The organism is Pseudomonas sp. ZL2, from assembly GCF_054788455.1.
In genome coordinates this window covers 56,607-113,267 of the sequence record NZ_JBGOGX010000016.1, presented here as the reverse complement: position 1 = coordinate 113,267, position 56,661 = coordinate 56,607, and the positions used below count along the sequence as shown (strand labels likewise).

Genomic DNA, 56,661 nt, shown 5'->3' with positions numbered 1-56,661 from the left:
TACCAGTTGCTGCGCGAAGATTTCGACAAACCCCTGGAAGGCCTGTTGGCGCTATGGGTGCCGGACGGCGCCGAGCATGACCTGGCCACCGGCCGCTGGTTGCGCGAGGTGTTCGCCGAGCGGCTATGGCTGGCGGTCGAGCTGCACCGTGGCCCGGATGACCCGCGGCGCCTGCAACAACTGCTGGCCCTGGCCGACAGCCTCGGCATCGCCGCGGTGGCCAGCGGCGATGTGCACATGCATGCCCGCGGCCGCCGCGCCCTGCAGGACAGCATGACTGCCATCCGCCATCACTGCAGCGTTGCCGAGGCCGGGCAGCGCCTGTTCGCCAATGGCGAGCGGCACCTGCGCCCGCTGGCGCAACTGGCCGAGCTGTATCCGCCGGCATTGCTTGAGGAAAGCCTGCGCATTGCCGCGCGTTGCCGTTTCGACCTTGGCCAGTTGCGCTATCAGTACCCCCGCGAACTGGTGCCTGAAGGCCAGACGGCCAGCGCCTGGCTGCGTCATCTGTGCGAGCAGGGCCAGTGCTGGCGTTGGCCCGAAGGTATCGGCGACAAGGCTCGCCAGTCCCTGGAGCATGAGCTGGAACTGATTGCCGAGCTCAACTACGAAAGCTACTTCCTTACCGTTCACGACATCGTCAACTTTGCCCGGGGCCAGGGCATTCTCTGTCAGGGGCGTGGCTCGGCGGCCAACTCGGTGGTGTGCTTCGTGCTCGGCATCACCGAGCTCGACCCGATGAAAAGCCACCTGCTGTTCGAGCGCTTTTTGTCCCGCGAGCGCGACGAGCCGCCGGACATCGACGTCGACTTCGAACACGATCGCCGCGAAGAGGTGCTGCAGTACGTGTTCCGCCGCTATGGCCGTCACCGCGCGGCACTCACCGCAGTGGCCAGCACCTATCACGCCGCCGGTGCGGTGCGCGATATCGCCCGGGTGCTGGGTTTGCCGGTGCAGCAGATCAACGCCCTGGCTGATTGCTGCGGGCGCTGGAGCGACCGCCTGCCACCACCCGAGCTACTGCGCGAAGCCGGTTTCGACCCCGACAGCCCGTGGCTGCGCCGGGTGCTGGCGTTGACCGGCGAACTGATCGGTTTTCCCCGCCACCTGTCCCAGCACCCGGGTGGCTTCGTGATTTCCGAACAGCCGCTGGACAGCCTGGTGCCGGTGGAAAACGCCGCCATGGACGAGCGCACGGTGATCCAGTGGGACAAGGACGACCTCGACCTGGTCGGCCTGCTCAAGGTCGATATCCTTGCCCTGGGCATGCTCAGCGCCTTGCGCCGTTGTTTCGACCTGCTGTATCGCCATCGCGGCCGCGAGCTGACCCTGGCAAGCATCCCGGCCGACTGCACGGCGACCTACGACATGATCGGCCGCGCCGACACCGTCGGCGTGTTCCAGATCGAGTCGCGGGCGCAGATGGCCATGCTGCCGCGGCTCAAGCCGAAGAACTTCTACGACCTGGTGATCGAGGTGGCTATCGTCCGCCCCGGGCCGATCCAGGGCGACATGGTTCACCCCTACCTGCGCAGGCGCCAGGGGCTTGAGCCGGTGAGCTATCCGTCCGAGGCGCTGAAGCAGGTCTTCGAACGCACCCTCGGTGTGCCGCTGTTTCAGGAACAGGTGATGGAACTGGCCATGGTTGCCGGCGGTTACTCGGCGGGCGAGGCCGACCAGTTGCGCCGGGCCATGGCCGCCTGGAAGCGCCACGGCGGCCTGGAGCCGCACCGCGAACGGCTGACCCGGGGCATGCTCGACAACGGCTACAGCGCAGCATTTGCCGAACGCATCTTCGAGCAGATCAAGGGCTTTGGCAGTTATGGTTTTCCTGAATCCCACGCCGCCAGCTTCGCCTTGCTGACCTACGCCAGTTGCTGGCTCAAGTGTCATGAGCCGGCGATCTTTGCTTGCGCGTTGATCAACAGCTGGCCCATGGGCTTCTACAGCCCCGACCAGATTTTGCAGGACGCCCGCCGCCACCGTATCGAGATCCGTCCGGTGGATGTCTGCCACAGCGACTGGGACTGCAGCCTGGAGCCGGGGGCAGGGCAGGCCCTGGCCATTCGCCTGGGCCTGCGCCAGGTGCGCGGCTTTCGTCAGCAGGATGCCCAGCGTATCGAACAGGCCCGGGCCGAGCGCGGCTGGCGTGATGTCAGCGACCTGTGCGAGCGGGCGCGCCTGGATGCCCGTGGCCGTGAGTTGTTGGCCGATGCCGGGGCCTTGCGTGGCCTGGCCAGCGACCGCTACCGGGCGCGCTGGAGCGTGGCGGCGGTGCAGGCGCAGTTGCCGTTGTTCGCCGGCATCGAGGCCCCGCTGGAAGAGCCGGTGGATTTACCGCAGCCGTCGCTGAGCGAGGACATGTTCGCCGACTACGCCAGCGTCGGCACCACCCTCGGCCCGCATCCGCTGACCTTGCTGCGCCGCCGCCTCAATGCCCTGGGTTGCCGCAGTGCGCAGGCGCTGGAGCAGGCCGGGCACGGCGACCGGGTCAGCGTGGCGGGGCTGGTGACCGGGCGTCAGCGGCCGGGGACGGCCAGCGGGGTGACTTTCGTCACCCTTGAAGACGAGTTCGGCAACGTCAACGTAGTGGTCTGGCGCGACCTGGCCGAGCGTCAGCGCCGGGTGCTGGTGGGCTCGCAACTGCTGCGGGTGACTGGGCGGCTGGAGTGCGAGAGCGGGGTGCGGCACCTGATTGCCCAGCGCCTGGAGGATCTGAGCCCGCTGTTGCAGGGGCTGGATGTGCGGAGCCGGGATTTCCATTGATTGGGGCTGCTACGCAGCCCATCGCCGGCAACGCCGGCTCCCACAGGGGATCGGTGTGCGCCGCCCTTGTGGGAGCTGGCTTGCCAGCGATGAGGCCCTCAGAAACGCCTTAAACCATCGACAGATGCTGCTTGCGCGTCGGCGGCGCAAAGGCCCGGTCAATCGCCCGCAAGTCTTCACTGCTGAGCACCAGGTTGGCCGCCGCCGCATTCAGGCGCACATGCTCAAGGTCTACCGCCTTGGGAATGGCGATCACGTCGTCCTGGCGAATCACCCAGGCCAGGCTCACCTGCGCCGGCGTCGCGCCATGGCGCTCGGCAATCTCGGCCAGGGTCGGGTGCTTGAGCAAGCGCCCGGCCTGGGCCAGCGGGCAGTAGGCCATGGTCGGCAGCTGGCGCTTGTGGCTCCAGGGCAGCAAGTCGTATTCGATGCCGCGCTGGGACGGGTTGTACAGCACCTGGTTGACGGCGCAATCGCGGCTCACCTGATACAGCTCGCGCAGGTCGTCGACATCGAAGTTGGATACACCCCAACGGCCGATCTTGCCCTCGGCACGCAAGCGCTCGAAGGCTTCGACGGTTTCGGCCAGCGGGTACTGGCCGCGCCAGTGCAGCAGGTACAGGTCGATATGCTCGGTGCCAAGGCGTTGCAAGCTACGTTCGCAAGCTGCCGGAATGCCTTTGAGGCTGGCGTTGTGCGGGTACACCTTGCTGACCAGAAACACCTGGTCGCGACGCCCGGCAATGGCCTTGCCGACAACCTTTTCCGCGCCACCTTCGGCGTACATCTCGGCGGTATCGATCAGGCTCAGGCCCAGTTCGATGCCGTGCTGCAAGGCGGCGACTTCGGCGTGCTGCCGGCCCGGGTCTTCGCCCATGTACCAGGTGCCCTGGCCAATCCTGGAAAGCCTGGAGGATGGCGTTTGCAATCGTGCGTGGAGGTCCTTTCTATCAGTCATCAGCAATTGAGTCCGTAGTTCTTGAAAATGGTGCGGGCAACGGCCAGAAAAGGTTCATTTGGCGCCAGGTGGCTTCTGGCATCTTCGAGCAATTGCCGGGCGTGCTCCTTGAGATCTTGCTTGAGCGCCGGATTGTCAGCCTGGCGCATCATCTCAATGGCTTTGAGCGCTCGTTCCAGTGCCGCCTTGACGCGTTTTTCCTTGAGCTGCCGTTGTTCGACGAGGTCGCGACGCAGTAATCCGTACACTTCGATGGAGACCTGCCCCTTCGGGCTGGGCACCAGGTTGGCATCTATCTGGATTGTCCTGGGGCGGACCAGGCCCTTGGCAAGAAACTCCAGGTGCTGCTCGGGGTCATCCACGCAAGGATTGAGCAGCAGCTCTATTTCATTTTTTTGCGCGGCGTGGTCGCGCCAGCGCAACATCTCATTGACCACAGGGAACAGATTGGCTTTGCCAGACATGCCCGTGCTGTCATCGGCGAAGGTCTTGCCGCGTTTACGGTTGCAATCGATGCACGACGGTAGCAGGTTGTCCCAGTCGGCGGCGAGCCAGTAGTAGCCGGGTTTGCTCATCTTGCCATTGATCACCACTGCGCCTTTGGGGCGAAAGTGCTCGATGTCTTCCGGTCCACCGGCGGCGTAATTGAATTCGCAGTAAGCACATTTCTTGTGGAACAGTACGCGCAGGGCTTCGACGATTTCCGGGTCTTTGTAGACGCTGAACTCGAAGGGCGGCGGCGGGGTTCCAGGCGTGGCATTGACGATATGCGCGATCGCGCGCAGGGTCTCGTCCTGGCCGGCTGACTGCGCCCCATCGAGCACGCTCGGAGCGGCGCCGCGTTGTACCCTGATCATGATTCAGGCCCTTTCCCGTCGTGCGCCACAGGCTGGGCGGGTTCAAGCTGGATTTCCGCCCACAGGCTCTTGAGTTCGATGAGCGCGTCATGCTCATCCTCCGCCGGCAGCTCGCGGGCGCTAGCCATGCGCTCGGCCAGGAACCTGTCGGCCGCTTCATAAACCATGTGCTCCCGTGGCGTCAGGCCCATCTTGTTATTGCCGCGCAACTGCTCGCTGACGGCCTGCAGGCGATCCTGCTGGCCAGGGCTGCGTTGTTCCATGGCCAGCAGGCGGTAGTACTCCTCGAACAGGCGGTCGATCTCCACGTCCTCGGTCGAATGCAGGCCGAAGTACTCTGAAGCCAGCAGTTGATCGACGCGCATGAAGCGCGGGGAGGGCAGTTCAGTGTTCTTTGTGGTCATGGCCGTGACCGGGCCGTCGAGCGTGCGGGTCAGTACGGCGATTTCACTGCTGTCCAGTCCCCTGAGGGTGAGGGGTTCATGGCTGGTGGCAATGAACTGGACCCGCGGAAATACCTCGCGCAGGCGCTGCACAATGCGCATTCGCCAGCGCGGATGCAAATGGGCGTCGACTTCGTCGATCAGCACAATGCCTTCAGCCGAGGACATATCCTGCCAGCCCAGGCGCATGATGCTCATGATGTCCATGGCCAACGCCAGCACGGCCTGGTAGCCACTGCTGACAGCGGTCAGGGTATCTTGCCCGGAGGGGCTCTTGACGATGATCTGATGGTTGCGGCGAACCAGTTCGACGCCGTCGGCGCTGGGCAGCAACGACGCCAGTGAGCGGGCGAAGCGATTGAATTCTGCCGAACTGGCGGTGTTGAGCCAGGGTAGTCCGTTGTCGAGGAAACGTGTCGGGTCGAACAGGTTTTCCACTTTGCTTCGGGCAGCAGCAGACGGGTCGGTTGGCTGTGGTTTACCCATCAAACGAGTCGCGCCATAAGCCAGTACCATGACTTTGGGCTCCGCTGGCTTGATGCTGATTTTATTGCCACGCCGGGTCAGGGTCATGACGATAGGTTCCGACATGCCGGACAACTCGACCCTGACTTCGCCGCGGGCCGCGCCTTTTTGCAGCAGGTCGGTGGCCTGTACGCCCAACCGTTCGACACCGCTCTGGCCAATCAGCGCGCACGCCAGTGCCTGGAGCAAGGTGCTCTTGCCCGTGCCGTTCTCACCGAGCAGCATGTACCAGGAGCCGACCTTGCCATCGCTGAACGAGGGCTCGAGTTGCAGGTGGTCAACCGCGCGGACATGCCTGAACTCCACGCGCTCGATGTACTGGGACATCCGATACAGTTGTTCTGGCGGCTGCGATTGCTCGATCGAGAATGACTCCAGCTCCTTGGTTCTTTGTGTCAGGTTTCTGGAGGCATCGCGCAGCGTCTTGCTGTTACTCGCGCTGCTTGAGGCACCCAGCGCGGTGTTGAAGCTGAGGAAGGCAGCCATGCGCTTATGGCTGCTGGGGAACTGCGCGACCACTTTCTCCGCCCAGGCCCGGACAAACTGGCGGCGCATGGCGCAGAACGGGCTCTGCGGCCTGACCATTTGAGCCAGGTACTCCAGGCTCTTTTTGTCGGGGCGCCTGTTCTTCATCAGCGCTTGCAGATGTTCGAGATTGCGCAGGTCATCCGACCTGGCCTTGATCAGGTTGCTGCGGTTAAGCCCCAGCACGTCGATGGTGGCCTGACCGCGTTCGGTTTCGCTGGTGATCTTGCCATCGCTGAGGAACAGGAACACCCCATCAAGGTCATCTTCAGCGGGATCGAGCAGCAGGTTCTGTTCCTGGCGCAGGGCTTCACCGATTGCACCGACTCTGGCCCGTGGCCCTTGCACCGGGAAGCGCGGCCCTTTGAGTGCGTTGCATTCAGCGCAACTGGGCAGGTAGTTGCTCCACTCGAACGCCAACCACCAATAGTGGTCATCGGACACGCCGCCACTGAAGTCAGTGCTGCCGTAGCGCGGCCTGAACAGCTCGATTTCCGGGCGGCTGACCAACTGCTCGCAATACGCGCACTTGTTGACCTGGCGCTCGCTCCAGAGCAGACGAATATCCGGGTGCAGGCGTGCGGCGATGCGTTGGAAGCCAAAGCGCGCCTGAGCCCTTTTCGCCGCAGGCTGTTGGTAGAACGCCTCGGCATCACTGCGTAGCCTGGTAAACGCCGCTGAAGAAAACACCTCTGGCATTGGCCCGCGTTCGATCCTGATCATCGGGTTAGGCTCCAGTGAGGAGGGTATTACTGCTGTGCACAATCACCTGACTATAGCTGCTGGAACGGCGGTGATGGCGATGAAGCATCATTGGCCTATAGTCGAGGCGTCAGCACAGGAGATTTTGCACATGGCGCGGCAACTCGTGATATGCCTGGATGGGACTAACAACCGCTTCAGCCAGCAACCGACGCACATTCTGCGCCTTGTGCGGGCGCTCAACCCTGACCCGCAGCAAGTCCTGTCTTACTATGACCAGGGCGTCGGTACGTTCGGCCTCAAGGAAACCCTGTTCGAATGGCAGAAGCTTCCGGCGCGGATCTTTGGCCTGGCCTTCGGCTGGGGGCTCAAACGCAATGTCGAGGGTGCGTACCGTTTTCTCGCCGAGCAATACCAGCCGGGCGACCAGGTGTTCGTGTTCGGCTTCTCGCGAGGTGCTTACGCGGCCAGGGCGCTTGCCGCACTGGTGCATGGGTTGGGGCTGGTAGCGGCCCATCAGACCCATCTTTTCGATTATGCCTGGTCCATGCTCCTGGCCCGTGACAAGGACAAGAACAACGAGCCTGATTTTGCCTTGCAGCGCCAGTTCAAGGAAACGTTCGGCCGCGACCTCGACATCACCTTTCTTGGCCTGTTCGACACGGTGAAATCCCTGGGCTGGATTTATGACCCGGTCAGTATTCCCTATACCGCCAGTAACCCGAGTGTGCTGAAGGTGCGCCATGCCGTGTCGCTCGATGAGCGGCGTTGTTTCTTTCGCCAGCACTTGTGGCGGGCCAAGCCGACGGACTCGACCGATGTCAAAGAGGTGTTTTTTCGTGGCGTGCACTGTGATGTCGGTGGTGGCTATGCGGTTGCCGAATCACCGCTGGCCCTGGTGGCCTTGCGCTGGATGTTTGCCCAGGCCGGTGCGGCAGGTTTGGCACTGGACGCCCAGGCTTGTCAGGCACAATTGAACCCGTTGGCCGGCGTGGCACCGGATCCTCTGGCAAATTCCCATGACTCGATGAACCATGCCTGGCGGGTCGCCGAATGGGTGCCGCGGCTGGTATGGAGCAAAGGCAGGCGCAAGCTGGTCATTGGCGCCATGCCGCCGTTTCGCCAGCCTTACCCCAGAGTATTGCCAAATGCCCTGCTGGTGCATGAATCGGTTGATGCGCGAATCAAGGCCGGCGGTTACGCGTCGGCAAGCATTATCAACGGTGTCACCCAGGTGACGTATGTCGCCGATCTGCCTTGAGTGAGCGTGCTCACCCTGGCGGATTGCCGGCGGTGCACTCCAGCAGAACGTCCAGCAGCGCCTGGGCCGCTGCCGAGAGTTTATGGTCGGCCAGCAGGGTCACGCCAATACGCCGTTCTATACTCGGCTCCACCAGCGGCACGCAACGCGCGCCCAGCTCCTGCATCTGGCCGATGCACAGCGCCGGCACGGCACTGACGCCCAGGCCATTGGCAACCATGCGGCCGATGGTCGACAACTGATGGCTTTCAAAGGCCACCGCCAGCTTGCCGTGTTCGGCGGCCAGGTGCTGCTCCAGCAGCAGGCGCACTGCCGAGGGGCGTTGCAGGGCGATGAAGTCTTCGGCCAGCAGTTCGCGCCAGCTCACCTGCGGCTGTTGCGCCAGCGGTGAATCGGCCGGCACCACGGCGACGAAGCGGTCCAGGTACAGCGGCCTGAAACACAGTGGCTCGCTGGCTTCGGGTTCGAAGCCGATGCCGAGTTCGACGCGCCGGTGGCGGACCAGTTCCAGCACCTGTTCGTTGATGACGTCGTGCACAGTGACGTTGACCCGCGGGTAGCGCTGGCGAAACACCTTCAGCGCCGCCGGCAGCAGGTTACCGGCAAAGGCCGGCATGGCGGCGATCGATACTCGCCCAAGCTGCAGGGTAAAGCGCTGGCGCAGCAGTTCTTCGGTGTTGTCCCAGTCGGCCAGCAGTTGCCGGGCCAGCGGCAGCAGCACTTCGCCCTCCGGGGTCAGGCTGACGCTGCGGGTGGTGCGGCTGAGCAGGGCGCCGCCGAGGTTGTCCTCCAGGGCCTTGATGGTCAGGCTCAGGGCCGGCTGCGACAGGTGCAGTTGTTCGCCCGCCTGGGCAAAGCTCTGGTACTTGGCGACGGTGACGAAGGCGCGCAGCTGTTTGACGTTCATTTGGCTAGACTATTCTTTTGAAAAATTAATCAATTGATCATAAAAACAAAATTAACAAATAAGTGCTCAGGGGTGAAGATGGTTCAAACGCTCGCCGACACCCCTGTCGGATCAACAACTACAAAAGGCGGATCAGCATGGCCGGACTGGACAAGCGCGTAGCAACCTATGAACAGGCCCTTGAAGGCCTGACCGACAACATGACGGTACTGGCCGGTGGTTTCGGCCTGTGCGGCATCCCGGAAAACCTCATCGCCGAAATCAAGCGCCGTGGCGTCAGGGGCCTGACCGTGGTGTCCAACAACTGCGGCGTCGACGGCTTTGGCCTGGGCGTGCTGCTCGAAGACCACCAGATCCGCAAGATGGTCGCCTCCTACGTGGGCGAGAACGCCGAATTCGAGCGTCAGCTGCTCAGCGGCGAGCTGGAAGTGGAGCTCACCCCGCAAGGCACCCTGGCCGAGAAGATGCGCGCCGGCGGCGCCGGTATCCCGGCCTTCTTCACCGCCACCGGCTACGGCACCCCGGTAGCCGAGGGCAAGGAAGTGCGCGAGTTCAACGGCCGCAAGTACATCCTCGAAGAAGCCATCACCGGCGACTTCGCCATCGTCAAGGGCTGGAAGGCCGACCACTACGGCAACGTGGTGTACCGCAACACCGCGCAGAACTTCAACCCGCTGGCCGCCACTGCCGGCAAGATCACCGTGGTCGAGGTCGAAGAGATCGTCGAGCCGGGCGTGCTGCTGCCGAGCGAAATCCATACCCCGGGCATCTATGTCGACCGGGTCATCGTCGGCACGTTCGAGAAGCGTATCGAAAAACGCACCGTCAAAGCCTGACCTGACCCCAGAACAACAAAGAGATCCTGACCATGGCACTTACCCGCGAACAAATGGCCCAACGCGTAGCCCGCGAACTCAAGGACGGCTACTACGTCAACCTCGGCATCGGCATCCCGACCCTGGTGGCCAACTACGTCCCGGCCGATATGGACGTGATGCTGCAATCGGAAAACGGCTTGCTGGGCATGGGCGAATTCCCCACCGAAGGGCAACTGGACGCCGACATGATCAACGCCGGCAAACAGACCGTCACCGCCCGTACCGGTGCCTCGATCTTCAACTCGGCCGAGTCCTTCGCCATGATCCGCGGCGGTCATGTCGACCTCACCGTGCTGGGCGCCTTTGAAGTGGACGTGGAAGGCAACATCGCCTCCTGGATGATCCCCGGCAAGCTGGTCAAGGGCATGGGCGGGGCGATGGACCTGGTGGCCGGTGCCGAGAACATCATCGTCACCATGACCCACGCCTCCAAGGACGGCGAGTCCAAGCTGCTGCCGCGTTGCAGCCTGCCGCTGACCGGCGCCGGTTGTATCCGCAAGGTGCTGACCGACCTGGCCTATCTGGAAATCGAGAACGGCGCGTTCATCCTGCGCGAGACTGCGCCGGGGGTGACGGTTGAAGAGATCATCGAGAAGACCGCTGGCAAGCTGATTGTGGCGGATGATGTTAAAGAAATGACCTTCTGATCTGAGTTTTTCGTAGTTCTTGCTGGCCTCATCGCTGGCAGGCCAGCTCCCACAGAGTGGACCTTGTGGGAGCTGGCTTGCCAGCGATGGGGCCTTGTGCCGTTCCGATAAAACCAATAAAAGGAAAATCCCGTGGCCGCTGATATTCAAGACAGCCGCTCCGCCCGTTTCGCCCTGCGTTGCTCGAACTGGGCCGAACGCTGGTTCCCCGATTCCTGGGTGTTCGCTGCCCTGGCCGTGGTGCTGGTATCGGTTGCCGCCCTGGCCATGGGCGGCAAACCCGCCGACACCGCCAAGGCCTTCGGTGACGGCTTCTGGAGCCTGATCCCGTTCACCATGCAGATGGCCTTCGTGGTTATTGGCGGTTATGTGGTGGCCAGCTCGCCACCCGCGGTCAAGCTCATCGACCGCCTGGCGCGAATCCCCAGCAATGGCCGCTCGGCGGTATGCTGGGTAGCGCTGATCTCGATGGTCGCCTCGTTGCTCAACTGGGGGCTGTCGCTGGTATTCGGTGGTCTGCTGGTCCGCGCCCTGGCGCGCCGCACCGACCTGAAGATGGACTACCGTGCCGCCGGTGCCGCCGCCTATCTGGGCCTGGGCGCCGTTTGGGCCCTGGGCCTGTCATCCTCGGCCGCGCAACTGCAGGCCAACCCGGCCAGCCTGCCGCCGTCGATCCTGGCAATCACCGGGGTGATCCCGTTCACCGAGACCATTTTCCTCTGGCAGTCGGGGGTGATGCTCGCCGCGCTGGTGGTGGTTTCGCTGGTCGTGGCCTACGCCACCGCGCCCGGCCCGAATAGCGCCCGCAGCGCCGAAGCCTGCGGCGTCGACCCGAGCTTCTCGGCACCGCCGACGCCCCAGCGGACCCGCCCGGGCGAGTGGCTGGAGTACAGCCCGATCCTGATCCTGTTGCTGGTGGCGCTGGCGGCCGGCTGGCTGTACAACGAGTTCTCGACCAAGCCTGCGATCACCGCGATTTCCGGGCTGAACACCTACAACCTGCTGTTCATCATGGCCGGGGCCTTGCTGCACTGGCGACCGCGCAGCTTCCTCGATGCGGTGGCCCGTGCGGTGCCGACCACCACCGGGGTGCTGATCCAGTTTCCGCTGTACGGTTCGATCGCGGCGATCCTGACCCAGGTCCAGGGCGCCGATGCGCAGAGCCTGGCGCACCATATCTCGACCTTCTTCGTGCAGATCGCCACCCACGACACCTATGCCTTGCTGATGGGCGTGTACTCGGCGGTGCTGGGTTTCTTCATCCCCTCGGGTGGCGGCAAGTGGATCATCGAAGCGCCCTACGTGATGCTGGTGGCCAATGACCTGCAGTATCACCTGGGCTGGGCGGTGCAGATCTACAACGCCGCCGAAGCGCTGCCGAACCTGATCAATCCGTTCTACATGCTGCCGCTGCTGGGCGTGCTGGGGCTCAAGGCGCGCGACCTGATCGGCTTCTCGTTCGTGCAGTTGCTGGTGCACGTGCCGCTGGTGCTGTTCCTGCTGTGGATCCTCGGCACCACCTTGCAGTACACACCGCCGGTGATGCCAACACCTGCGGGCTGATTGAAACACTGCAAGGCCCGCTCCCACAGTCTGTGTCCAAACACAGATCAGCTTGGAATCATCGCAAAGCCGACGCCAAAGCGGTTCCAGGCGTTGATGGTGGCGATGGCCAGGGTCAGGTTGACCACTTCGGCTTCGCTGAAGTGCTCGAGCAGGGTGCGGTACTGGTGCTCGGGGGCGCGCTGGTCGGGCAGGCGGGTCAGGCTTTCGACCCAGGCCAACGCTGCACGCTCGCGCGGGCTGAAGAATTCGGTCTCGCCCCAGACGCTCAAGGTCTGCAGGCGCGCTTCGCTTTCGCCGCTCTTGCGTGCATCGTTGGCGTGCAAGTTGACGCAATAAGCGCAACCGTTGATCTGCGAGGCACGCAGGCGTACCAGCTCCAGCAGCGAGTTCTCCAGCCCGGATTTGCCCAGGGCCATTTCCAGGCCGATCATGGCCTTGTAGGCCTCAGGTGAGTGTTTGGCCCATTCGATACGGTTGCTCATGTGTGCTCTCCATCAAGGTCTGCGGTAGGCGGCAATAGCGCTACCTTACCGCCAGGCCGGGCGAGCCCGAATAGCCAATTTTGTTCTTTGTCAGGAGGCCAATCAACCCATGGCCTGGAGGGTGTCGCGCAGCCGGTCCAGGGCCGGGTCGATGTCCAGCAGTTCGATGGCGCCAAAGCCCAGCAGCAGGCCCTGGCGCACCGGCACCCGGGCATGGAAGGGGGCCAATGAATAGAGGCCGACCTCGACCTTGCGCGCCATGCTGATCAGGAACTCGACGTCCAGGTTACCCCGGGCCAGGGCACTCATGTGGTAACCGGCAGTGGCCGGCACGACCTCGAACCACGGCGCCAGGTCATCCTGCAGGCGCGCCAGGATCCGTTCGCGGCGCGCGGCGTAGACCTCGTGCACGCGGCGGATGTGCTTAAGCAGCGAGCCTTCGCCGATGAACTGCGCCAGGGCCCACTGGTTGAGGGTCGGGGTATGCCAGTCGGTCAGTTGCTTGGCAATGCAGATCGCTTCGCGCAGCGCTTCGGGGACGATGCAGTAACCCAGGCGCAGCTCCGGCAACAGGGTCTTGGAGAAGGTCCCGACATAGGCCACCAGGCCGTTGCGGTCGAGGCTTTGCAACGAGTCGGTGGGCCGGCCTTCGTAGCGGAATTCGCTGTCGTAGTCGTCCTCGATGATGATCGCGCCCAACTGTGCGGCGCGCGCGAGCAGGGCCTGCCGGCGCGCCGGGCTCATCGGCATGCCCAGCGGAAACTGGTGTGACGGGGTTACGTAGATCAGCCGCGTGCCTGGGGCGATCTGCTCCACACACATGCCTTCAGCGTCGACCGGCACGCACTGCAGTTCGGCGCCCTGGGCCAGGAACAACTGGCGCGCCGGGGTGTAGCCCGGGTCTTCCATGGCCACCTGGCAACCGGGTTCTATCAGCACCCGGGCGATCAGGTCCAGGGCTTGCTGGGCACCGTTGCACACCAGCACATCATTGCTGCTGCAGCGTACGCCGCGGGCGAAGGCGATATGCCGGGCAATCGCCTCGCGCAACTCCGGCAGGCCCTGATGGGCGCTGTAGCGGGCGCTGCTGTGGCGGATCTGGCGCAAGGCGTACTGGTTGCAGCGGCGCCAGTCATCGAAGGGGAACTGCACCTTGCTTGAGGCGCCGCCGATGAAATCGTAGCGCAAGGTCGGCAGTTTGAGGTCCGCCAGCGGGTTGGCGCGGGCCCGCCATTTGGCCAGGGTCGCGGCGCTGGCCAGGGGGATGGCCGCCGTCGGTGCCGGGGTACGGGTCGGGGAAGGGCTGATGAAGGTGCCTTTGCCGACCTGGCCGCTGAGCAGGTTGTCGTAGGTCAGGCGCGAATAGGCTTCGGCCACGGTCTTGCGCGACACCCCCAGTTGTTCGGCCAGCAGGCGGCTGGGTGGCAGTTGCGTGCCGGCGGCCAGGCGGCCGCTGTCGATGCCGTCGCGCAGCTGTTGGTAAAGCTGCTCGGCCAGGCCCTTGCGGCCTTGCAGGCTGATGTGGAGTTCCATGATGAAGGTGCGTCCGCAGGCGTTGTCTGCCGTTCAGGTTACCTGATTCGGCGCCGTTGATCCCCTGGCGCAACGCCAACGCCTGCGGCCGGCAACACCGCCTGCAGTACCTGAACCTGGCCCAGGCCTGCACCGCCCGCGGTTAGTCCCAGGCCGGCGCCAGGTGCTCGGGGCTGGTCAGGCGCAGGCCGCTGTCGAGGGTGGCGATTCTGCCCATGTCTTCATTGCTCAGCTTGAGTTCACGAGCCTTGAGGTTGCTGGCCAGGTTCTCGCGCCGGGTCGAGGACGGGATCACCGCATAGCCCAGTTGCATGGCCCAGGCCAGAGTCACCTGTGCCGGGGTGGCGGCGTGTTGCGCGGCGATCTGCTGGATGACCGGATCCTCCAGGACCTTGCCGTAGCCCAGGGTCATGTACGAGGTCACGGCAACGCCTTGACTGTGCATGAAGTCCACCAGTTTGCGGTTCTGCAGGTACGGGTGCAGCTCGATCTGGTTGGTGGCGATGGCGTCTTCGCCGACCACCTCGATGGCCTGGCGCAGCAGGTCGATGGTGAAGTTGGACACGCCGATCTGCCGGGTCAGGCCCTGCTTTTGAGCTTCGGCCAGGGCGCCCATGAATTCGCTGACGGGCACTGCGCCCTTGGGCGATGGCCAGTGGATCAGGGTCAGGTCCAGGTAGTCGCTGCGCAGCTTGCTCAGGCTGTCCTTGAGGCTGGGGATCAGCTTGTCGGCGGCCAGGTTGTCCGTCCAGATCTTGCTGGTGACAAACAGCTCGTCACGGTCGATGCCGCTGGCGGCCACGGCCTGGCCGACTTCGGCTTCGTTACCGTAGATCTGCGCGGTGTCGATGGCGCGGTAACCGAGTTCCAGGGCGGTGGCCACCGAATCGATCACCACCTGGTCCTTGAGGCGGAAGGTGCCGAGGCCGAGGGCGGGAATAGTCATTAGCGGGTTCCTCCAGTGCGGACGTTGATAAACACGGCGTGCAGTATTGCGACTGTGCGGGCGCAGAAAAATGCCCGTGACGGCACAACCTTTTTGCTTGCAGCGCACGAATGCCCCGGCAGTGGTAGCCTTGCAGGGTCAGTCGCAACGGATTCGCCCATGGCCCAGCACAAGCTCAGCATTCGTCAACGCAACGTTGACAACATCCTTCTGGCGGCCGAAAAGGTCTTTGCCGAAAAAGGCTTCGCCGGCACGGCCATGGCCGACATCGCCGAGGCCGCGGAGCTGCCGCGCAGCAATGTGCACTATTACTTCAGCACCAAGGCCGAGCTGTACCAGGCGGTGCTGTTCGGCCTGCTCGATGTGTGGAAGCAGGATGCCTTGTGCTTCGAGCTGTATGACGATCCGCGCATTGTTTTGAGCAGCTACATCCGGGCCAAGATGAACCATTCGCGTACCCGGCCGCATGGCTCCAAGGTCTGGGCCAACGAAATCATCCATGGCGCACCGAACCTTGGCGCGGCGCTGGATGATCCGCTGTATGACTGGGCGAAGATGAAAGAGGCAAAGATCCGCCAGTGGATCGAGGACGGGCGGATTCTGCCGGTAGAGCCATCGGGCTTGCTGTACATGATCTGGGCTTCGACCCAGCACTATGCCGACTTCAGCCACCAGGTGGGGCTGCTCAATGATCACCAGCCATTGTCGGAGCTGCAGTTCGAGCGGGCGGTGCAGACGGTGACCAGTGTGATCCTCAGGGGTATCGGGTTGGAGCCCTGATCAAAAGCATCGCTGGCAAGCCAGCTCCCACAGGTACTGCGGATGCTGATCTTGTGGGAGCTGGCTTGCCAGCGATAGGGCCCTGACCGTCAGAAGCTGAACTCCAGCTCCTCATACAGTACTCCCGGCTCCAACCCGTCGGTACTGTGCAACTCACTCTCCTTGCCCAGCGCCTCCAGCAACGGCCGCCGCGGCACTTCGGTGCCCGCCCCGGGGTTGCCATGCTTGCCGGGCATGGTCGACAACACACTGGTCAAGCGCTGCGCCGTACCGGCCTTGCCGCGCTTGCGAAAGCCGCCCCACAGGCTTTTCGGCGTGGCATTGAGGCTGCCATGGTGACCGACCTTGTACAGGTCGACATCCGCCAGAAGCTCGCGAATTTCTGGGTGACTTAACGCGTAACTCCAGTTCTCGATCTGCGCATCGCCCGGGAACAGCAGTTTCTTGCCCGCCACCTCGAACAGCAGGATCAGGCTGGTGTTGTTCATTTGCTTGTCCAGCGCGGTGACGATCTGCAGCAACTGCTCGCCACGGGCTTCGCGCACCCGCCGGGCGATCCAGCGGGTGCTCATGGGCAGTTTGCTGCCCCGGGTCGCCGGGTAGTCGGCAAAAGGCCCCGGATCGTCGTTCGGCGAGTTGACCTGGGCATCGAGCAACTGCCGGTGCAGGTGCCAGAACTCGGCCGGGTCACGGCTGCGCTGCTTGCGAATCGAGGCGCTCTGCTCGACGGTGGGCGGGCCGAGGATATGCGTGCGCACGCCGGGCAACAGCTCGGCCAGGGCATCAGCGCTGCCGAAGAAGGCAAAGGCGTTGCGTTGGCCCATGCTCGCCAGGTTCTTCACGGCGCTGGCATTGGAGATGTTGTCTTCGCCGATAAAGCCCAGCCGACTGGCCAGGTCTTCGGACAGCCCGTGCCTGCCCTGGTCGAGCAGCGTGACCACGGCGCTGGCCAGGGCATTCATGCTCTTGAGGGTCTGGGCCATGCTGCGTGCGCCGCGCAGGCCGGGCTGCTCGGGTGCGCTGGCGTCTTCAGCCAGCTCCAGCTGTTCGGTCCAGGGCTGCAGCACCAGTTCCGGCGCGAGGGTACGAATCACATCACCGCTGGCAGTACCGGCGCGGTTGGTGGCAAAGCCGCTGATGTGGTCGGCATGCCGGTGGGTCGCGACCACCGCATCGAGCTTGCCCGCGCACTTGGCCTTGATGTCTTCGGCAATGGCCAGCAGGCGCTGGCCCTGGGCGACGCCCTTGGGCATGCCCATGGAACCGAAGTCGATCAGTACATGGCGGCGCACCTCGCCGGGGTAGTTGAAACGCAGCAGGAAGCAGTCGCCAAAACCGACCTGGTAGGCATAGAGGGTCAGGCTGGTCGGGCTCATGCTTGCTCCTCGCGTAGCGGGCCCACCTGCCAGGCGCGTTGGCGGTGCAGCTGGGCCAAGGGGTTGCGCAGGTCCAGCTCGCTGCTGTCCAGGCCGGCCAGGTAGCTCAAGCGGCGCAGCTGCCACTGGCCGTCATTGAGCGGCCGCTGGACGTGGTACTTGATGCGCCCGTACTGATCGAAAATCAGCGTGCCGGCGCCGTAGACGGTGAGGGCGTCGGTGGTCTTGATCCAGGCCGGGCGCGGGCTGATGTTGCACACGCTCTTGAGCTCGGCGCCAAAAATGTTGGCCTTCATGATGTATTCGCACACGCTCTCGCGCAGCAGCAGGCCGTCGGTGCCCAGGCGGATGCTCGGGCGTACCGACACCACCTCGGTGTAGGCACGCTCGTCGATGCCCAGCACCGCACGGTTCTCCCAGAGAAAGCGGAATACCTCTTCGTCGTCGCGCAGCATCGAGTCGAAATGGCTGTTGCGATATTGCACCTGGCCGTTGTCGGCAAAGCCGTGCCAGCAGCCGTCAGCATCGGTGCGCGCTGCTGGCGGGACGATGCCGAAGGCCTCGAAAGTGGTGCGGATGATCAGCCGGTAGTCGTAGCGCGAATCGTCCGGCGCCACCTGGGCATCGACGGTGAGCAGGGCGGCCAGGTAGTCGCCGAACTCCAGGTCCAGCGGCGGGCAGTAGTCCAGGGCGCGGATGGCGATGGTCAGCAACTGGTCGGCGGCCTTGGCGCCTTCCTCGACCACTTCGCGCAGGTTGTACAGGTTGTCGCCAAAATTACCCAGCTCGCCCAGGCGCGCCACCCACAGGGCGAGCATGCTGCGCAGCATGGCGGCGGCGAAGATTTCGCCGCGGTTGTGGGCTTCGGCAAACTGCTCGTCCCTCAGGTAGTCGGCCGAGGGCGGCAGCATCACCGAGCGGCGCAGGGCATTGGCGCGCAGGCCTTCGAGCTGCTGGCCGAACTCTTCGCCGATACCGAACAGCAGCGATTCGGCGAGGTTCTGCTGGCTCAGCTGGTCGCCATTGAGCAGTCGGCGGTCGCCCTGCACGGTCAGCTCGATGCGCCCGCCATTGGTCAGGGCGAACTCGATGATTTCACGCAGGGAGAACACCGACAGCAGCGCCACGACATCGGCAAAACCTTCATGGAAGGCCGCCTGATCGGGCCCGGAAGCGTTCATGAAACCGCCGCGCAAGCCGTCGAGAATCGCGTGGGTGGCCTCGTGGGCGACGATGTCGTGGGACAGGCAGGTGAACACGTGCTGGCCGTCCAGGCCCTTGAAATAGCCGAACATCAAGGCCCGGTCAGCCCGCGAGTAAAAGGCGTTGGCTTCGACGAAGGCGTGCGGCACCACGTGCAGCTGATGGCCGTCGAAGCCCCAGCCAACCCGGCGCCCCAGGGCCATCTCGAAGCGCGCCAGGGTGCGCATGACCACCGCGTACACGTGCTGGCAATGGAATGCCGGATTGCCCAGCAGCGCCTCGCCAGGCGGATCGAAAGGGTCGATCATGCAGCCGCTGGCGGTATCCTGCTGATAGGCGTGGGCGTGGTACAGCTGGTTGCGCGAGGCATCGAAGTCGACCACCTTCAGGCGGTAGCCGGTGGGGCCCAGGCCAAGGGTTTCCAGCGGCACGCTGACCCGGGCGAACAGCAACTCGCCGTGGGCATTACGCACCGCCGGGTCCTGGGCGAGGATGGTGAAGGTCTGGCTGTTGGCTTTCACGACCATGGGCAATGCTCCTGCGCACCAGGTTCAAATCGGCGGAACTGCTATCAGGGGAGCTTCAACGGCTCGTATTCCAAGGGTGTTTCATTGCCCTGGCGGTCGATCCGGTAATGCTTGCCATCGCGTTGGACGATGGCCTTGCCGTCACGAAAAAAACCGGGTCTGTCATAGATATAAGGCAGCACCACCTTGCCATTAAGGTCGATAAAGCCCCATTTACCTTCTTTTGCCGCGCTCAGCAGATTGTCGTTGATCAGCCGTCCGCCCCAGGTATTGTAGGCGAAGCCGTCGTATTCGAAAGGCAGCACCACTTTGCCGGATGTGTTCATCAGGCCGCTTTTTTTGCTGGCGCTGTCGTTCAGCAGCACATAGCCCTTCTCGGTAATGGGCCGCGAGCTGAAGCGCAGGGGGATCACCTGCTCGCCCTTGCGGTTGATCATGCCGAACAGGTTGCCTTTGGCGACTACCGTCAGGCCGTCCTTGGCTTCGTCGAAACCCTCTACCCAGTCATAGTCGAACGGCACCACGGTGCGGCCCCGGGTATCGATGTAGCCACACTCGGAATACGTCAGGCAGACGCCTGCCAGGCCATCGCTGAACGGCCCGGGGCGCTTGTAGAGGGTCGGGATGACCAACTGCCCCTTGCGGTCCATGTAGCCCCATTTGTTGTTGATGCGAACGGCTGCCATGCCTTCGTGGTAAACCGGTTGCAGCTCGATGGACGGCGCAACGATGACCTTGCCGCTGGGGTCTTTAAGGCCATACAGGCCATTTTCCTTAAAACTGACCGGGTCGGCGGGGGTGGCGCTGCAGGCTGCCAGGGCAGCACCCAGGCACAATGACGGGAGGGAGCGAAACAAAGCCTTCAATTCAGTGCATTCCTTGGCAAGGCGAGAGCAGGGCAAGGCGCGCACCTTAGCCGATTGCGCCGCCCTTGCCCAGCCACTCAACCGCGGGCGAAGGCCTCAAGACCGGCGCCTTCGAGGCGGTAGCGGACCCATTCATCCTGGGGCAGGGCACCCAGGGACTTGTAGAACTGGATGGCCGGCTCGTTCCAGTCCAGCACGCTCCATTCCAGGCGTCCGCAGCCGTTCTCGCAGGCTTCGATGGCGATATGGCGCAACAGCTGTTTACCGGCGCCGCCACCGCGTTGCTCGGGGGTGATGTACAGGTCTTCGAGGTAGATGCCGTTGCGCCCCAGCCAGGTCGAGTAGCTGTAGAAGTACACCGCATAACCGATGGCCTGGCCGTCGCGCTCGCAGATCAGGCTGAGGGCTTTGGCGCCGTCATCGAACAGGGTGCGCTCGATGTCGGCCTGGGAAGCGATCACCTCGTGGACGGCGCGTTCGTAGTCAGCCAGTTCGGTAATGAAGGCAAGGATCTGGGCGGCGTCGTCGCGCCGGGCAGGGCGGATGGTCAGGCTCATGGCAGGCTTCCGGCAAGTGAGGTAATCGCCCATGTTAGCCGGAACTGGCCTTGAGGGTAATCGCTTCGCTGCGTAACAGCTTGAGCACCAGGGCAAAGGCCAGGCTGGCCAGCGCGGTCATGCCCGCCAAGGGGCCGGCACTGCCATCGGACAACTGGCCGATGACCAGGCTGCACAGGGCGGTGAAGGCCATCTGGATGAAGAAGAACAACCCCGAGGCGCTGCCGGCGATAGCCGCATAGGGTTGCAGCACCGCCCATTGGCAGGCCGGAATGGCCAGGCCCACCGAAAGCATGATCAGCAGCATCGGCAGGACGATCGCCAGCAATGCCTCGGGCCACAGGCGGGTGGCGAGCATCAGCAGCAGCGCGCCCCCCAGGTTGAGGAACATGGCCTGGCCGAGCAAGGCATCGGCGCTGTGGCGCCCACTGCGCCGGCGAAACAGCTGCGAGCCGGCCAGGTAGCCGCCGACGGTGACGGCGAAGACTGCGGCGTACTGCAGCGAACTCAGGCCCAGGCGGCGTTGCAGCAGGGTCGAGGACTCGGCGATGAACGGGAAGTAGGTGCAATACACGCAGGCAATCGCCAGTGAATAACGCATGAAGTAGCCGTCGCCGAGCAGCCGCAGGTAAACCTTCAGCACCGGCTCGTGGCGCTGCCCGTTAGCGTGCAGCGGGCGGGTTTCCGGCAGGCGCAGGGCGATCAGCAGCAGGCTCAGGGCGGCGCTGAGGCTCAGCAGCAGGAAAATCCAGCGCCAGCCCAGGGTGGTTTCGATCAGGCTGCCGAGCAGTGGCGCGATCATCGGCGACAGCGCCATGCCCATGGACAGGTAACCGAGCAGGTGGCCCTGTTGCTGGCGGTCGAAGTGGTCACGCACCATCACCCGGCCGATGACTGCCCCGCAACAACCGCCCAGGGCCTGCAACAGGCGTGCGGCAATCATCACCTCGACACTGCTGGCCAGGCTGCAGGCCAGGCTCGCCACCAGGTAAATAGTGCCGCCGAGCAGCAACAACGGGCGGCGGCCAAAACGGTCGCACAGCGGGCCGCTGATCAGCATGCTCAGGGCGTAGCCGACCATGTACAGGGTCAGCGTCAATTGCAACTGGGCGTCGCTGGCGTGCAGGGCCATGGCGATGTCGGGCAGGGCGGGCAGGTAGATATCCAGGGCCACCCGCGGCAGGCAGACAATCATCAGCAGTAATAGCAGCCAGGTTCGTGGGCCGGGCGAGGGGGTGGTGCGCATGGAGCATTTCCTTGTTGTTGGTGCGCAGACCTTAACGGCCAATGTGGTTTAATCGGCAGCGCCATTAAGAGCAAATTTGATTGGACCACTATGCGCACAGGCAAAGCCGCCATCGCCCTCGATCTACCGCTGCCACCGGCATTGGCCCAGGGCAAACAGCAAGGCGCTTATGCCGCCTTGCGCGATGCGATACTCGACAAGCGCCTGCCAGCCGGCACCCGCCTGCCCTCGACACGAACCCTGGCCGAGCGCTGGCAGTTGTCGCGCGGCACCCTGGAGCTGGTGTTCGAGCGCTTGCGCGATGAAGGCTATGTCAGCCGGGTGGCCGGCTCCGGTACGCGGGTCTGCGCGGTCGTTCCTGACCTGTTCATCGCTGCCGGCAGCGGCCCGCCACTGGCACTGGCACTGGCGCAGCAGCCGCTCAGCGAGCCGGCAGCCTCGAGCCTTACCGGTGTGCAGGTGGGGGTGCCGTTTGTCGCGCGCCTGGCCGACCCGGCACTGTTCCCGGTCAAGGCCTGGTCCCAGGCCCTGGGCAAGGCCCTGGCCAGCGCACCGACCGCCTTGCTCAGTTCGCCAGACCCGGCCGGCCTGCCGGCCCTGCGCGAACGGATTGCCAACTACCTGCGCAGCTATCGCGGCATACGCTGCAATGCCCAGGACCTGATCGTCACCAGCGGCATTCGCCAGTGCATCGACCTCGTGGCGCGCAGCGTGATCTGCCCAGGCGACAAGGCCTGCGTCGAAGACCCCGGCTACCGCACCGCCAGGTCGTTGTTCGAGCGGGCCGGGGCGCAGGTGGTCGCGGTGCCGGTGACGGCCGAGGGTATCGATGACCAGCTGCTCGAGCGCCACCTTGATGCCCGCCTGGCCTGCGTGACCCCCGCGCACCAGTCACCGCTGGGCGTGACCCTGTCGGTGTCGCGACGGCTGATGTTGCTGGACTGGGCCAATCGTGCCGATGCCTGGATCGTCGAAGACGACTACGACAGCGAGTTCAACTACAACAATGCGCCGCTGCCGGCGCTCAAGGCCCTGGATCAAAGCGACCGGGTGATCTGCTGCGGCAGCTTCAACAAGACCCTGTTCGCCGGCCTGCGCGTGGGCTTCATGCTGGTGCCGGCCAGCCTGCGCGAGCCGTTGCTGGCCACCCTGCAGGGCACCGGTGGCGCAGTCGGGGTCACCGAGCAACTGGGCCTGGCCGAGTACATGGCCAATGGCAGCTTCGTGCGCTACCTGAGGCAGGCGCGCCAGGCCTATCAGCAGCGCCGTGATTTGCTGCTCGAGTGCCTGGCCGAGCAGGCTCCGGGCTGCTTTGCAGTGACCGGGCAGCAAGCCGGTTTGCACTTTGTCCTGTGGTTGCCAGAGGGGACGGATGAGCAGGACTTTTGCCAGCGCGCGGCCAATCAAGGCTTGCAACTACAGCCGATCGGCAGCTTCTGCCAGCAGGTGCAACTGCCGCCTGCGGTGATGATCGGCTTCACCGCCCTGACAGCGGCGCAGCTGCGTTTTGCCGGGCGCAAGCTGGCGGCGCTGCTGCGTGAGGTTTCCTAATCGGCGGGTAACCGGCATGCTAGGGCCACGCTCGAATTCCCAAGGCCACTAAAGGAAACCTGCGATGACCTGGTCAGCCGCGCAGTACAGCACCTTCGAGAACGAACGCACGCGCCCGGTGCGCGACCTGGTGGCGGCGCTGCCCAACCAGACGGTAGCCAGCGCTGTCGACCTTGGCTGCGGCCCGGGCAACTCCACGCAAGTGCTTGCCAGCCGTTACCCCGAGGCGCAGGTCACCGGCCTGGACAGCTCTGCAGACATGATCGCCGCCGCCCGCCAGCGCTTGCCGCAGCTGGCGTTCGAAGTGGGTGATATCGGCAGCTGGAGCGCCGAACAGGGCGTCGATGTGATCCTCGCCAACGCCTCCCTGCAGTGGTTGCCCGACCATGCCCAGCTGTACCCGCACCTGGTGCGCCAGCTGGTGGCCGGTGGCAGCCTGGCCATCCAGACCCCGGACAACCTCGATGAGCCGGCCCACCGGCAGATTCGCGAGATCGCCAGGCTGGGTAGCTGGGCCGGCAAGGTCGGTGACCTGCAACTGCCGCCACGGCACACCGCCGCCTACTACTACGATGTGCTCAGCCCCCATTGCCAGCGCGTGGACGTGTGGCGCACCACTTACTACCACCCGCTGGCGGGCGGTGCGCCGGCGGTGGTGGAGTGGTTCAAGGGGTCGGCGCTGCGGCCGTATCTGGCGGCGCTGGATGCGCAGGAGCAGGCAGACTTTCTACAGTACTACCTGCAGGCCATGGAGCAGGCTTATCCGCCTGCGGCTGATGGCACGGTGTTGTTGCCGTTTCCGCGCCTGTTTATCGTCGCCACACGCTAGGCAATGCGCTGCTGGCGCCGCGCTTGCCATTGGCGCAGGACGCGCAGGTAGACCAGGCCGTTGACCAGCACCACCACCGAGCCGAGTACCAGCTGGATACCCGGCGTCAGCCCGGCCGGGTAGATGATCGGCCAGATGTAATGCTCGATGAAACCGCCTTCGTAACCGGCCAGGCCCGAGGCCTGGCGCAGGCGGTTTTCCCATTCGGTGAGCGGGCAGGTGAGGTGAAAGAACTCCACGGCGGTCCCCCAGCACACCGCCGGTAAGTGCCACCACATCGCACCGCGCCATTTGAGTATCAGCAAACCGCCAAACAGCACGAACAGGATGAACAACAGGTGAAACAGCACCAGACCATCGGCGCCCAGGCGGTACAGCATGACGATTCCTTCCTCGTGGATATGTTCCTCTAGCCACCATGATATAGGCATTCGCGGGATGGCACGATTGCCATGATCAGCCTGGCCGAGGCATGCTTGGGCCTTTCTGCCCGCGGAGCCCGCCATGCAAGCCTCGACCCTGCTGCTCTACGTTATCGCCGCCAGCGCGGTGATGATCACCCCCGGCCCGGCGATGCTCCTGGCCCTGAACAATGGCGCTTCCCACGGCATGCGCGTGGCCGGTTTCGGCATGGCCGGGGCGATGCTCTCCGACCTGCTGTTGATTGCGGCGGTGGGCTGCGGCCTGGGGGCGTTGCTGCAGGCTTCGGAGCAGCTGTTCAGCGTGGTCAAGTGGGTGGGCGCGGTGTACCTGCTGTACCTGGCCTGGGTGCTCTGGCGGGCGCCGAGCGGGGCCTTGCAACGTAGCACGGTGAGCGCTGGCGCCACGGGGCGTTCAGCCTTCTTGCGGGCCTTGTTCGTCGGCTTGTCCAACCCCAAGGGCTTGCTGTTCTTCTCGGCGTTCCTGCCGCAGTTCATTCGCCCCGAGCAACCGGTGGCCGAGCAGTACCTGGTGCTGGCGATCACCAGCGCGGCGATCGACGGGCTGATGATGGCCGTCTACGCCTATGGCGGGCGGCACGCCATGCGGCGCTTTTCGGCGCGCACCATGCAGTGGATCAACCGCAGTTGCGCCGGCATGCTGGCGGCGCTGGCGGTGGGCTTGAGCCTGTACCGGCGCAGTGACCTGCGCTGAGCGAATGCACGCGAGGGAGGATCAATGATCCTCCCTCGCTGTTTTTACCTTATGCCTCAGGACGCTTCGCGATAGGGGTTGCGCGGGTCATGCAGCCAGTCGAGGAACGGTTTGCCGGTGTCCTGCGGGACCATCTCGATGCAGTCCTGCACCGGGCAGGTGATCTGGCACAGGTTGCAGCCCACGCATTCGGCGTCGATCACCTCATAACGGTGGCTGCCGTCGGCCTGCTTGAGGTTGGCGATGGCCTGGTGCGAGGTGTCTTCGCAGGCGATGTGGCAGCGGCCACAGTTGATGCAGGCCGCCTGGTCGATCTTGGCTACCACCTGGTAGTTGATGTCCAGATACTTCCAGTCGGTGGTGTGGCCCACCGCGCGGCCCTGGAACTCCTGGAGGCTGCGGTAGCCCTGGCTGTCCATCCAGCGCGAGAGGCCGTCTTTCATCTCGTCGACGATGCGAAATCCATGCAGCATCGCCGCCGTGCACACCTGCACCGCGCCGCAGCCCAGGGCGACGAATTCGGCGGCGTCACGCCAGCTGCCGATGCCACCGATGCCGCAGATCGGCAGGCCGTGGGTAGCCGGGTCGCGGGCGATTTCGGCGACCATGTTCAGGGCGATCGGTTTGACCGCCGAGCCGCAGTAGCCGCCGTGGGTGCTCATGTCGCCGACGATGGGATTGGCGACCATGCGCTCCAGGTCGACGCTGGTGATTGAGTTGATGGTGTTGATCAGCGACACCGCGTCGGCGCCGCCGCGATGGGCGGCGCGGGCCGACTGGCGGATATCGGTGATGTTCGGCGTCAGCTTGACGATCACCGGCAGCGAGCAGTACGTCTTGCACCAGCGGGTGACCTGCTCGACGTACTCCGGCACCTGGCCGACCGCTGCGCCCATGCCGCGCTCGGGCATGCCATGGGGGCAACCGAAGTTCAGTTCGATGCCGTCGGCGCCGGTGGCTTCGACCAGCGGCAGGATGGCTTTCCAGGATTCCTCGACGCAGGGCACCATCAGCGACACGATCAGTGCGCGGTCGGGCCAGTCCTTCTTCACCTGGGTGATTTCGCGCAGGTTGATTTCCAGCGAGCGGTCGGTGATCAGCTCGATGTTGTTGATGCCCATGACCTCGCGGTTGACCCCGTAGTGCGCCGAGTAGCGCGACGAGACGTTGACCGCGGCCGGGTCTTCGCCGAGGGTTTTCCAGACCACGCCACCCCAGCCGGCCTGATAGGCGCGGACCACGTTATAGGCCTTGTCGGTAGGCGGCGCGGAGGCCAGCCAGAACGGGTTGGGCGCCTTGATACCGGCGAATTCGATCGACAGGTCAGCCATTTATGCAGCCTCCACATTGAGCATCAGGTGCGCATGCATGGCCTCGGCGGCCAGCTTGCCGTGCTGCACGGCCTGGACGGTGAGGTCCTGGCCGAGCTGGGTGCAGTCGCCGCCGGCATACACGCCGGGCAGGCTGGTACGCAGCTGCTCATCCACACGAATGCGTTCGCCATCGCGGGCAAGCTGTTGGCCGCTGCTGTCACTCAACGCGCTGTCATCGAAGGCCTGGCCGATGGCTTTGAAGATCGCATCGGCGGCCAGTTCGAAGGTTTCCCCGGTTGGCTGCAGGCGACCGTCACACATGTGCGTGCGGGCAAAACGCATGCCGCACACCTGGCCCTGGTCATCCAGCAATACTTCCTCAGGCTGGGCCCAGGTCAGCAGGCGCACCTGGTTCTCCTTGGCGATGTGTTGCTCGTGCTCGGTGGCGCCCATGTCCTCGACGCCACGGCGATACACCAGGTTGACGTCACGGGCACCGAGACGGGCCATTTGCACGGCCATATCGATGGCGGTGTTGCCGGCACCCAGGACGATGCAGCGGTCGGCGACGGGCAGGGTGGTGAGGTCATCGGCCTGGCGCAGTTCGCGGATGTACTCGGTGGCGGCGAGCATGCCTGGCGCGCCTTCACTGGCCAGGCCCAATTGGCGCACGGTGTTCAGGCCCAGGCCAAGGAACACCGCATCGAACTGCTGTTGCAGCTCGGCCAGGCTGAGGTTGTCGCCCAGCACCTGGCCGTGACGGATCTCGATGCCGCCGATCTGCAGGACGAAATCCACCTCGCGCTGGGCGAAATCGTCGACCAGCTTGTATTTGGCGATGCCGTACTCATTGAGGCCGCCGGCTTTTTCCCGGGCTTCGAAAATCACCACGTCATGGCCGTGCCAGGCCAGGCGGTGGGCGCAGGACAGCCCCGCCGGGCCGGCACCGACCACGGCAATGCGCTTGCCGGTGCTGGCGGCGCGCTGGAACGGGTGTTGCTGGAACTCGGCGTGGTCCACCGCGTAGCGCTGCAACAGGCCGATCAGCACTGGCGCGCACTCCTGGTGATTGTTGCGCACGCAGGCCTGCTGGCAGAGGATCTCGGTGGGGCACACCCGCGCGCAACTGCCGCCGAGGATATTGGCCGAGAGAATCTTCTGCGCCGCGCCCTGGACGTTCTCCTGATGAATGTTGCGGATGAACGAGGGGATGTCGATTTCGCTGGGGCAGGCATTGACGCAGGGGGCGTCGTAGCAATACAGGCAGCGTGAGGCTTCGAGCACGGCCTGGCGGTCGGTGAGGGGAGGCGCCAGGTCGCTGAAGTGCTCGGCGAGGCTGGCGTGGTTCTGGTTCGGTCGGGGGAGGTGGTTGAGGGAATCGATCACGGTGGGTTCCTCTTTTTTTATTTTTTTTGGGGAAGGCTTTGCCTTCCATCGCTGGCAAGCCAGCTCCCACAGGTTCGGCGGTGTCTGTGGGAGCGGGCTTGCCCCGCGATGCTCTTCAGCGCTTAACGGCGACCGGCCGCGAATGCTCAGCCCGCTTGCTGAGCAGATCGAACACCGCCGGGTACGCCGGCCGCTCGATGTAGCGCCCGGCACCACGCTCGGCGCGCAGGTCGCCGTTGGCCCAGACCAGCTTGCCCTGGCTGATGGTGTGGCTGGGGATGCCACGCACGGTCTTGCCTTCGAAGATGTTGAAGTCGACCTGCTGATGGTGCGTGGCGGCCGAGATGGTCCGCGTGCCTTGCGGGTCCCAGAGCACCAGGTCGGCATCGGCGCCGACGCGCAAGGCGCCCTTGCGCGGGAACAGGTTGAAGATCTTCGCGGTGTTGGTCGAGGTCAGGGCGACGAAATCCTGCATCGACAATTTGCCGCTGTTGACCCCTTCGTCCCAGAGCACCGCCATGCGGTCCTCGATGCCGGCGGTGCCGTTGGGGATGCGGCTGAAGTCGTCGCGACCGGCGGCTTTCTGCTCGGCGCAGAAGCAGCAGTGGTCGGTGGCGGTGGTGTGCAGGTTGCCCGACTGCAGACCGTGCCACAGTGCCTCTTGATGGCCGTCCTGGCGCGGACGGAACGGCGGGCTCATGACGTATCCGGCAGCGGTTTGCCAGTCAGGATGACGGTAGACACTGTCGTCCAGCAACAGGTGGCCGGCCAGTACTTCGCCGTAGACCTGCAGGCCCTTGTTGCGCGCGTAGGTGATCTCATCCAGGGCTTCGCGGGTCGAGACGTGCACCAAGTACAGCGGCGTGCCCAGGGTTTCGGCAATGCGAATGGCGCGGCTGGCGGCTTCACCTTCAACCTGCGAGGGGCGCGACAGGGGGTGCGCTTCCGGGCCGGTGATGCCTTGGGCCAGCAGCTTGCGCTGCAGGTGATAGACCAGTTCGCCGTTCTCGGCGTGCACGGTGGGTACCGCGCCCAGCTCCAGGCAGCGTTCGAAGCTGGCGACCAGGGTGTCGTCGGCGGCCATGATCGCGTTCTTGTAGGCCATGAAATGCTTGAAGCTGTTGACCCCGTGCAGGCGTACCAGCTCGCCCATCTCCTCGCGTACCTGCTCGCTCCACCAGGTGACGGCGACGTGAAAACCGTAGTCGCTGGCCGACTTCTCGGCCCAGCCACGCCACTGGTGAAAGGCTTCGAGCAAGGACTGCTGCGGGTTGGGAATCACGAAGTCGATGATCGAGGTGGTACCGCCGGCCAGGCCTGCGGCGGTGCCGCTGTAGAAGTCCTCGCTGGCCACAGTGCCCATGAAAGGCAGCTGCATGTGGGTGTGCGGGTCGATGCCGCCGGGCATCAGGTACTGGCCGCTGCCGTCGATCACTTCACAACCGGCCGGGACCTCCAGGTCAGTACCGATGGCCTTGATCACGCCGTCGGCACACAACACATCGGCCCGGTAGCTTTCTTCATGGGTAATCAGGGTGGCGCCACGAATCATAAGCGTCATCAGATGCTCCTCGCAGGCTTGACCGGTTGTTACCGGTTCTAGGTTTTGTACTTTTTTCAGCGTAGGCGAAAACCTGTCATCGCTGTCAGGAATTGAATCTAGTCGGCGATTTCGGATAGGGCAAATATTTAATTTATAAGCTTATAACTTAGTTAACTATCTGATTAATAAGAATTTATATGATTTGCCCAGGCTTGAGGAAAACGACCAGTGGTCCTGTCCGTCTTGACAGGTTGTGGAAATGGTCAAGATTTCTCATGGGCATCCGTGATTGCCCACATGCCAGTGCAATGCAACCACCTCCCAAAAACACAACAACAGTGGAGCGGCCATGCAGCAGACCAGATCGCAGGTGAGCGAACGCGACGGCTTGTATGAACTCGACGCCGGCAGCGACGTCCTCGACAGCCCCCGGTACAACCACGACATCGCCCCGACCAAGGTGCACGAGCGCACCTGGAACAAATGGCACATCACCGCGCTGTGGGTCGGCATGTCGATCTGCGTGCCGACCTATACCCTCGGCGGCGTGCTCACCGCCTATTTCGGGCTGACCGTGGGCGAGGCACTGCTGGCGATCCTGCTGGCCAACACCGTGGTATTGATTCCGCTGACCTTGAATGCCTTTCCCGGCACCAAGTACGGCATTCCCTTTCCGGTGCTGCTGCGCTCGTCCTTCGGCATCCTCGGTTCCAACGTGCCGTGCCTGATTCGCGCCCTGGTGGCTTGTGGCTGGTTCGGTATCCAGACGATGTTCGGCGGCCTGGCCATCCACCTGTTTCTTGGTTCGCTGTCGGCGGACTGGAAGGCGCTGGGCGGCACCGGCGAGGTGATCGGCTTCATGCTGTTCTGGTGCCTTAACCTGTGGGTGGTGCTGCGTGGCGCCGAGTCGATCAAATGGCTGGAGACCCTGTCGGCGCCGTTGCTGGTGCTGGTGGGCGCCGGGCTGCTGGTGTGGGCCTTGCCCAATGTCTCGATCAGCGAGCTGATGGCCCAGCCGCCCAAGCGCCCGGAAGGCGCCAGCGTGTACGGCTACTTTTTTGCCGGGCTGACCGCCATGGTCGGTTTCTGGGCCACCTTGTCGCTGAACATCCCTGACTTCAGCCGCTACGCGAAAAGCCAGAAAGACCAGATCCTCGGGCAGATCTTTGGCCTGCCGCTGACCATGTTCCTGTTCGCCGCCCTCGGCGTGGTGCTGACCGCAGCTTCTGCCTCGCTGGTGGGTGAAACCGTGTCCGACCCGGTCAGCCTCATCGGGCATATCCAGAGCCCGATGTGGGTGGCGCTGGCCATGGCCCTGATCATCATCGCCACACTGTCGACCAACACCGCGGCGAACATCGTCTCGCCAACCAACGATTTCCAGAACCTGGCGCCGAAATGGATCGGGCGTACCACCGCAGTGCTGCTCACGGGGTTGGTGGGGCTGTTGCTGATGGGCCATGAACTGCTGAAAAAGCTCGGCTGGATCGTCAGCGAGGTGAGCCTGGAAAGCCTCTATTCCAACTGGCTGCTGGGCTATTCCAGCCTGCTCGGGCCGATTGCCGGGATCATGGTGGTGGACTACTTCATCACCCGCAAACAGACCCTGGACCTCGCCGGCCTGTACCGCGACGACGTCTATCCGGCCTGGAACGCTGCCGGTTTCATCGCCTTTGGCGTGCCGGTGGTGCTGACCCTGCTGTCGCTGCACAGCACCGCCTTCAGCTGGTTCTACGACTTTGGCTGGTTTACCGGCTCCGCCTTGGGCGGGCTGATCTATTACGCCCTTGGCAGCCTCAAGGCGGCCCGCGCGGCCAACCTCAAACCCACCGTGTAGCCCCTATGGCCCGCAGAGGCCAGGCACGTGATGCAGGAGAAGAACATGCAAACAACTCAGGACGTTCTGCAATCGACCCAACGGCATATCAACGGCGAACGCTTGTGGCAGTCGCTGATGGACCTGGCCAGGCTCGGCGCCACGGTCAAGGGCGGGGTCTGCCGGCTGGCCCTGACCGACCTCGATCGCCAGGCCCGCGACCTGTTCGTCAAATGGACCGAAGAGGCCGGTTGTACCGTCACCATTGACGGCGTTGGCAACATCTTCGCCCGCCGTCCGGGACGCAACCCGCAACTGCCGCCGGTGATGACCGGTAGTCATATCGACACCCAGCCTACCGGCGGCAAGTTCGACGGCTGCTTTGGTGTGCTGGCCGGGCTTGAAGTGCTGCGCACCCTCAATGACCTCAAGGTGGAAACCGAAGCGCCGCTGGAAGTGGTGGTGTGGACCAACGAGGAGGGCTCGCGCTTTGCCCCGTGCATGATGGGTTCGGGGGTGTTTGCCGAGAAATTCACCCTGGCCGAAACCCTGGCCAAGACCGATGCCGAAGGTATCAGCGTCGGCGAGGCGCTCAACGCCATTGGCTATGCCGGGCCACGGCCGGTCAGCGGCCATCCGGTGGGCGCTTACTTCGAGGCACATATCGAGCAGGGGCCGATCCTGGAAGACCAGCACAAGACCATCGGTGTGGTGCTGGGCGCGCTCGGGCAGAAGTGGTTCGACCTGACCCTGCGCGGCGTCGAGGCCCACGCCGGGCCAACGCCGATGCACCTGCGCAAGGATGCCCTGGTCGGCGCCAGCGCGGTGGTGGCGGCGGTCAACCGCGTGGCCCTGGAGCATCAACCCCACGCCTGCGGCACGGTCGGTTGCCTGCAGGCCTATCCGGGCTCGCGCAACGTGATCCCCGGCGAAGTGCGCATGACCCTGGATTTCCGTCACCTGGAGCCGGCGCGGCTGGATTCGATGATTGCCCAGGTCAAGGATGTGATCAGCAGCACCTGTCAGCAGCACGGGCTGACCCACAGCCTGACGCCGACGGCAGATTTCCCGCCGCTGTATTTCGACGAGGGTTGCGTGGAGGCGGTGCGCAGCGCGGCCGGGGGGCTGGGGCTGTCGCACATGGATATCGTCAGTGGCGCCGGGCATGACGCGATCTTTGTCGCTGAACTGGGGCCGGCGGGGATGATCTTCGTGCCCTGCGAAGGGGGGATCAGCCACAACGAGATCGAGAATGCCGCGCCTGAAGACCTGGCCGATGGTTGCGCGGTGCTGTTGCGCTCGATGCTGGCGGCGGCGCAGGCAGTGGCGCGGGGCAGGGAAGCGGCTTGAGCTGAAGGCCCCATCGCTGGCAAGCCAGCTCCCACAGGGTAAGCAGGAGCTACTGTGGGAGCTGGCTTGCCAGCGATGGCCGCGCCGCGGTTTCAGAGGCTGTCCTGAACCATCTGCAAAAACGTCGCCACCAGCCGCCGTGAACTCTGCTCACGCAGGCACACCAAGGTCTCGGTCAAGCGCCGCTGGCAGTCGACAATCGGCAACGCACACACCCGCGCATCGGCGCCGAACTCGGCGGCCGACACCACCCCCACACCAATCCCCACCACCACCGCCTCGCGCGCTGCTTCCCGGCCTTCTACCTGGATCGCCGCGCGGATGCGCAGGCCGGCGCGGGCCATTTCTTCTTCGAGCGTCTGGCGGGTCACCGAGCCCGGTTCACGCAGCACGATCGGCGTGTCATCCAGGTCGGCCAGGCTGATCGAGCCGCGGCTGGCCCATGGATGGTTATGGGACACGAAGGCCACCATCGGGTCACTGCGCATCGGCACGCACAGCAACCGTTCGTCATCCACGTCACGACCGAGCAGGGCCAGGTCGGCCTGGTAATTGAACAGCCGCAGCAGCGACTCGTCGGTGTTGCCGGTTTCGATCTTGACGCTGATCCCCGGGTATTGCTGGCAGAAGCGGGCGATCTGCGGCAGCACGTGCACCGGCGCATCCACCGCCAGCACCAGGGTGCCGGTCTGCAGGGCGCGGGAATCCTGCAGCAGTTCATGGGCCTCGGCCTCGCAGACGAACAGGCGCTGGGTGATCGCCAGCAGGCGCTCGCCCAGGTCAGTCAGTTGCACCGAACGCTTGTTGCGGTGAAACAGCAATACGCCGAAGCGTTCTTCGAGTTTGCGCACCTGGTCGGAGATCGCCGGCTGGGTCAGGAACAACCGTTCGGCGGCGCGGGTGAAGCTGCCGTGCAGGGCAACCGCGTGAAAAGCCTTCAACTGAGCATGGGACACCGACATCGCAGCACCTGTTACAAGCTGAGCTTATTTGTGAAATACGATAAATCGATTTTATTTATCAGTCAGTAATTGTTTCTATCTGAGCAGGTGACGGGTTCGACCGGCCGTCACGCAGTGCGCAACACAACAACAAGACAGGCGTTTTTTTCAAATTCTGCCGGCACACTCAGCTTCCGAGGTCAGATCCACCATGAACAAATACGTCGCAGATATCAAACGTTGGCGCGTGCAGATTTTTGCCATCACCTGGCTGGCCTACGCCGCGTTCTATTTCACCCGCAAAGCCTTTTCGGTAGCCAAGCTCGGCATCGCCGAAGACCCAAGCTTTACCCTCGACAAAATGGCCATGGCCAACCTCGACGCCCTCTACCTGACCGCCTACGCAGTCGGGCAATTTACCTGGGGCATGCTCGCCGACCGCTTCGGCCCGCGGGTGGTGGTACTCGGTGGCCTGGTGATCTCGGCGGCGGCGGCGGTGGTGATGGGCAGCTACGCGACCTTCCCGATCTTCGCCACCTGCATGCTGGTCCAGGGCCTGGCGCAATCGACCGGCTGGGCCGGCTTGTGCAAGAACATCGGCAGCTTCTTCCCGTCCTCCCAGCGCGGGCGGGTTCTTGGGTTGTGGAGTTCCTGCTATGCCTTCGGCGGCCTGGTGGCGTCGCCGTTCGCCGGCTGGTGGGCCTACACCCTGATCGGCAGCTGGCATGCGGCGTTTATCTCCAGCGCTGCCGTCGTGGCGGTAGTGGCGGTGCTGTTCTTCATTTTTCAGCGCAACAAGCCTGAAGACGTCGGCCTGCCGGCGGTGGAGCCGGAGCCTGAGAGCATGGTCCCGGGCTCGACCCTCTGCAGCATCTGGGCACCGCTGCGCGAGATCCTGCGCAACCGCACGGTGCTGACCCTGGGGCTTGCGTACTTTCTGCTCAAACCGGCGCGCTACGCCATTTTGTTGTGGGGCCCGGTGATCGTCTTCGAACAGATGCCCTCGGTGGGCAAGGTCGGTGCGGCGATCATCCCCACCGCCTTCGAGCTGGCCGGCCTGCTCGGCCCGATCATGATCGGCCTGGCCTCGGACAAACTGTTCGGTGCCCGCCGTATGCCAGCCTGCGTGATCAGCCTGGTCGTGCTGACCGTGACCCTCGGGCTGTTCATGGCTGCGCTCAATACCGGCAGCGTGATCCTGGTAGTGGCCTTGCTGTTCGTCATGGGCCTGACCCTGTACGGGCCGGACTCGATGATCAGCGGCGCGGCAGCCATCGATTTCGGCACCGCCAAGGCCGGCGCCACCGCAGCCGGCTTCGTCAACGGCTGCGGTTCGGTCGGGGCGATTCTCGGCGGCTTGCTGCCGGGCTATTTCGACAGCGTCACGGTGTTCATCGTGTTCGCCGGGTGCGCGCTGTTCTCCGCCCTGGTGCTGCTGCCGCACTGGAACAGCCGCCCGGCCAGCGCCGAGCACACACCGGCTGTCGCCCCCAACACGGCCATGGCCATCAAACCGCTGCGCACTTGAACCTAAAGGGAAGCCCACATGAGACCGTTCTGGCTGCAACAGGCGCTGGACCAGGAAGTTGCACCCACGTGCCCGCCGCTGGCTGGCGATATCGACTGCCAGGTGTGCGTCGTCGGTGGTGGTTACACCGGCCTGTGGACGGCGCTCATGCTCAAGGAGCATAACCCGGCGCTGGATGTCGTGCTGATTGAAGCCGACATCTGTGGCGCCGGGGCCAGTGGACGCAACGGCGGCTGTGCGCTGTCGTGGTCGGCCAAGTACTTCACCCTTGAGCGGCTGTTCGGGGTGGACGAGGCGGTGCGCCTGGTCAAGGCCTCGGAGCAGAGCATCTACGCCATTGGTGATTTCTGCCAGGCCCATGGCATCAATGCCGATTACCGTCTGGACGGCACCCTGTACACCGCCACCAATCGCGCCCAGGTCGGCGCCACCGATGGCGTGATTGCCGCCCTGGAGCGCCAGGGTATCAACTCGTTCCGCCGCTTGCCGGTAGAGCAGGTGCAGCGCCTGGCAGGCTCGGCCAAGCATCTGGAAGGCTGGTTCTCGCCAGCGGCCGCCACGGTACAGCCGGGCAAACTGGTGCGCGGCCTGCGCCGGGTCGCCTTGCAAAAGGGGGTGCGCATTTATGAAGGCACGGCCATGACCGGCTTGCAGGAAGGGCCGCAGGCCGTGGTCGAGACCGCCTCTGGCTCTGTCCGCGCCGGCCGCGTGGTGTTGGCCCTGAATGCCTGGATGGCGCGGGCCTTCCCGCAGTTCGAACGCAGCGTGGCGATCGTCTCCAGTGACATGATCATCACCGAACCGCAACCCGAACTGCTCCAGCAGATCGGCCTGACCAGCGGCATCAGCGTGCTCGATTCGCGGATCTTCGTGCATTACTACCACAACACCAGTGATGGCCGGTTGATGCTCGGCAAGGGCGGCAATACCTTCGCCTATGGCGGGCGCATGTTGCCGGTGTTCGACCAACCTTCACCCTACGAGCCGTTGCTGCGCCGCAGCCTGGGTGAGTTCTTCCCGGCGCTGGCCCAGGTGCCGATCGCCGCCACTTGGAACGGGCCGTCGGACCGTTCGGTGACCGGTTTGCCGTTTTTTGGCCGGCTTAATGGCCAGGGCAACGTGTTCTACGGCTTTGGTTACTCGGGCAGCGGCGTCGGCCCCTGCCATATGGGCGGGCAGATCCTCTCGTCGCTGGCCCTGGGCCTGGACAACCCGTGGACCCGCTCGCCGCTGGTCAACGGCCCGCTGGGCTATTTCCCGCCGGAGCCGATTCGGTACCTGGGCTCATTGATGGTGCGCAATGCCATCCGTCGCAAGGAGCAGGCCGAAGACAACGGCCACCGCCCGCGCCACCTCGACGTGCGCCTGGCGCGGTTTGCCGCCGCCGCGGGCAAGGCCGACAAGGGCTGAAGGGTTTTTTTGTCGATGGCTTGCGGAGCGTATAAACTGCTTGCCACTTTGGCCGGTCGCTACCTGAACCGGCACCTGAAACAAGAGAGTCGAGATGGGCGCACAGTGGAAAGCCAAGCATAGAGAAGTAGCAGCCAACGCCAAAGGCAAGATCATGGGCAAGCTGTCCAAGGAGATCCAGATCGCGGCCAAGTCCGGCGCCGACCCGGACATGAACCCGCGCCTGCGCCTGGCCATCGAGCAAGCCAAAAAGGCCTCGATGACCCGCGAGACCCTGGAACGGGCGATCCGCAAGGGCGCAGGCCTGGATGGCGATGCGGTGCAGTACACCGCCGTGACCTATGAAGGCTTTGCCCCGCATCAGGTGCCGCTGATCGTCGAGTGCCTGACCGACAACGTCAACCGCACCGTGGCGCAGATCCGCGTCCTGTTCCGCAAGGGCCAGCTGGGCGCTTCGGGCTCGGTAGCCTGGGACTTCAACCACGTCGGCCTGATCGAAGCCACGCCGAACAGCCCTGACGCTGACCCGGAAATGGCCGCCATCGAAGCCGGTGCCCAGGATTTTGCCGAAGGCGAAGAAGAGGGCGCGACCCTGTTCATCACTGACACCACCGACCTCGACGCCGTGCAGAAAGCCCTGCCGGGTCAGGGGTTCACCGTGGTCTCGGCGAAAATCGGCTACACCCCGAAAAACCCGGTCAGCACCCTGAGCGATGAGCAGATGGAAGAGGTTGAAGCCTTCCTGCAGGCGATCGACGATAACGACGACGTGCAGAACGTGTATGTAGGTCTGGCGGGTTGATGTAAACCGTAAGGGCCTCATCGCGGGGCAAGCCCGCTCCCACAGTGTGTGGGAGCTGGCTTGCCAGCGATTCAGACACCGCGAAGCTGCTGACAGACCTCGTCGAAGCTTGGCCGACGCATCACCTCAGCCTGCACACAACCCCGCTGCACCGCCCTCAATCCCTCGCAATCCCCCTCGCAACACGCCAGCAACTCCCCCAGCAACACCCCGAACGCCAATACCTCGATCCGCTGCAACGCTTCAGCCGCCACACTGCCATCCAGCGGGTGAAACGACGCCGCGCCAAAATCCCCCAGCAAGCAGTCGCCCGCCTCATCACACAGCACATTGTGCGCATACAGGTCGCCATGGGTAATGCCGTGCCCGTGCAGGTGCGCGCCCACTGCAGCAATGGCGCTGGCCAGGCGCCGCACGCTGGCCAGGCTCAGGCGTCGTGGCGGGTATGTATCCCGTGTGCAGGAATCCAGGCTCGGCGGCCCGGCGAGGTTGAACCAGCTCGGCTCGATCAACTGCATCACCAGCGCCGGTAGTTGCTGCGGGTGGTTGTCGATGCGTCCGGCCAGGCGTACCAGTTGCGGGTGATCGCCCGCAGCAATGCAGGCGCTCATCTCGTTGAGCGGCAAGCCGTCGCTGGTGATCTCGCCCTTGTACAGTTTGACCGCCACTGGCGCGCTCTGCTGCTGCCAGCGGGCCTGGTGAATGACCCCGGACGCGCCCTGGCCCAACACCTGTTCGAGGGAGATCTGCTGCCAGTCGATGACCTGGCAATGGCCCGGGTCCTGCGGGGTGCAGTAACCCGCAGGCATGGGATTGCCGGCATAGGCCAGCCAGGCCAGGCGTGGCATCTGCAGCAGCCACTCGGGCAGGGCGGGCAACTGGTTGGCCGATAGCCGCAGCAGTTCAAGCTTTGTGCAGCGCGCGAGATTCGCCGGCAGTTCGCGCAGGCGGTTGCCGGCCAGCATCAGCTTTTGCAGGTCCGGGCAGTTGCCCAGAGCCTCGGGCAAGGTTTCGATGCGGTTGTCGGTAAGCACCAGGGCCCGCAACCGCAGTGGCAGTGCGGCGCCGCTGACCTGTTCGATCTGGTTGCTCTTGAAGCCGACCATCTCAAGCTTCGGGCATTGGCCGATGCCTTCGGGCAAATGGCGAAAGCGGTTCTGCGAACAGAACAACACCTTGAGCTTGCGCAGGCGGCCCAGGTCAGCGGGCAAGTCGCTCAGGCGGTTACCGGTAAGGTTGAGCACTTCCAGACTGTCGGCCAGGTCGAAGATTTCCTCCGGGAACTGTTCCAGCCCGCAGGCCAGGTCGAGGCGGGAAATACCTGCCAGACGGCCGGCTTTGAGGTCTTCAAGGGTATGCATGGGGATCGCGGCAGGCTCGAAAATAAACGGCGCCCATCATACCGGCAAGATGCGACTTAAGTCCCATGGCAGACTGGCCGCCGCGGTCCATACTCGAAGCTCGCCCTTTATTAATAACAACAAGTTCAGGGTTTTACATTCGATGACATACCAGCACAGCTACGCCCGCTCCATCGCCGATCCTGCCGCCTTCTGGGCCGAACAGGCTGACCACCTGGCCTGGTACCGCAAGCCCCTGCAAACCCTTGCTGAAAACGCCGACGGCACCCACCAGTGGTTTGCCGACGGCCGGCTCAACAGCTGCTACCTGGCCCTTGATCATCAGATCGAGCAAGGCCGTGGCGAGCAGACTGCGCTGATCTACGACTCGCCGGTGACCGGCAGCCAGCAGCAGTTCAGCTACAACCAGCTGCGCGACGAGGTGGCGCGCCTGGCCGGCTTGCTGCGCGAGCTTGGGGTCAAGAAGGGCGACGGGGTGATCATCTACATGCCCATGGTGCCGCAGGCGGCCATGGCCATGCTCGCCTGTGCGCGCATCGGTGCGGTGCATTCGGTGGTGTTTGGTGGCTTTGCCGCCAACGAACTGGCCCTGCGCATCGACGATGCCCGGCCCACGCTGCTGCTGACCGCCTCGTGCGGGCTGGAGTTCGACCGGGTCATCGAGTACAAACCGCTGGTGGATCGTGCCTTGCAACTGGCCAAGCACCAGCCGCGCCAGGTGCTGGTGCTGCAACGTCCGCAAGCCCGGGCGGCGCTGGTCGAAGGCCGCGACCTGGACTGGCTCGAAGCCGTGGCCACGGCCAGCCCGGTGGCGCCGGTGGAGCTGGCCGCCGCCGACCCGCTGTACATCATGTACACCTCCGGCACCACCGGCAAACCCAAGGGGATTGTCCGGGAAAACGGCGGCAACGCCGTGGCCCTGAGCTTTGCCATGCGCCACATCTATGGCATGCAGGCGGGGGATGTGTGGTGGGGGATCTCCGACGTTGGCTGGGTGGTGGGCCATTCGTTGATCGTCTACGGGCCGCTGATGAACGGCTGCACCACGGTGTTCTACGAAGGCAAGCCGATCCGCACGCCCGACGCCGGTGCCTACTGGCGGGTGGTCGAGCAGTACCGGGTCAACGGCCTGTTCTGCGCGCCCACCGCCATGCGTGCGATCCGCAAGGAAGACCCTGACGGCGAACTGCTGCGCCGCTACGACCTGAGCTCCCTGCGCCAACTGTTTCTGGCCGGCGAAAAACTCGATTCCAGCACCCATCAATGGCTGGAGACAACCAGCGGCAAGACCGTGCACGACCACTGGTGGCAGACCGAAACCGGCTGGCCGGTGACTGCGCCCTGCGTGGGCCTTGACGGCAGTGCGGCGCGGCCGGGTTCGAGCAATCGTGCGGTGCCGGGTTATCACGTGCGGGTGCTGGACGATGATGGGCACTTGCTGGGCGCCAACCAGCAAGGTTCGATCGTGATTGCCTTGCCGCTGCCGCCGGGGTGCAGCCAGACCTTGTGGGGCGACCACCAGCGTTACCTGGATGCCTACCTGAAGACTTACCCGGGCTACTACCACACCGGTGACGGCGGTTATCTGGATGAGGACGGTTTCGTCTACATCATGGGGCGCACCGATGACGTCATCAACGTCTCCGGCCATCGTCTGTCCACTGGTGAAATGGAAGACCTGGTCGCCCGTCACCCGGCGGTGGCCGAATGCGCGGTGATCGGCGTGCACGATGAGATCAAGGGCCAGGTGCCGCTGGCACTGGTGGTGCTCAAGGACGGCCAGGATATTGCGCAGGCGCAGTTGCAGAGCGAGCTGGTGGCCAGCGTGCGCGAGCAGATTGGTGCTTTGGCGTGTTTCAACCAGGTGCGGGTGGTCAAGCGCCTGCCCAAGACCCGTTCGGGCAAGATCCTGCGCGCGGTGCTGCGCAAGATTGCCGACCAGCAGCCGTATACACCGCCTTCGACCCTGGATGATCCGGCGGTGTTGGTGGAGATCGAGGCGGTGTTGGCGAGCCTGGCGCGGGTTGGGTAAGCAGGTAGTAACCCGGTGGCCTCATCGCTGGCAAGCCAGCTCCCACAGGTCTTGCACCAACCTTGAGAACACTGCCAATCCTGTGGGAGCCGGCATTGCCGGCGATCGAGCGCGCAGCGCTCGTAGTTCAGGTCTCAGCAGCCAGCCTGGCGCAACTGCCCCAGGCGGCTGCGGGTGCGGGCCAGGTCGCTGGCGCTGCCGCCCAGGCTGGCGGTCAGCGGCAGGCTGCCGATCAGCACCAGGTGCTTGTCCTGGTCATACAGCACGTCCACCAGGTTGATGAAGCGCTGCTGGGCGGCAATCGAGCAGTCTTCAAGGTTCGGCAAGCAGTCGATGATCCAGTGATCAAAACGCCGGGCCAGTTCCAGGTAGTCGATCACCGCCGTCGGCTGCTCGCACAATTCGACAAAATCAAAGCCCACCGTGCGTTGCTCGCTCAGGCGTGCGCGCAGCGTGCGCTTGCCAACCTCCAATAAAACCGGCGCGTCACCCGGCTCAGGCAACTGCAAGGCCTGGCGCTGTTCGCGGCTGCCCGGCCACAGGTAGTGCCCCTGGGTAAAGCGCTGCTGGCCAGCCGCACTGGGCAGGCTGCGAAAGTCTTGCTCGCCGCCGACTTCCAGCACCTGCATCTGGCTGTTGATCAGGCGGATCACCGGCTCGAAACGCTGGTGATACAGCGGGTTGGGCAGCAAGCCTTGCGGCGCGTAGTTGGAGGTTACCAGGAGAAAAATCCGCCGCTTGAACAAGGCCTGGAACAGCCGGGCGATGAGCATGGCGTCGCCGATGTCATGCACGTGGAACTCGTCGAAACACAGCACCTGGCAGTCGTCGAGCAGCTCATCCAGGGTGCAGGCCAGGGCGTCGTCCTGCTGGCGATGATCAAACATGCCCTGGTGCAGGCGGGCGAAAAAGTCATGAAAGTGCAGGCGGCGTTTGTCGGCCTGGGGCAAGGCCTGGAAGAAGCCGTCAAGCAGCCAGCTCTTGCCGCGCCCGACCGCGCCATACAGGTACAGGCTACAGGCCTGGCCACTTTCAAGCTGCGCCGCCTGGGTAGCCATATGCTCGATCACCCGCAGTTGCCCCGCGCTCAGGGTGTAACCGCGGGCAGCGGCCTTGGCGCGAAAGTGCTGACGGACGGTCGCCGCCAGGCCGCTTTCATCAGCCACCGGCCGACTCAAACGATGGCGCAGGGCACGCAGGGGCGTACGTATCCAGGAAGGGGGCAAGATAGGCAAACCGGGTTCCTCGGGCTATCGGGACTCAAGGGCCAGCTTGAGCGAGGGCGGCTAATTTAACCAATATGATTGAGGGCGGCCAGTGATCTCGAAAGGGGATAACTGGCGATTTTTATCGCGGGGCAAGCCCGCTCCTACAGGGGAATCTTGTACGGGGCTTATACATTTCTCTGTGAACTGGCAGGTTCTTCCTTCGCTGCTACCCTCAAGGTCAGACCACTCCTGCGTTGAAGGATGACAAGGTGAAGGGACGCTCTTTGACGACGCTGCTCGGTCTGTTCATGGCCACCACGGCAGGCGCCGCCGATTTCATGGTTGAAGTCAAAGTGGAAGTGCAGCGCGGCTGCGTACTTATCCACCAGCCCCGCGATGCCGGCGCCCAGGCCCTGGGCGTGCTCGACTTCGGCCGCACCGCACGGCTGGACGACCCGGCCGGCCCGCTGAGCAGCCAACTGATCGCTTTGCGCCCGCCGCGCCTGGAATGCAACCCCGACACCGCTTATCAGGTGCAGGTCGATGGCGGCCAGCACGGTGGCATCGGCGAGGTGCGTTACCTGGCCAGCGGCCAGCCTGCGACAAAACCCATTCCCTACCGTTTGTATCAGGACCCGGCCTGGCGTCAGCCCTTGCCGGTCAATGTCGTGCAGCATGCCCGGGTGCCGGATAGCGGCTCGGTGGCGCTGCCGTTGTACGCGCGCATCGACCGTCTGGCCGAAGTACCGGCGGTGGGGCGATATTCGGATCTGCTCAAAGTCACCGTCACCTGGTAACCGGGGCGGCGCCTGCTAAAGGAACTGGCGGTATGAAACGGGTATTGCTGTTGAGTGTTGGCCCACTGCTGTTGCTCAGCCCCGATGCCTTCGCGGTCATGAGCGGGCATATCCAGGCGCAGCTGGTGATCAGCAGTGCCTGCCAGATCAGCGGCGGGCCCGGCACCCTCGAAACCCCGGACGGCGGCGTGCTGGACTTTGGCCGCCAGGGCCCGAGCTGGACCAACCCGCTGCGCTCAGGCATTGAAGAAGCCACCGGTGACGGCAGCCTGCAGGTGCGCTGCAACCCGGCGGTGCGTGCCTTTACCGTGAGCATCAACGGCGGTGCCAACGGTGACGGCGCCACCCGACGCTTGAGCAACGGCCGCGAACTGATCCCCTATGAGCTGTCCGCCGATTCCTCGGGCCGGGCCCTTTATGCCATCGGCCAGACCCGCAATTTTTCGGTCAGCAGCGCCGCGCAGATTCCGATTCCGATCTACGGCGCGGTGGTCGCCCATCCCAAGGCGCTGCCCGCTGGCATCTACCGCGACACCCTGATGGTGACCCTGGATTGGTAGCACGCAAGGAGTGACACATGCACCCAAACCTCTCACGCTTCATTTTCGCAGGCCTGGGCCTGGCGCTCGCGGCTCAGGCCCAGGCGGCCACGGTAACCGGCAATATCACTGCCACCCTGACGCTGATCGCCAGTTGCCAGGTCAACGGTGGCGGCGGGGCCAGCGGCCTGAATTTCGGTACGCTGAATTTCGGCACCCAGGAGGCGCTCTTCACTGATGCCCCCGGGCAGGTGCTGGGCGGTGGCGGCGGGGCCATGAGCATCCTCTGCTCCAGCGGCACGGTGCCGGAGATCAAGGTGCGCGCCGGCGCTCACGACAGCCAGTCGTCCGGCGGCACCCGGGCACTTTACGATGGTGTGGCCAACTACGTGCCCTATGACTTCTACACCGATTCAGGGCACACCCAGGTGCTGGCCATCGACGGCACGATCACCTTGCCGACCAGCACCGGCGTGGCGCAGACGGTCAACCTCTACGGCCTGGCCAAGGGCAAGGCGGGCCTGCCGGCCGGGGTGTATACCGACACCGTAGCGGTCGAGCTGAGTTTCTGAGCCGTGACCCGCGCCTTGCCTGCGCTGCTGGCCCTGGTCGCTGGCAGTGCGCCGTTGCCGGTGGCGGCGGTCACCACCAGCACCTTCCAGGTCAGCGCCACGGTGGTGGCCGGCTGCCTGGTGGTGGGCGGGGTGAGCAACTACGGCAACCTGGACTTCGGCAGCTATTCGGCGCTGTCGACCAGCAGTGTGACCACCGCCCTGGGCGGCACCACGGTAACCCTGCAATGCACGCCGGGAGTGAGCCTGAGCATGAGCGTGGATGCAGGACTGAACAGCGCCAGCGGCACGCGCAACCTCAAACGCAGCAGCGGCACTTCGCTGGTGGCCTATCAATTGTTTCGCGACGCCGGCTTCAGCCAGAGCCTGGGCATCAACCAGAGCGTGGCAGTGAGCTACAGCGACCCGACGGCGATCAAGCTGCCGGTCTACGCCCGGGCCCAGCTGACCGGCAGCCTGCCGGCCGGCAGCTATACCGATGTGGTGCAGGTGGTGCTGACCTTTTGAGCCGCGCCGCCAGAAGATTTCGACAATAAGGAGTGTGTGCATGGAAGTAGGCGCTGGCAGTTCGCGCTGGAGCTACAACCTCTTGGCTGGCGCGGTGGTCCTGCTCTGCAGTGCACCGTTGCAGGCCGCCACCTCGGTACTGATCTGGCCGATTGACCCGGTGCTGGAGGCCAATCAGAAAGCCGGTGCGCTATGGCTGGAAAACCGCGGCGACGCCCCGGCCAACCTGCAGGTTCGGGTGTTCGCCTGGCGCCAGGGCGAATTCGACGACCAGTACCAGGCCCAGCGCGAGATCATCGGCAGCCCGCCGGTGGCCAACATCGCCCCGGGGCAAAAGCAGCTGATTCGCCTGACCCGCACCGGCAGCTCGCCGGTCGGCCAGGAGCAGGCCTACCGCATCATCATCGATGAAATCCCCCCGGCCTTGCCGGCAGCGGCCAGTGCCGAAAAGCCGCAGGCGGCGATCCGTTTCCAGATGCGCTACTCGGTGCCGTTGTTCGTCTACGGCGAAGGCCTCTGGGGCAAGCCGGATGCCAGCGGCCAGCGCGGCGACAGCGCGGTGGGCAAGCCGGCGCTGAGCTGGCGCCAGGTGTCGGTGCAGGGCAAGCCGTATGTGGAAATCCGCAATACCGGGCCGGTGCACGCGCGCCTGACCGACATGGTGCTGCAGCAGGGCGGCCAGAGCCGGCCACTGGTGGAGGGACTGCTCGGCTACGTATTGCCCGGCGCGGTCATGCGCTGGCCAGCGCCGCAGCCCTTGAGCGCCGCCTCGGTGCTCAAGGGCCGGGTCAATGGCCAGGAGCCGGCGCAAACCCTCAGTCAGGGCCAATGACCTGCAGCTAGCGGCAAGACAACAGGGGCCAGGGAGGACCCGGTAATGGTCGGATACTGTGTGTGAGCATTTCTTCGGCGCTGCAGGCCTGCGGCCTGACCGTGCTGGGCTGTGGTGCGCTGCTGGCCGGCGAACTGCCGCCGCCCCCGGCCAGCCTCGAGGCGGTTGCCGATGCGCCGTTGTTCCTGGAACTGGTGGTCAACCAGATGAGCAGCCCTGAGCTGGTAGCGGTGCAGCAGCGCGCCGGGCGCCTGTACATGGCCAGCGCCGACCTGCAGGCCGCCGGTATCGAACTGCCCGGCGAATACGGCGCCGAAGTGGCCCTGGACAGCATTCCCGGCCTGCACAGCGACTATGACAGCCAGGGCCAGCGCCTGGTCGTGCAGGTGCCGGCCAACTGGCTGCCGAACCAGCGCATCGGCAGCCGCCAGCTGTACCCGGCCAGCGAAGCCCGCAGCAGCTTCGGGGCACTGCTCAACTATGACCTGTACCTCAACGACACCGACGACGGCGGCCGTTATCTCGCGGCCTGGAACGAGCTGCGCCTGTTCGACAGCTGGGGCACGCTGTCGACCACCGGCCAGTGGCGCCAGTCCCTCGGCGGCAACGATTACGCCGGCAGCCAGGAAGGCTTTCGCCGCTACGACAGCACCTGGCGCTACACCGACGAAGCGCGCCTGCTGACCCTGGAGTTCGGCGACGTGCTCAGCGGCGCCTTGCCCTGGACCAGTTCGGTGCGCCTCGGTGGCCTGCAACTGTCGCGCGACTTTGCCGTGCGCCCGGACCTGGTCACCTACCCATTGCCGGCCTTTGCCGGGGAAGCGGCGGTGCCGTCCTCGGTGGACCTGTTCATCAACGGCTACAAGAGTTCCAGCGCCGAGCTGCAGCCGGGCCCCTACACCCTGACCAACGTGCCGTTCATCAATGGCGCCGGCGAGGCAGTGGTGGTGACCACCGATGCCCTGGGCCGCCAGGTGTCGACCACCTTGCCGTTCTATGTCACCAGCAGCCTGTTGCAGAAGGGCCTGGCGGATTTCTCGGTCGCTGCCGGTAGCCTGCGCCGGGATTACGCGATTCGCGACTTTGCCTATGGCCCGGGGGTTGCCGCGGCCAGCCTGCGCTACGGCCTGAGCGACAGCTTCACCCTCGAAAGCCATGCTGAAGCGGCCGAGTCCCTGGCCCTCGGCGGGTTGGGCGGCAACTGGCAGGTGGGCAACTGGGGCGTGGTCAACGCGGCCTTGAGCCAGAGCAGCTTCGACAGCCGCAGCGGCCAGCAACTGAGCTTCGGCTACCAGTACAACAGCCAGCGCCTGGGCTTCAATTACCAGCGCCTGCAACGGCGTGGCGACTACGCCGACCTGTCGCTGGTCGACAGCCCCTACACGCGCCTGAGCCAGCGCAGCGAGCAGGTGACCATGAGCCTCAACCTCGAGCGCTACGGCAGCCTCGGTGCCGGTTATTTCGATGTACGCGCCGGTGACAACTCGCGCACCCGCTTGCTCAACCTCAGCTGGAGCAAGCCGCTGTGGCGCAACAGCAGCCTGTACCTGTCGGCCAACCGCGAAATCGGTGACAGCCAGTGGGCGGTGCAGGCACAACTGGTGATCCCGTTCGACCTGCGCGGCACCCTGAGCTTCAGCGTCGAGCGCAACAAGGAAGGCGAGAACCAGCAACGGGTCAACTACAGCCGAGCGGTGCCCAGCGAAGGCGGGGTCGGCTTCAACCTCGGTTACGCCGATGGCGACCGCGAAGCCTATCGCCAGGCCGATGTCACCTGGCGCCTGCAATCGGTGCAACTGCAGGCCGGCGCCTACGGCAGCAGCGACAGCATGACCCGCTGGGCCGATGCCAGCGGCTCGCTGGTGTGGATGGACGCCGGGGTGTTCGCCGCCAACCGCATCGACGATGCCTTCGTGGTGGTCAGCACCGAAGGCTTTGCCGAGGTGCCGGTGCGTTACGAAAACCAGCTGGTCGGCCGCACCGACCAGAACGGCCACCTGCTGGTGCCCTGGAGCAGCGCCTATTACCGGGCCAAATACGAGATCGACCCCATGGAGCTGCCGGCCAACGTGCAGAGCCCGCAGGTCGAGCAACGGGTGGCGGTGCGTCGCGGCAGCGGCTACCTGCTGGAGTTCCCGCTGCAGCGGGTGGTGGCCGCGAGCATCGTCCTGGTCGATGGCAACAATAAGGAACTGGCGCTGGGCAGCCAGGTGCGCCACGAGCAGAGCGGGGCGCTGGCGGTGGTCGGCTGGGACGGGCTGGTGTACCTCGAGGGCCTGGCTGCGGACAACAGCCTGCAGGTGCAGATCGCCAATGGCGGCAGTTGCCGGGTGCACTTCACGCTGGCGCCCGAACAGGACCAGGTGCCGCTGATCGGCCCGCTGGTGTGCCAATGAAGCGCCTGCTGACGCTCTTGGCATTGCTCGCCAGCCCGCAGGTGCAGGCCCTGTGCACGGTGATCGATACCGCGCCGGCCAGCTTCGGCAGCGTCAGTTCGACCCTGGTGCGCACCACGGTGCAGTCGGCGTCGACCCTCAACGCCGGACTGCAATGCACAGGATCCCTGGCGAGCCTGCTGGCCAGCGACGATCACTTCTATGCCACCTTCACCCCGCCTGCGGGCAGTACCGGCATGCTCGGGCCCACCGGCGATGTGATCGCCTACACCCTGTACGCCAACAACACCACCAACTTCGCCATCAACCGTAGCCAGCCCTACGACTTTGCCCGCAACGGCATCATCGATGCCCTCGGCCTGCTCAATGGCACCACGCCCAAGGCGGTGCCGATCTACCTCAAGAGCCTGACCGGCAGCAACGTCGCCGCCGGCCTCTACCAGGAAACCCTGTCGGTGTACTGGAACATCAGCTACTGCTGGGGCATCGGCGTGGGCAGTATCTGCCTGGGCCGGCAGAACCTCACTGGCACCACCAGCCTGACCGTGAGCCTGACGGTCACCAACGACTGCCAGATCACCAGCCCCAACATCAGCTTCGGCAGCGCGCCGGTGGTCGGCGGTTTCAGCACGGTCAACAGCAACGTCAACGTCTCCTGCACCAAGGGCAGCAACTACACTGTGGGCCTGGACGATGGCCAGAATGTGTCCGCCGGGCGGCGGCGAATGAAGTCGGCGGCCAACAACTACCTGGCCTATGACATCTTCAAGAGCGCCGGCAGCGTGCGCTGGGGAAGCGTCACCTCTGCCCGCCGGGCCAGCAGCGACGCCGATATCAATCCCGGTGCGGGCACCGGTACCGGCAGTCAGGTCTTCAACTACAACGCCAAGGTCTACACCGACCAGACCACCCCGCCAGCCGGTACTTACCTGGACAACGTGATACTCGACGTGCAGTTCTGAGCCCGCGCGCCTTCGGTCAGCCACCAGTAACCCAGGGCCAGGGCGTTGAGCAGGGCGCCGTAGGCGCACACCAGCAGCCAGCCGCCCCAGGCGTAGGCCAGGGTCGAGGTCAGCGCGCCGAAGGCACTGCCCACCGAGTAGAACAGCATGTAGGCGGCGGTCAGGCGGCTGTGGGTGGCCTCCGGCAGGCGGTAGATCAGGCTCTGGCTGGCCACGTGCACGGCCTGCAGGCCAAGGTCGAAGACCACGACGCCGAGCAGCAACGCCCACAATGAATAGCCGGTCAGGGCAATGGCCGCCCAGGACGCCAGCATCAGCAGCAACGAGCCGCCACTGACCCACTGGCCCAGGCCGCGATCCACCAGCGCTCCGGCCCGTGCCGCAGCCAGCGCGCCCGCCGCTCCTGCCAGGCCGAACAGGCCGACTTCGCCGGTCGACAACGACAGCGGCGGGGCGCTCAGGGGCAGCACCAGCGGCGTCCACAGCACCATCGCCGAGGCGAAGCTGAGCAGGGCCAGCACCGAGCGTCGGCGCAGCAGCGGCTCATCGCGCAACAGCAGCGCCAGTGAGCGCATCAGTTCGCGGTAACTGCCCGCAGCCTGCGCCGGCTCCTGGCGCGGCAGCACGCGCCAGAGCAGGGCGGCAATCACCAGCGTCAGGGCCGCCGACAGCCAGTAGATCGAGCGCCAGCCGGCCAGGTCGGCCATGGCCCCGGACAAGGTGCGGGCCAGGAGGATGCCGATCACGATACCGCTGGTGATCACCCCCACCACCTGGCCGCGTTCGCTGGCCGCCGACAGGGTGGCGGCATAGGCCACCAGCACCTGGGTGACCACCGCCAGCAGGCCGGTCAGGCCCATGCCGAGCAACAGCCAGGGGGTACTCGGCGCCCAGGCGATCAGCAGCAAGGCCAGGGCCGACAGCAGTGACTGGCCGACAATCAGCCGCCGCCGGTTGAGACGATCGCCCAGCGGCACCAGCAGCAACAGGCCCAGGCCATAGCCGACCTGGGTCAGGGTCACCACCAGGCCGACCAGGCCCGGGTCGATGGCAAATTCCCGGGCCATGGCGTCGAGCAAGGGTTGGGCGTAGTAGACATTGCCCACCGCCAGGGCGCAGGCCACGGAGAACAACAAGACGACGGCGGACGGCAATCGATGTAGGGGCTGCATGGGTTCAAATCCTTCTGGTTGCATAATGAAACCAGTTGTACGCTAGAGAAACCGGTTTTATATTGCAACCACTTTTCCTGGCGAGATCTCCCATGGTTCAACGCACCCGCCTGCAAGACGCCGAATGCCCGGTGGCCCGTTCCCTCGATGCCATTGGTGACTGGTGGTCGCTGCTGATCGTGCGCGATGCCTTCGACGGCCTGAAGCGCTTCAGTGAGTTCCAGCGCAACCTCGGCCTGGCCAAGAACATCCTCAGCACCCGCCTGCGCCAGCTGGTCGAGCACCAGATCTTCGAGCTGGTGCCGGTGTCCGAGGGCAGCGCCTATCAGGAATACGTGCTCACCGAAAAAGGCCTGGGCCTGTTCCCCTTGATCGTTGGCTTGCGCCAGTGGGGCGAGGCGTTCTACTTCGCTGAGGGCGAGGCCCACTCGCAACTGGTCGACCGTGAACACGGCCAACCGGTCAAGGCCCTGGAGCTGCGTGCCGCCGATGGCCGCCTGCTCGGTCCGCACGATTGCGTGCGCCTGCCGGCCACGGGCTGAACCTGGCAGCCAGCTCCAACCTTCACGGCAGCCACGGGCAAGACCGCCATTGCCACCGAGCGCAGAGTAGGACCACTGTCATCCTTCTGCTCGAGGTCTTTTGCCATGTCGCTCAACGACACGCTCAGTGCGCACCTGAATCGTGGCACGGTCGGCTTTCCCACCGCCCTTGCCAGTACCATCGGCCTGATCATGGCAAGCCCGGTGATCCTCACTGCGACCATGGGCTTCGGCATCGGCGGCAGTGCCTTCGCCGTGGCCATGCTGATTGCCGTGGTGATGATGCTGGCGCAGGCGACCACCTTTGCCGAGGCAGCGTCGATCCTGCCGACCACCGGCGCGGTGTACGACTACATCAACTGCGGCATGGGGCGCTTTTTCGCCATTACCGGTACGCTGTCGGCCTACCTGATCGTCCACGTCTTTGCCGGCACCGCCGAGACCATGCTGGCCGGGGTCATGGCCCTGGTGAACTTCGAGCACCTCAACACCCTGGCTGAGTCGGCCGGTGGTTCGTGGCTGTTGGGTGTGGGGTTCGTGATCATCTTCGCCATCCTCAATGCCTTCGGCGTCAGTGCTTTCGGCAAGGCCGAGATCATCCTCACCTTCGGCATGTGGACCACCTTGATGGTCTTTGGCGTGCTCGGCCTGGTGGCCGCGCCGGCCGTGGAACTGGAGGGCTGGTTCGGCGTGTCGCTGGTGGGTACCGACCTTATGACCATCCTCTCGCTGGTGGGCATGGCCATGTTCATGTTCGTTGGCTGCGAGTTCGTCACGCCGCTGGCCCCGGACCTGCGCCAGTCGGCCAAAAGCATGCCGCGGGCCATGGCCCTGGGCCTGCTCGGGGTGGCGGCGTGCATGTTCATCTATGGCGCGGCGATGAAACGCCAGGTCGAGAACGTGCTGCTCGACGCCGCCAGCGGCGTGCACCTGCTGGACACACCCATGGCCATCCCGCGCTTTGCCGAGCAGGTAATGGGCGATATCGGCCCGCTGTGGCTGGGCATCGGTTTTCTGTTCGCCGGTGCGGCGACCATCAATACGCTGATGGCCGGGGTGCCGCGGATTCTCTACGGCATGGCCGTCGACGGCGCCTTGCCCAAGGTTTTCACTTACCTGCACCCACGCTTTAAAACGCCGCTGCTGTGCATCCTGGTCGCCGCGCTGATTCCGTGCCTGCATGCCCTGTGGCTGGGCGGCAACACCGACCGCATCATGCACCTGGTGCTGGCGGCAGTGTGTGCCTGGAGCACGGCCTATCTACTGGTGACCCTGTCGGTGGTGATCCTGCGCATCCGCCGCCCGGACCTGCCGCGGGCCTACCGTTCGCCGCTGTTCCCGCTGCCGCAGATACTGTCTACCGTCGGGATTGTCCTGGGCATGGCGTTCATCACCCCGCCAGGCATGGACCCGGCCGACATCTACGTGCCCTTCGGCCTGATGCTGGCCGGCACGGCGGTGTATGCGCTGTTCTGGACGCTGGTGGTGCAGAAGGTCAATCCGTTCAAGCCGGCCTCGGTGGAAGAGGTGCTGGCGCGGGAATTCGCTCACCAACCGGGGACTGCTCATGGCTATTGCCCTGCGCCAACTGTGGCAAAAGCTGTCTGAACGGGCGCCGGCCGGCTATCGACCGGGGCTGACCCTTGAGAAGGTGCAACGCAACCTGGGCCTGGACAGCTTTGAAGTTGTCGCCCCCGGCCTGGGCCGCTTCGACTGGGCCGGGCAGGCGGTGCAGGTGCGCGAGCGCTGTGAAGCGCAATTGCTCATGCACCTGGTGCTGACCGAGTTCAGCCTGACGCTGCCTGCCACAGGGCAGGGCAATGCCCGCCTTGAGCTGCACCACAGCGGGTCATGGCGGCGCAGCGGGCTGCGGGTTCGCCTGCGCAAGGGCGAGCTGGCGTTGCAGGCCGAACTGCAACGCCGCCTGCAGGCGGAGGCGGCTTTGTTGCAGGCGCTGATGCCCCTGGACTTCAAGCGCCTGCTGCTGGAAAGGTGCGACGGCCAGTGGACCCTGACCCTCGAGCACATCGGCGCCAGCGAAGTGGTCAACCGCCTGCCGGCCTTTCGTCGTTACATTCGCCTGAGCCCCGAGCAACACCAGCACCTGCTGGCCGCGCTGCAAGGCTTGCCGGCGCTATTGGCCGGGCTCTGACCCGGCCATCTGGCATCAAACCTGCTTTCACTCTGGCTGCTTCAAGCAAGTTGCGCGCACATAGATAACATGTTAACTATTGCCCAACAAAAACAAGATGCCATTGTGGAGGTACCCATGAGTATCCATCACGCCAGCAGCCCTGCGCTGGAACGCTGGAACGCAACCATGCAGAACATCTGCGGGGTGTATGAGACGGAACTTACGTTCAACCCCTCGCTGTTCATCGGCGAGATTTCCACCTGGTCGCGCGGCGGCCTGGCCCTGGCCAACCTGCGCACCAATGCCGGGCTGATCCGCCGCAAGGGCCTGAACAGTGACCGCGACAACGACCAGCATTGCTTTCTGGTCAGCCAGCGCACCGGCTTTTCGCAGATCACCCAGAACGGCATCAGCATCCAGCTCGCACCCGGCGAGATGCTCCTGATGGATGCCGCCGGCGCCTGCGAGATCATGCCTTTCGGCCTGATCGAACATGCCTCGCTGTCGTTGTCGCGGGCCGAGGTGTGCAAGCAACTGGGCAACGACAGCCGCACCTTCGGCAAGATCTCCCAGACCCGCGCCTGCGGGCGCATGCTGCACCTGCTGATGGACCAGCTGTGCAAGGAGCAGAGTGCCACTGACGACGAGCAGGGCGAGGGGCAGGCACTGCACAGCGCCTTCCTGTCATTGCTCGGTTCGGCCCTTGAAGGCAGCGATGACCTCACGGCGCTGCCGGCCTCGTTGCAGGGCGCCAACCTGCGCAGCTACGTGCAAAAAGTCATCGATGACTCCCTCGGCCAGGCCAACCTGACCCCGGTCAACCTCGCCAACCGCCTGAACATTTCCGTACGCCACCTCTACCGCCTGTTCGAAGAGCAGGGCGACAGCGTCTGCCGCTACATCCAGCGCGCGCGCCTCAAGCGCAGCGCCGCCGACCTGGCCAACCCGGTGCTCAAGCGCGAGTCGATCACCACCATCGCCTACAAATGGGGCTTCACCGACTCGGCGCATTTCAGCCGTTCGTTCAAGAAGCAGTTCGAGCAATCGCCCAAGGACTACCGCGCCAGCAGCCTGGCCTGATCACCGTTTCATCGCCGCTGACTTGACCGCAGGATGCGGTCTGTATAGGCTCGCCTGACTTGGCTACCTACCGATAGGTAGGTTGAGCGATAAGCGCCAGCCAGGTCCCGCTTTTATCTGGAATCGAGCCTATGCACAGTGCAGCCTCCACGCCGACCGCCCGGGTCGGCTTCGCCATTTCCCTGGCCCTGATCGGCGCCCTTGGGCCCTCGGCGGTCGACATGTACCTGGCCAGCATGCCGAGCATTGCCAGTGAGTTCGCCACTTCCTATGCCGGGGTGCAGTTGACCCTGACCGTGTTCCTCCTGGCCATGGGCGCCGGGCAACTGCTGTTCGGTCCGCTGGTCGATACCCTTGGCCGGCGCCGGCCATTGCTCGCCGGCTTGCTGGTGTTCGTCCTGAGCTCCCTGGCCGCCGCTGCGGCGCCAGACCTCAACAGCCTGCTGCTGGCGCGCTTCATCCAGGGCCTGGGCAGCGCCCTGACCCTGGTGGTGATCATGAGCATGGTCCGCGACGTCGCCGAGGGCGCGCGGGCGGCGCAGATCTTTGCCTTGCTGATGACCATCGAAGGCCTGGCACCGGTGATTGCCCCGGCGCTGGGCGGCTTTGTCGGTGCGCACTTTGGCTGGCGGGCGATCATGCTGGTGCTGGCGGCATTGGGCGTGCTGGTGCTGCTCAACTCGGCAGTGATGCTCAAGGAGACCTTGCCCCAGGACCAACGCATGGCCTGGCAACCGCGTGAGTTTTTGCGCACCTACGTGCGCATCGCCTGCGACCGCCAGTTCCTGCGCCCGGCCCTGGCCTTGTCGGCGGTGTTCTTCTTTCTGTTTGCCTACATCGGCGGGGCGGCCTTCGTTTACCAGCACCATTTCGGCCTGTCGGTGGAAGCCTTTGGCACGCTGTTCGGTGCCACCGGTGTGGCCATTTTGCTCGGCGCCATCACCGCTGGCCGCCTGGTGGCGCGCAAGGGCCTGGTGCGTCTGGCCCGTTGGGGCGCGGCGTGCATGTTCGTGGGGGCCGTACTGGTGCTGGCTGGGGCACTGAGTGCGGCGGGGCTGGTGGGCATCGTTGCCGGCATGGCCGTGGCGATGTTCGGCCTGGGCATTGCCGAAGCCACCCTGATGTCGCTGGTGATGTCCTCGCAGAGCAAGGCCCTGGGCTCGACCGCCGCCTTGCTCGGCGCCTTCCAGTTGATCATTTCGTCGTTCGCCACGCCATTGTCGGGCATCATGGCGCCATTGGGTGCGGCGTACTGGGCACTGCTACTCGGCCTTTCGGCGGTGTTCGTCGCGCTGCTGGTGCACATCAGCACCCGCCATGCCGAGCCGCACCTGCAGAGCCTGGCTGGCCATTGATCCGTATTTGTTGGGGGAGACACCGTTATGAGAAGCCTGACGCCGTCGGCAGAAAAGATCTGCGCGATTGCCGTCGAGCAGTTCGCCGAGCTGGGTTATGACGCCTCGTCGCTGAACGACATCGCCGCCGCCGCGGGCATGCGCAAGCCGTCGTTGTATGCGCATTTCGCTGGCAAGGATGACCTGTTCCAGGTGGTCTATGCGCGGGCCCTGCAAGCCGAACATGAGTACCTGGAGGCCTGCTTTGCCGAGAAGGTGACGGCCGGGGAGTTGCCGGGGCAGCGTTTTGCCGAGCGCTTGAATCAGCGCTACCAGGCGTCGGCGCATTTGCGCTTCATGCTGCGCACGGCGTTCTTTCCGCCCAGTGAATTGCGACCGGTGATCAGTGCCGGGTTCGAGGCGTACCTGGCGAGGTTGGGCGAGTTGTTTGCCCTGGCGTTGCACCGCTATGCACCGGGGCTGGATGAGGAGCCGCAGCGCTTGTATGGCGATGGCTACCTGGGGATTGTCGATAGTTTGAATGTCGAGTTGATCTATGCGGGGGCGGGGGCGTTCGAGCGGCGCTTGGCGGCATTGTGGCGCTTGTTTGGGGAATCGTTGGCCAGGTTATAGGGCCTCATCGCTGGCAAGCCAGCTCCCACAGGTTCGGTGCATGCAGTACCTGTGGGAGCTGGCTTGCCAGCGATGCTTTTTGTCAGGCTACTGCAAAGTAATGCTTCACAAAACTCTCGCTGAGAATCTCCCACAACACCGGCGTGCCCTTGGTCACGAACCAGCTGTCACCCTGGTTGTAGGTGCGGCTGACGCCGGTTGCTTCGTCGGTCAAACGCACCTGGCCGGTCACCACCACGGCCTGTTCGTTGAATGGGTAGACCATGCGAAATTTGCCGCTGGTGGTGCCAAAGTAGGCGCTGCTGACCGGGTCGGTCGGCGCGCCGAAGGTCATCTTGCCGAAAGCACGCACTTCGCCTTCGAGTATTTCCGAACCCAGGTCGGCAACGGTGCCCCAGGCGTCGAGTTCGCTGAGCTGGATGTTCTGTTTAACGGCAGTCAGGGTCATGGCAGTGTTCCTTGAGGGTTGAAAACAATGGGTTTCAGCGCCGGCCATTCCAGTAGCCGGACAACTGGTGCCAGGACTTGCCCGCGGTCAGCAGCACCGCGCGCAGTGGGTCTTTGGCCGGGATGGTCGGGCGTGGCACCGAGCTGATCAGGTCATAGCGCGCCGAGCCTTCGCTCATGCCTTCGGCCAGTACCTTGCAGATGATGTGGCTGGGGGTGACGCCAAAGCCGGAATAACCTTGCACGTAAAAAGCGTTGCGCCGACCGGGCAGGGTGCCGATCTGCGGGAACAGGTTGGGGCTGCAGGCCATCGGCCCGCCCCAGGCCAGGTCGATCTTCACGTCCTTGAGGTAGGGGAAGATCTTCAGCATCAGGTTGCGGTTCCAGGCCTTGAGGTCGCGCGGGATGTGCTCGACCAGCGGCGTGGCGGCACCGAACAGCAGGCGGTTTTCGTTGGTCACGCGGTAGTAGTCGATCACCGGGCGGATGTCGCTGTAGGCGCCGCGAATCGGGCTGATGCGCTGGATCAGTTCGTCCGACAGCGGCTCGGTCATCATCTGGAAGGCGTAGGTGTTGATGGTCGAGCGGTGCAGCTCCGGCTCCAGTTTGTTGAGGAAACTGTCGCAGGCCCACAGCAGCTTGCTGGCGGTGACCGAGCCGCGCCCGGTGCGCACGCGAATGCGCTCGCCGTACTGCACCTGCAGCGCAGGGCTGTTCTCGAAGATGCGCACGCCGTGTTCGCTGAGCGCCTTGGCTTCGCCGAGCAACAGGTTCAGCGAATGCACATGGCCACCGCCCATGTGCAGCAGGGCACTGCTGTAGGCGTCGGAGCCGATGATCTGCTTGACCTCGCTGCCGCCGAGAAAACGGATCTCGTGCTGGGAATTGACCGACTTGAAGTCTTTTTCCCAGGCGCGCAGGGTCTTTTCCTGGCGGGCATTGAAGCCCATGTAGCCGTA

The 56,661-nt window shown here is 64.5% G+C and carries 50 protein-coding genes (2 of these 50 running past the window's edge); 28 read left to right on the top strand and 22 right to left on the bottom strand.

The features are described from left to right. Positions 1-2,766 carry the 3' portion of an error-prone DNA polymerase gene (locus tag ABM562_RS13930; RefSeq protein ID WP_460422357.1) on the top strand. It extends 339 nt beyond the left edge of the window, so only the last 2,766 of its 3,105 coding nucleotides appear in the window; the start codon falls outside the window, past its left edge; it ends in the stop codon at positions 2,764-2,766. A gap of 109 nt (positions 2,767-2,875) precedes the next feature. Here ABM562_RS13930 and ABM562_RS13925 read toward each other — a convergent pair whose 3' ends face one another. From ABM562_RS13925 to ABM562_RS13915, 3 genes are read right to left on the bottom strand one after another with little or no spacing between them, the layout of a single operon-like run. After that, a complete protein-coding gene (locus tag ABM562_RS13925) occupies positions 2,876-3,724 on the bottom strand; it encodes an aldo/keto reductase (RefSeq protein ID WP_115087247.1) in 849 nt (282 codons plus the stop codon). After that, a complete protein-coding gene (locus tag ABM562_RS13920) occupies positions 3,724-4,581 on the bottom strand; it encodes an HNH endonuclease family protein (RefSeq protein ID WP_346617379.1) in 858 nt (285 codons plus the stop codon). Before ABM562_RS13920 ends, ABM562_RS13925 begins: the two co-directional genes overlap by 1 nt. Then, positions 4,578-6,797: an AAA family ATPase gene (locus tag ABM562_RS13915; protein ID WP_460422355.1), complete on the bottom strand. Its 2,220-nt coding sequence runs from the start codon at positions 6,795-6,797 to the stop codon at positions 4,578-4,580. Before ABM562_RS13915 ends, ABM562_RS13920 begins: the two co-directional genes overlap by 4 nt. A 130-nt stretch (positions 6,798-6,927) precedes the next feature. On the opposite strand from ABM562_RS13915, the gene ABM562_RS13910 reads away from it, so the two are divergent. Then, positions 6,928-8,037, top strand: coding sequence for a phospholipase effector Tle1 domain-containing protein (locus ABM562_RS13910; protein WP_115087244.1), 1,110 nt, complete (start codon positions 6,928-6,930; stop codon positions 8,035-8,037). A gap of 10 nt (positions 8,038-8,047) precedes the next feature. Here the strand turns inward: ABM562_RS13910 and ABM562_RS13905 are convergent, their stop codons facing one another. After that, positions 8,048-8,944: a LysR family transcriptional regulator gene (locus ABM562_RS13905; protein ID WP_115087243.1), complete on the bottom strand. Its 897-nt coding sequence runs from the start codon at positions 8,942-8,944 to the stop codon at positions 8,048-8,050. Between the two features lie 137 nt (positions 8,945-9,081). Between ABM562_RS13905 and ABM562_RS13900 the strand changes: the two genes are divergently transcribed. The 3 genes from ABM562_RS13900 (at position 9,082) to ABM562_RS13890 (ending at position 12,032) form a co-directional block, all read left to right on the top strand. Continuing rightward, positions 9,082-9,780: a CoA transferase subunit A gene (locus tag ABM562_RS13900; RefSeq protein ID WP_115087242.1), complete on the top strand. Its 699-nt coding sequence runs from the start codon at positions 9,082-9,084 to the stop codon at positions 9,778-9,780. Positions 9,781-9,812: 32 nt separating this feature from the next. Continuing rightward, entirely contained in the window at positions 9,813-10,469 is a 657-nt protein-coding gene (locus ABM562_RS13895) for a CoA transferase subunit B (protein WP_115087241.1), read from the top strand. A gap of 132 nt (positions 10,470-10,601) precedes the next feature. Beyond that, positions 10,602-12,032: a short-chain fatty acid transporter gene (locus ABM562_RS13890; RefSeq protein WP_134063190.1), complete on the top strand. Its 1,431-nt coding sequence runs from the start codon at positions 10,602-10,604 to the stop codon at positions 12,030-12,032. Between the two features lie 47 nt (positions 12,033-12,079). On the opposite strand, the gene ABM562_RS13885 is transcribed toward ABM562_RS13890, so the two are convergent. From ABM562_RS13885 to dkgB, 3 genes are all read right to left on the bottom strand, one after another. Beyond that, a complete protein-coding gene (locus ABM562_RS13885; protein ID WP_460422352.1) occupies positions 12,080-12,517 on the bottom strand; it encodes a carboxymuconolactone decarboxylase family protein in 438 nt (145 codons plus the stop codon). A gap of 102 nt (positions 12,518-12,619) precedes the next feature. Next, entirely contained in the window at positions 12,620-14,050 is a 1,431-nt protein-coding gene (gene pdxR, locus ABM562_RS13880; RefSeq protein ID WP_134063188.1) for a MocR-like pyridoxine biosynthesis transcription factor PdxR, read from the bottom strand. Positions 14,051-14,192: 142 nt separating this feature from the next. After that, positions 14,193-14,996: a 2,5-didehydrogluconate reductase DkgB gene (dkgB, locus tag ABM562_RS13875; protein WP_460422350.1), complete on the bottom strand. Its 804-nt coding sequence runs from the start codon at positions 14,994-14,996 to the stop codon at positions 14,193-14,195. 159 nt (positions 14,997-15,155) lie between these two features. On the opposite strand from dkgB, the gene ABM562_RS13870 reads away from it, so the two are divergent. After that, complete coding sequence (locus ABM562_RS13870) at positions 15,156-15,776, top strand: TetR/AcrR family transcriptional regulator (RefSeq protein WP_115087236.1); 621 nt, start codon at positions 15,156-15,158, stop codon at positions 15,774-15,776. Between the two features lie 89 nt (positions 15,777-15,865). Here the strand turns inward: ABM562_RS13870 and ABM562_RS13865 are convergent, their stop codons facing one another. From ABM562_RS13865 to ABM562_RS13845, 5 genes are all read right to left on the bottom strand, one after another. Then, positions 15,866-17,152, bottom strand: a complete 1,287-nt coding sequence (locus tag ABM562_RS13865; protein ID WP_460422348.1) for a hypothetical protein — start codon at positions 17,150-17,152, stop codon at positions 15,866-15,868. Continuing rightward, positions 17,149-18,882, bottom strand: coding sequence for a hypothetical protein (locus ABM562_RS13860; protein ID WP_460422346.1), 1,734 nt, complete (start codon positions 18,880-18,882; stop codon positions 17,149-17,151). The genes ABM562_RS13865 and ABM562_RS13860 overlap by 4 nt, the downstream gene beginning before the upstream one ends. Before the next feature lie 44 nt (positions 18,883-18,926). Then, positions 18,927-19,748, bottom strand: a complete 822-nt coding sequence (locus ABM562_RS13855) for a WG repeat-containing protein (RefSeq protein ID WP_166675702.1) — start codon at positions 19,746-19,748, stop codon at positions 18,927-18,929. A gap of 77 nt (positions 19,749-19,825) precedes the next feature. Continuing rightward, the gene (locus tag ABM562_RS13850) at positions 19,826-20,305 is read right to left on the bottom strand and encodes a GNAT family N-acetyltransferase (RefSeq protein WP_038995679.1); all 480 of its coding nucleotides are present in this window, start codon (positions 20,303-20,305) and stop codon (positions 19,826-19,828) included. 34 nt (positions 20,306-20,339) lie between these two features. Next, positions 20,340-21,551, bottom strand: a complete 1,212-nt coding sequence (locus ABM562_RS13845; protein WP_115087232.1) for a multidrug effflux MFS transporter — start codon at positions 21,549-21,551, stop codon at positions 20,340-20,342. A 90-nt stretch (positions 21,552-21,641) separates the two neighbouring features. Here ABM562_RS13845 and pdxR (ABM562_RS13840) point away from each other — a divergent pair, with 90 nt between their 5' ends. Together pdxR (ABM562_RS13840) and tam are read left to right on the top strand one after the other, a co-directional pair. Beyond that, on the top strand, positions 21,642-23,102 hold the full coding sequence (gene pdxR, locus ABM562_RS13840; protein WP_460422344.1) for a MocR-like pyridoxine biosynthesis transcription factor PdxR: 1,461 nt from the start codon (positions 21,642-21,644) through the stop codon (positions 23,100-23,102). Positions 23,103-23,166: 64 nt separating this feature from the next. Next, positions 23,167-23,931, top strand: a complete 765-nt coding sequence (tam, locus tag ABM562_RS13835; protein WP_115087230.1) for a trans-aconitate 2-methyltransferase — start codon at positions 23,167-23,169, stop codon at positions 23,929-23,931. Here tam and ABM562_RS13830 read toward each other — a convergent pair. After that, positions 23,928-24,311, bottom strand: a complete 384-nt coding sequence (locus ABM562_RS13830; protein WP_460422342.1) for a DUF2784 domain-containing protein — start codon at positions 24,309-24,311, stop codon at positions 23,928-23,930. The two genes, tam and ABM562_RS13830, sit on opposite strands and share 4 nt — an antisense overlap. Positions 24,312-24,435: 124 nt before the next feature. Between ABM562_RS13830 and ABM562_RS13825 the strand changes: the two genes are divergently transcribed. After that, entirely contained in the window at positions 24,436-25,065 is a 630-nt protein-coding gene (locus ABM562_RS13825) for a LysE family translocator (protein ID WP_115087229.1), read from the top strand. A gap of 56 nt (positions 25,066-25,121) precedes the next feature. Here the strand turns inward: ABM562_RS13825 and preA are convergent, their stop codons facing one another. The 3 genes from preA to hydA all read right to left on the bottom strand — a co-directional run bounded on the left by preA (position 25,122) and on the right by hydA (position 29,325). Then, positions 25,122-26,396, bottom strand: coding sequence for an NAD-dependent dihydropyrimidine dehydrogenase subunit PreA (preA, locus tag ABM562_RS13820; RefSeq protein WP_233674262.1), 1,275 nt, complete (start codon positions 26,394-26,396; stop codon positions 25,122-25,124). Next, positions 26,397-27,764 carry an NAD(P)-dependent oxidoreductase gene (locus ABM562_RS13815; protein ID WP_460422339.1) on the bottom strand — a complete coding sequence of 456 codons (1,368 nt, stop codon included), beginning with the start codon at positions 27,762-27,764 and terminating at the stop codon, positions 26,397-26,399. A 115-nt stretch (positions 27,765-27,879) separates the two neighbouring features. Beyond that, complete coding sequence (gene hydA / locus ABM562_RS13810) at positions 27,880-29,325, bottom strand: dihydropyrimidinase (protein ID WP_134063175.1); 1,446 nt, start codon at positions 29,323-29,325, stop codon at positions 27,880-27,882. A 331-nt stretch (positions 29,326-29,656) separates the two neighbouring features. On the opposite strand from hydA, the gene ABM562_RS13805 reads away from it, so the two are divergent. Together ABM562_RS13805 and ABM562_RS13800 are read left to right on the top strand one after the other, a co-directional pair. Beyond that, the gene (locus ABM562_RS13805) at positions 29,657-31,144 is read left to right on the top strand and encodes an NCS1 family nucleobase:cation symporter-1 (RefSeq protein ID WP_233674263.1); all 1,488 of its coding nucleotides are present in this window, start codon (positions 29,657-29,659) and stop codon (positions 31,142-31,144) included. A 45-nt stretch (positions 31,145-31,189) separates the two neighbouring features. Beyond that, positions 31,190-32,473 carry a Zn-dependent hydrolase gene (locus tag ABM562_RS13800; protein WP_115087225.1) on the top strand — a complete coding sequence of 428 codons (1,284 nt, stop codon included), beginning with the start codon at positions 31,190-31,192 and terminating at the stop codon, positions 32,471-32,473. Positions 32,474-32,565: 92 nt separating this feature from the next. Here ABM562_RS13800 and ABM562_RS13795 read toward each other — a convergent pair whose 3' ends face one another. Further along, complete coding sequence (locus ABM562_RS13795) at positions 32,566-33,435, bottom strand: LysR family transcriptional regulator (RefSeq protein ID WP_134063169.1); 870 nt, start codon at positions 33,433-33,435, stop codon at positions 32,566-32,568. A gap of 190 nt (positions 33,436-33,625) precedes the next feature. Here ABM562_RS13795 and ABM562_RS13790 point away from each other — a divergent pair, with 190 nt between their 5' ends. The 3 genes from ABM562_RS13790 to ABM562_RS13780 all read left to right on the top strand — a co-directional run bounded on the left by ABM562_RS13790 (position 33,626) and on the right by ABM562_RS13780 (position 37,154). Further along, positions 33,626-34,942 (top strand): MFS transporter, encoded by a 1,317-nt coding sequence (locus ABM562_RS13790; RefSeq protein WP_115087223.1) that lies wholly within the window; start codon positions 33,626-33,628, stop codon positions 34,940-34,942. 18 nt (positions 34,943-34,960) lie between these two features. Then, positions 34,961-36,352 (top strand): FAD-dependent oxidoreductase, encoded by a 1,392-nt coding sequence (locus ABM562_RS13785; RefSeq protein WP_115087222.1) that lies wholly within the window; start codon positions 34,961-34,963, stop codon positions 36,350-36,352. A 94-nt stretch (positions 36,353-36,446) separates the two neighbouring features. Beyond that, positions 36,447-37,154 (top strand): YebC/PmpR family DNA-binding transcriptional regulator, encoded by a 708-nt coding sequence (locus ABM562_RS13780; protein ID WP_115087221.1) that lies wholly within the window; start codon positions 36,447-36,449, stop codon positions 37,152-37,154. Between the two features lie 71 nt (positions 37,155-37,225). On the opposite strand, the gene ABM562_RS13775 is transcribed toward ABM562_RS13780, so the two are convergent. After that, on the bottom strand, positions 37,226-38,515 hold the full coding sequence (locus ABM562_RS13775) for a leucine-rich repeat-containing protein kinase family protein (RefSeq protein ID WP_460422336.1): 1,290 nt from the start codon (positions 38,513-38,515) through the stop codon (positions 37,226-37,228). 142 nt (positions 38,516-38,657) lie between these two features. Between ABM562_RS13775 and ABM562_RS13770 the strand changes: the two genes are divergently transcribed. Then, positions 38,658-40,547, top strand: coding sequence for a propionyl-CoA synthetase (locus ABM562_RS13770; protein ID WP_134063163.1), 1,890 nt, complete (start codon positions 38,658-38,660; stop codon positions 40,545-40,547). A gap of 134 nt (positions 40,548-40,681) precedes the next feature. Here ABM562_RS13770 and zapE read toward each other — a convergent pair whose 3' ends face one another. Next, positions 40,682-41,782 carry a cell division protein ZapE gene (gene zapE, locus ABM562_RS13765; RefSeq protein ID WP_460422334.1) on the bottom strand — a complete coding sequence of 367 codons (1,101 nt, stop codon included), beginning with the start codon at positions 41,780-41,782 and terminating at the stop codon, positions 40,682-40,684. A gap of 281 nt (positions 41,783-42,063) precedes the next feature. Here zapE and ABM562_RS13760 point away from each other — a divergent pair, with 281 nt between their 5' ends. The 7 genes from ABM562_RS13760 to ABM562_RS13730 all read left to right on the top strand — a co-directional run bounded on the left by ABM562_RS13760 (position 42,064) and on the right by ABM562_RS13730 (position 48,360). Beyond that, positions 42,064-42,552, top strand: coding sequence for a Csu type fimbrial protein (locus ABM562_RS13760; protein ID WP_115087655.1), 489 nt, complete (start codon positions 42,064-42,066; stop codon positions 42,550-42,552). Positions 42,553-42,584: 32 nt separating this feature from the next. Beyond that, positions 42,585-43,112, top strand: coding sequence for a Csu type fimbrial protein (locus ABM562_RS13755; protein WP_115087217.1), 528 nt, complete (start codon positions 42,585-42,587; stop codon positions 43,110-43,112). A 17-nt stretch (positions 43,113-43,129) separates the two neighbouring features. Next, positions 43,130-43,663, top strand: coding sequence for a Csu type fimbrial protein (locus ABM562_RS13750; protein WP_115087216.1), 534 nt, complete (start codon positions 43,130-43,132; stop codon positions 43,661-43,663). 3 nt (positions 43,664-43,666) lie between these two features. Continuing rightward, complete coding sequence (locus ABM562_RS13745; protein WP_115087215.1) at positions 43,667-44,170, top strand: Csu type fimbrial protein; 504 nt, start codon at positions 43,667-43,669, stop codon at positions 44,168-44,170. A 40-nt stretch (positions 44,171-44,210) separates the two neighbouring features. Next, positions 44,211-45,002 carry a fimbrial biogenesis chaperone gene (locus tag ABM562_RS13740; protein ID WP_258579146.1) on the top strand — a complete coding sequence of 264 codons (792 nt, stop codon included), beginning with the start codon at positions 44,211-44,213 and terminating at the stop codon, positions 45,000-45,002. A 68-nt stretch (positions 45,003-45,070) separates the two neighbouring features. After that, on the top strand, positions 45,071-47,398 hold the full coding sequence (locus tag ABM562_RS13735) for a fimbria/pilus outer membrane usher protein (RefSeq protein ID WP_460422375.1): 2,328 nt from the start codon (positions 45,071-45,073) through the stop codon (positions 47,396-47,398). Next, positions 47,395-48,360 (top strand): Csu type fimbrial protein, encoded by a 966-nt coding sequence (locus ABM562_RS13730; protein WP_115087212.1) that lies wholly within the window; start codon positions 47,395-47,397, stop codon positions 48,358-48,360. The genes ABM562_RS13735 and ABM562_RS13730 overlap by 4 nt, the downstream gene beginning before the upstream one ends. On the opposite strand, the gene ABM562_RS13725 is transcribed toward ABM562_RS13730, so the two are convergent. Next, positions 48,324-49,532 (bottom strand): MFS transporter, encoded by a 1,209-nt coding sequence (locus tag ABM562_RS13725; RefSeq protein ID WP_233674264.1) that lies wholly within the window; start codon positions 49,530-49,532, stop codon positions 48,324-48,326. The genes ABM562_RS13730 and ABM562_RS13725 overlap by 37 nt on opposite strands. Positions 49,533-49,624: 92 nt before the next feature. Here ABM562_RS13725 and ABM562_RS13720 point away from each other — a divergent pair, with 92 nt between their 5' ends. The 6 genes from ABM562_RS13720 to ABM562_RS13695 all read left to right on the top strand — a co-directional run bounded on the left by ABM562_RS13720 (position 49,625) and on the right by ABM562_RS13695 (position 55,255). Beyond that, positions 49,625-50,074 carry a winged helix-turn-helix transcriptional regulator gene (locus ABM562_RS13720; protein WP_233674265.1) on the top strand — a complete coding sequence of 150 codons (450 nt, stop codon included), beginning with the start codon at positions 49,625-49,627 and terminating at the stop codon, positions 50,072-50,074. A 105-nt stretch (positions 50,075-50,179) separates the two neighbouring features. Then, positions 50,180-51,682, top strand: a complete 1,503-nt coding sequence (locus ABM562_RS13715; protein ID WP_115087209.1) for an APC family permease — start codon at positions 50,180-50,182, stop codon at positions 51,680-51,682. After that, positions 51,642-52,226 carry a DUF3156 family protein gene (locus tag ABM562_RS13710; RefSeq protein WP_115087208.1) on the top strand — a complete coding sequence of 195 codons (585 nt, stop codon included), beginning with the start codon at positions 51,642-51,644 and terminating at the stop codon, positions 52,224-52,226. Before ABM562_RS13715 ends, ABM562_RS13710 begins: the two co-directional genes overlap by 41 nt. A 117-nt stretch (positions 52,227-52,343) precedes the next feature. Beyond that, positions 52,344-53,288 carry a transcriptional regulator FeaR gene (gene feaR / locus ABM562_RS13705; RefSeq protein ID WP_115087207.1) on the top strand — a complete coding sequence of 315 codons (945 nt, stop codon included), beginning with the start codon at positions 52,344-52,346 and terminating at the stop codon, positions 53,286-53,288. Positions 53,289-53,419: 131 nt separating this feature from the next. Beyond that, positions 53,420-54,643 carry a multidrug effflux MFS transporter gene (locus ABM562_RS13700; protein WP_258579147.1) on the top strand — a complete coding sequence of 408 codons (1,224 nt, stop codon included), beginning with the start codon at positions 53,420-53,422 and terminating at the stop codon, positions 54,641-54,643. Positions 54,644-54,670: 27 nt separating this feature from the next. Next, positions 54,671-55,255 carry a TetR/AcrR family transcriptional regulator gene (locus tag ABM562_RS13695; RefSeq protein WP_460422328.1) on the top strand — a complete coding sequence of 195 codons (585 nt, stop codon included), beginning with the start codon at positions 54,671-54,673 and terminating at the stop codon, positions 55,253-55,255. Positions 55,256-55,337: 82 nt separating this feature from the next. On the opposite strand, the gene ABM562_RS13690 is transcribed toward ABM562_RS13695, so the two are convergent. Both ABM562_RS13690 and ABM562_RS13685 read right to left on the bottom strand, forming a co-directional pair. Then, positions 55,338-55,703, bottom strand: coding sequence for a cupin domain-containing protein (locus ABM562_RS13690; RefSeq protein WP_134063147.1), 366 nt, complete (start codon positions 55,701-55,703; stop codon positions 55,338-55,340). Between the two features lie 34 nt (positions 55,704-55,737). Then, positions 55,738-56,661, bottom strand: partial view of an NAD(P)/FAD-dependent oxidoreductase gene (locus tag ABM562_RS13685; protein ID WP_115087203.1) — the 3' portion only. The gene runs 375 nt beyond the window's last position; 924 of the gene's 1,299 nt are visible here — the last part of the coding sequence; the start codon falls outside the window, past its right edge; its stop codon occupies positions 55,738-55,740.

Bases quoted from the DNA above. Each gene is read 5' to 3' on its own strand.
- tam (WP_115087230.1), top strand. From the start codon at position 23,167: ATGACCTGGTCAGCCGCGCAGTACAGCACCTTCGAGAACGAACGCACG.
- ABM562_RS13860 (WP_460422346.1), bottom strand. From the start codon at position 18,882: ATGGTCGTGAAAGCCAACAGCCAGACCTTCACCATCCTCGCCCAGGAC.
- ABM562_RS13805 (WP_233674263.1), top strand. From the start codon at position 29,657: ATGCAGCAGACCAGATCGCAGGTGAGCGAACGCGACGGCTTGTATGAA.
- ABM562_RS13715 (WP_115087209.1), top strand. From the start codon at position 50,180: ATGTCGCTCAACGACACGCTCAGTGCGCACCTGAATCGTGGCACGGTC.
- hydA (WP_134063175.1), bottom strand. From the start codon at position 29,325: ATGACGCTTATGATTCGTGGCGCCACCCTGATTACCCATGAAGAAAGC.
- ABM562_RS13865 (WP_460422348.1), bottom strand. From the start codon at position 17,152: ATGAGCCCGACCAGCCTGACCCTCTATGCCTACCAGGTCGGTTTTGGC.
- ABM562_RS13690 (WP_134063147.1), bottom strand. From the start codon at position 55,703: ATGACCCTGACTGCCGTTAAACAGAACATCCAGCTCAGCGAACTCGAC.
- ABM562_RS13795 (WP_134063169.1), bottom strand. From the start codon at position 33,435: ATGTCGGTGTCCCATGCTCAGTTGAAGGCTTTTCACGCGGTTGCCCTG.
- ABM562_RS13760 (WP_115087655.1), top strand. From the start codon at position 42,064: ATGGCCACCACGGCAGGCGCCGCCGATTTCATGGTTGAAGTCAAAGTG.
- ABM562_RS13755 (WP_115087217.1), top strand. From the start codon at position 42,585: ATGAAACGGGTATTGCTGTTGAGTGTTGGCCCACTGCTGTTGCTCAGC.
- preA (WP_233674262.1), bottom strand. From the start codon at position 26,396: ATGGCTGACCTGTCGATCGAATTCGCCGGTATCAAGGCGCCCAACCCG.
- pdxR (WP_134063188.1), bottom strand. From the start codon at position 14,050: ATGGAACTCCACATCAGCCTGCAAGGCCGCAAGGGCCTGGCCGAGCAG.
- ABM562_RS13925 (WP_115087247.1), bottom strand. From the start codon at position 3,724: ATGACTGATAGAAAGGACCTCCACGCACGATTGCAAACGCCATCCTCC.
- ABM562_RS13780 (WP_115087221.1), top strand. From the start codon at position 36,447: ATGGGCGCACAGTGGAAAGCCAAGCATAGAGAAGTAGCAGCCAACGCC.
- ABM562_RS13750 (WP_115087216.1), top strand. From the start codon at position 43,130: ATGCACCCAAACCTCTCACGCTTCATTTTCGCAGGCCTGGGCCTGGCG.
- ABM562_RS13825 (WP_115087229.1), top strand. From the start codon at position 24,436: ATGCAAGCCTCGACCCTGCTGCTCTACGTTATCGCCGCCAGCGCGGTG.
- dkgB (WP_460422350.1), bottom strand. From the start codon at position 14,996: ATGACTATTCCCGCCCTCGGCCTCGGCACCTTCCGCCTCAAGGACCAG.
- ABM562_RS13730 (WP_115087212.1), top strand. From the start codon at position 47,395: ATGAAGCGCCTGCTGACGCTCTTGGCATTGCTCGCCAGCCCGCAGGTG.
- ABM562_RS13850 (WP_038995679.1), bottom strand. From the start codon at position 20,305: ATGAGCCTGACCATCCGCCCTGCCCGGCGCGACGACGCCGCCCAGATC.
- ABM562_RS13740 (WP_258579146.1), top strand. From the start codon at position 44,211: ATGGAAGTAGGCGCTGGCAGTTCGCGCTGGAGCTACAACCTCTTGGCT.
- ABM562_RS13920 (WP_346617379.1), bottom strand. From the start codon at position 4,581: ATGATCAGGGTACAACGCGGCGCCGCTCCGAGCGTGCTCGATGGGGCG.
- ABM562_RS13895 (WP_115087241.1), top strand. From the start codon at position 9,813: ATGGCACTTACCCGCGAACAAATGGCCCAACGCGTAGCCCGCGAACTC.
- ABM562_RS13770 (WP_134063163.1), top strand. From the start codon at position 38,658: ATGACATACCAGCACAGCTACGCCCGCTCCATCGCCGATCCTGCCGCC.
- ABM562_RS13870 (WP_115087236.1), top strand. From the start codon at position 15,156: ATGGCCCAGCACAAGCTCAGCATTCGTCAACGCAACGTTGACAACATC.
- ABM562_RS13710 (WP_115087208.1), top strand. From the start codon at position 51,642: ATGGCTATTGCCCTGCGCCAACTGTGGCAAAAGCTGTCTGAACGGGCG.
- ABM562_RS13720 (WP_233674265.1), top strand. From the start codon at position 49,625: ATGGTTCAACGCACCCGCCTGCAAGACGCCGAATGCCCGGTGGCCCGT.
- ABM562_RS13885 (WP_460422352.1), bottom strand. From the start codon at position 12,517: ATGAGCAACCGTATCGAATGGGCCAAACACTCACCTGAGGCCTACAAG.
- ABM562_RS13775 (WP_460422336.1), bottom strand. From the start codon at position 38,515: ATGCATACCCTTGAAGACCTCAAAGCCGGCCGTCTGGCAGGTATTTCC.
- ABM562_RS13830 (WP_460422342.1), bottom strand. From the start codon at position 24,311: ATGCTGTACCGCCTGGGCGCCGATGGTCTGGTGCTGTTTCACCTGTTG.
- ABM562_RS13900 (WP_115087242.1), top strand. From the start codon at position 9,082: ATGGCCGGACTGGACAAGCGCGTAGCAACCTATGAACAGGCCCTTGAA.
- ABM562_RS13790 (WP_115087223.1), top strand. From the start codon at position 33,626: ATGAACAAATACGTCGCAGATATCAAACGTTGGCGCGTGCAGATTTTT.
- pdxR (WP_460422344.1), top strand. From the start codon at position 21,642: ATGCGCACAGGCAAAGCCGCCATCGCCCTCGATCTACCGCTGCCACCG.
- ABM562_RS13725 (WP_233674264.1), bottom strand. From the start codon at position 49,532: ATGCAGCCCCTACATCGATTGCCGTCCGCCGTCGTCTTGTTGTTCTCC.
- ABM562_RS13695 (WP_460422328.1), top strand. From the start codon at position 54,671: ATGAGAAGCCTGACGCCGTCGGCAGAAAAGATCTGCGCGATTGCCGTC.
- ABM562_RS13905 (WP_115087243.1), bottom strand. From the start codon at position 8,944: ATGAACGTCAAACAGCTGCGCGCCTTCGTCACCGTCGCCAAGTACCAG.
- ABM562_RS13845 (WP_115087232.1), bottom strand. From the start codon at position 21,551: ATGCGCACCACCCCCTCGCCCGGCCCACGAACCTGGCTGCTATTACTG.
- feaR (WP_115087207.1), top strand. From the start codon at position 52,344: ATGAGTATCCATCACGCCAGCAGCCCTGCGCTGGAACGCTGGAACGCA.
- ABM562_RS13910 (WP_115087244.1), top strand. From the start codon at position 6,928: ATGGCGCGGCAACTCGTGATATGCCTGGATGGGACTAACAACCGCTTC.
- ABM562_RS13915 (WP_460422355.1), bottom strand. From the start codon at position 6,797: ATGATCAGGATCGAACGCGGGCCAATGCCAGAGGTGTTTTCTTCAGCG.
- ABM562_RS13800 (WP_115087225.1), top strand. From the start codon at position 31,190: ATGCAAACAACTCAGGACGTTCTGCAATCGACCCAACGGCATATCAAC.
- ABM562_RS13785 (WP_115087222.1), top strand. From the start codon at position 34,961: ATGAGACCGTTCTGGCTGCAACAGGCGCTGGACCAGGAAGTTGCACCC.
- ABM562_RS13700 (WP_258579147.1), top strand. From the start codon at position 53,420: ATGCACAGTGCAGCCTCCACGCCGACCGCCCGGGTCGGCTTCGCCATT.